Here is a 57,671-nt window from a genome sequence, read left to right on the forward strand (position 1 = left end):
TTTGGGCGCCTTGTTTGTGCGGCGGGGGTCAAGTTAACCGGGAACCCCCCAAAAACACAGCTCCCGTTGGAGACGATTGCCCCCCGCGGCGTGAAATCCCCCGCGGGCGGCACCGACGAGGACCTCCACCGGCCGGCCGCACCTGCCGGCGCCGTACCCCTTCCGGGCGTTACTCGCCCTGCGCCTCCTGGGCGGCGATGCTCTTGCGGACCTCGTCCATGTCCAGCTTCCGGGCCTGCCCGATGACGTCCGTGAGGGCCGCCTCCGGCAGCGCGCCCGGCTGGGCGAAGACCGCCACCTGGTCCCGGACGATCATCAGCGTCGGGATCGACTGGATGCCGAAGGCCTGGGCCAGCTCCGGCTGGGCCTCGGTGTCCACCTTGCCGAACACCAGGTCCGGGTTCTCCTCGGCGGCCTTGTCGTACACGGGCGCGAACTGACGGCACGGCCCGCACCAGGACGCCCAGAAGTCGATGAGAACGAACTCGTTCTCGGTGACCGTCTGGTCGAAGTTCTCCTTGGTCAGCTCCACGGTGCTGCTCATGGCGTGATTCCCTCATTCCTGGTGTGGGGGTTGTGCCGACGGCGGAAACACGCCGACCGGGTCGCCTATTCCATGCGTGTACCGTGCCTGTTCCGTTCGTGCACGGTCGTATCCGGCGCGCGTACCCGTGTGGCCCCCGCGGCAACCACCCACCAGACTGACTCCATGACGGAAACGGAATCCATCGCGTACGACGTCGTGGTGCTCGGGGCCGGGCCCGTGGGGGAGAACGTCGCCGACCGCACCCGCGCGGCCGGCCTCACCACCGCGGTCGTGGAGAGCGAGCTGGTCGGCGGCGAGTGCTCGTACTGGGCCTGCATGCCCAGCAAGGCGCTGCTCAGGCCCGTGATCGCCCAGGCCGACGCCCGCCGCCTGCCCGGCCTGAGCCAGGCGGTCCAGGGCCCCCTCGACACGCCCGCCGTCCTCGCCCGCCGGGACACCTACACCTCGCACTGGCAGGACGACGGCCAGGTCGGCTGGCTCGACGGCATCGGCGCCGACCTGTACCGCGGTCGCGGCCGCCTCGCCGGCCCCCGCACGGTCACCGTGACCGCCCCCGACGGCACCGTGACCACCCTGACCGCCCGGCACGCCGTCGCCGTCAGCACCGGCACCCGCGCCCAGCTGCCCGACCTGCCCGGACTGGCCGAGGTCAGGCCCTGGACCAGCCGCGAGGCCACCAGCGGCAAGGCCGCCCCGGGCAGGCTGATCGTCGTAGGCGGCGGCGTCGTCGCCACCGAGATGGCCACCGCCTGGCAGGCCCTCGGCTCGCGGGTCACCCTGCTGGTGCGTGGCAAGGGCCTGCTCAACCGCATGGAGCCGTTCGCCGGGGAACTGGTCGCCGAGGCCCTCACCGAGGCCGGCGTCGACGTCCGCACCGGCACCTCCGTGGAGTCCGTCAGCCGCGAGAACGGCACCGTCGTGGCCGTCACCGGCACCGGCGACCGCATCGAGGGTGACGAGATCCTCTTCGCCACCGGCCGGGTCCCGCACACCGACGACATCGGCCTGGACACCGTCGGCCTGGAACCGGGCTCCTGGCTGGACGTCGACGACAGCCTGCGGGTCACCGGCACCGACTGGCTGTACGCGGTCGGCGACGTCAACCACCGCGCGCTGCTGACCCACCAGGGCAAGTACCAGGCCCGCATCGCGGGCGCCGCCATCGCCGCCCGGGCGGCCGGCGGTTCCCTGCCGGACGAGCCCTGGGGCGCGCACGAGGCCACCGCCGATCACGACGCCGTACCCCAGGTCGTCTTCACCGAACCCGAGGCCGCCGCGATCGGCCTCTCGCTCGCCGAGGCCGAACAGGCCGGGCACCGGGTGCGCGCCGTCGACGTCGAGTTCTCCTCCGTCGCCGGGGCCGGTCTGTACGGCGACGGCTACAAGGGCCGCGCCCGCATGGTGGTCGACCTCGACGAGGAGATCCTGCGCGGGGTCACCTTCGTCGGCCCCGGCGTCGGCGAACTGATCCACTCCGCCACCGTCGCGGTCGTCGGCCGCGTCCCGGTCGGCCGCCTGTGGCACGCCGTCCCGTCGTACCCGACGCTGAGCGAGGTGTGGCTGCGGCTGCTGGAGGCCTACCGGGACAACTGAGCGTACGGTCAAGGCAGTTCGAAGCCGAGCGCCTCGGCGGCCGCCGCCGGTGTCGGCTGTGCCCACAGCGCCGCCACCGCCTCGTTCGTGGACAGGGAGCGGAGTTCCGCGCGGTCGAGATAGAGGGTGCCGTCGAGGTGGTCCGTCTCGTGCTGCACGATACGGGCGGGCCAGCCGGTGAACACCTCGTCCAGCGCGCGGCCGTGCTCGTCCTCGCCGCGCAGCCGCACCTCTGCGTGCCGGGCCACCACGGCCTGCCAGCCCGGCACGCTCAGGCAGCCCTCGAAGAACGCGGCACGGGCGCTGCCGACGGGCTCGTACGACGGGTTGACCAGCACCCGGAACGGCTGGGGCACCCGGCCCCTGGCCAGCGCCACCTCCTCGGGCGCCGGAGCAGGGTCCTCGATGACCGCGATCCGCAGCGGGACACCGACCTGCGGGGCGGCGAGGCCCACGCCCGGCGCCGCGTGCATCGTGACGCGCAGGGCCTCGACGAAGCGCTCCAGCAGGGCGGGGGCGAGCTGGCCGTCATAGGGTTCGCCACCGCGCCGCAGGACCGGCTGTCCGGCCGCGACGATGGGCAAGGGGCCGCCGGCGGCGAGAAGTTCCTCGACCCGCTCGGCGAGAGACGCGCGATCACTGGGAGGTGCCATCGCGTCAGAATGCCATGCCCACCTACCCCTTCGTATGGCACAGCTCACCAACACCCCGGGGAACCCGGTGCCCCGTCGGCCCGACGTCTGGACCGACACCGCTCGAGACCGAGTCCCCCGGAGAAGCCCGCCGATGCCCACCGCCCCCTCGACCACCACGGACGAGGCACCCGCCCCGGCCCCCTCCCCGAGCCGCTGGGCCCCGCTGCGCCCCCTCGTGCTGCGCCTGCACTTCTACGCCGGCCTGCTCGTCGCCCCCTTCCTGCTGATCGCCGCCGTCACCGGACTGCTGTACGCGGGCTCCTTCCAGGCCGAGCAGATCGTCTACGGCCATGAATTGACCGTGCCCGCCGGGAAGCGGGCGCTGCCCCTCTCCGCCCAGGTCGCCGCCGCCCGTGAGGCCCACCCCGAGGGCACGGTCTCGGCGGTACGGCCGGCGCCCGAACCCGGCACGACCACCAGAGTGCTGCTCTCCGGCGTCGAGGGCGTCGACCCCGACCACACCCTCGCCGTGTTCGTGGACCCCGGCACCGCGAAGGTGCGCGGGGCCCTCGAACAGTACGGCTCCACCGGCGCGCTGCCGCTGCGCACCTGGATCGACGAACTCCACCGCGACCTGCACCTCGGCGACACCGGCCGGCTCTACAGCGAGCTGGCGGCCAGCTGGCTGTGGGTGATCGCGGGCGGCGGCCTGGTGCTGTGGTTCTCCCGTCGGCGCGCCCTGCGGAAGGTGCGCGGAACCAGCGGGCGGCGCCGCACGCTCGGTCTGCACGGCACGGTCGGCGTCTGGACCGCCGCCGGGTTCCTGTTCCTCTCGGCGACCGGTCTGACCTGGTCGACGTACGCGGGCGCGAACATCGACGAACTGCGCACCTCGCTCGGTCAGGCGACGCCGTCCGTCTCGGCGGCCGCGCCCGGCGGCGAGCACGCGGAACACGACGCGGCGGCCGGCACCGGCGGGAACGCCGGGCACGGGGTCGGCCTCGACCAGGTGCTCGCCGCGGCCCGTGCGAAGGGGCTCGGCGACCCCGTGGAGATCGTGCCGCCCGCCGACGCGCAGAGCGTCTACGTCGTCAAGCAGGTCCAGCGCAGCTGGCCCGAGAAGCAGGACTCCGTCGCCGTCGACCCCGCCACCGGCGAGGTGACCGACGAACTGCGGTTCGCCGACTACCCGGTACTCGCCAAGCTCACCCGCTGGGGCATCGACCTGCACACCGGCGTCCTCTTCGGGCTCGTCAACCAGATCGCCCTCGCCCTGCTCGCGCTCGCCCTGATCCTGCTCGTCGTGTGGGGCTACCGCATGTGGTGGCAGCGCGGCCGCGGCTCCGCCTTCGGCCGGCCGGTCCCGCGCGGCGTCTGGGCGCAGGTGCCGCCCCACATCCTCGTACCGGCGCTCGCGGCGATCGCCGTGCTCGGCTACTTCGTGCCGCTGCTCGGCATCCCGTCGGCAGCCTTCGTCGCCGTCGACGTCGTCCTCGGCGAGATCGCGCACCGGCGCGGGCGCCGCGGGTACGGGAGCGCGGCCGACGTGAAGTAGCGTGGTCCGACACGCCGATGCCACAGCGGCGAGTGACCCGAGGGCGCGGGGGAGGCCAACCCGGCCACGGCAGAAGGAGAGTGACGGGACGTGACGCGTGCAGCCGGCCGGGCCCGGCGGCGCGGGCAGGGGGAGCTGGAGGGCCAGGCCCTCGGCGCGCTGCGCGAGGCGGACGGACCGGTCACCGCCGCCTGGGTGCAGGAGCGCCTCGGCGGCGACCTCGCCTACACCACCGTCGTCACCATCCTCACCCGGCTGCTCGCCAAGGACGTAGTCTCCCGCGAACGGCAGGGCCGCTCCTTCCTGTGGACGCCCACCGCCGACGTGCCCCGGCTCGCCGCCCTGCGCATGCGCCGCCTGCTGGACGGCGAACGGGACCGCGAGGCCGTCCTGGCCAGCTTCGTCACCGCCCTGCCGCCCGGTGACGAACAGGTCCTGCGGGCCCTGCTGGAGGCGGCGGACACCTCGGACACCCCGCGCACGCACGACGGCGGTACGGAAGACTGACCGCCCATGGGGGTCTTCGTCTTCCTGCCGCTGGTGCTGCCGCTGTCCGCCTGGCGGGCCCCACACGTGCGGCTCACTCCTGCGGGACGTCGTCCCCGCGTGCCGCTCACTCCCGCGGCAAGTCACCCGCCAGCGCCGAGGCGATCCGCAGGTGCTGTTCCGCCTCGTCGTGCCGTGCCTGCCGCTGCAGCGTGCGGCCCAGCATCAGCCGGGCGTAGTGCTCCACCGGGTCGCGCTCCACGATGAACCGCAACTCGGCCTCCGCGCGCCGCAGTTGGGCCGAGTGGTAGTAGGCGCGGGCCAGCAGCAGCCGGGGTCCGGTCTGCTCCGGCACCTCATCGACCAGCCCGGTCAGCACGCGCGCCGCGCCCGCGTAGTCCTTGGCGTCGAAGAACAGTCGCGCGCGCTCCCAGCGCTCGGCCGGGCTGCCCTGGTCGTAGTACGTGGTCGTGCTCTGCGTCTTCACTCGTGACCTCCTTCGACGGCCACAACGGAACGCAGTTGTTCAATATTCCACTACTTTGCAGATGGGTTCGCGGCGGCCGGATCCAGGGGCACGTCCAGCAGCGTCGTGAGGTCGCGGGTCAGCTCGCGCGTCCGCGCGCCGTCCAGCCCGCCGAGCGGTTCGAGCAGCTGGGTCAGCAGGTCGTGGACGATGCCGATCGCCCGGCGGGTGGTCTCCCGGCCCTCCTCGGTGAGCGCCAGCTGTACCGCCCGGGGGTCGCGCGGATCCTTGGCGCGCTCCAGGAGCCCGGCGGACTCCAGGCTGCGGGCGAGCTTGGAGACGTACAGCGGCTCCAGGCCGGTGTGGTCTGCGAGGCGCCGCTGGCTGGGCCGCTCACCGGAACGCTGCATGCCGTACAGCGACGCCACCAGCGAGTACTGGGCGTGGGTGAGACCCAGCGGGGCCACCGCCCGGTCGACGGCGACCCGCCACTTCATGGACAGCCGCCACACCAGGAAACCCGGCGTGGCCCCTTCGGATGCCTTGCTCATGCCGAAAACCGTACATGGCTACTATGGCGGGCCGCCGGAGGGGGCAGCCGGTGACGGCGGCGGGTGCCGGTCGCCAGGTGTCAGGAACGGACGACCACCCGGTGCTCGGCGGTGAACGGCTTGCCCGCGACCAGCTCCGACTCCCGTCCGTCCGTACCGACCGGGAGTTCACCGATCAGCGTGACCCGGTGCAGCCGGCGCTCCACGTTCAGGTGCTCGATGTCGCGTGGGGCGAGGTGGGCGGTGGCCCGGTTGTCCCAGAACGCCACACTGCCCGCCTCCCAGCGGAAGCGGACGGTGTACTCCGGGCGCGTGATCTCCTCGTACAGGAGATTGAGGACGGCGCGGCTCTCGCTCGGGGTCACGTCCACGATGTGGCTGGTGAAGCCGGGATTGACGAAGAGCGCGCGCTCCCCGGTCTCGGGGTGGACCCGGACCACCGGGTGGACCGACACCAGCAGGTTGTCGTTGATGCGGCGGGCGTAGGCGCTCTCGCCCGTGGGCCGCTCGGCGCCGCCGTAACGGTGCTCGGCCCGCAGCGTGTCGACGAAGGCGCGCACCGGGGCGGACAGGCCCTCGTAGGCGGCTACCAGGTTGGTCCACTGGGTGTCGCCACCGAACTCGGGGACCGACCGTCGCCGCCCAGCGGCAGGTGGGCCACGTCGCCGGCCCCCGAGCGGCGCCCGCGCAGCACGCTGCCGCCCGCCGCGATCGCCGCGTCCACCACGTTGCCGACGAAGAGCTGCACCAGGTCCGAACGCCCCGCACCGGCGCCGAACAGCAGCTCCGCACGGGCCAGCGTCCGCGCGTGCCCGTCCACATGCACCGGCAGCCTGGTCGCGCCGCTCAGCACGCGCCGGACCGGCACGTCCCGCCAGCCGAGCGGCACGTGCTCGATCACCGTGCCCTGCTCGGCGTCCACCCAGCCGCCGGTCACGACGCCGAGACCGAGCACGGAACGCCCCGCCGCGTGGCGCCCGAGGAAGCCCGGCAGACGCCTGCCGATCTCCTCGAGCACCTGGCGCGGCCCGCCCGGATGCGGCAACCGCTGCTGCGCCGTGACCCGGCCCCGCAGATCGACCACGGCGAAGGTCATGTGCCGCAGGGCGATGTGCACCCCGCAGGCGACGTGGTGCCCGGTGTCGATGTCCACGGGCACCTGCGGCCGTCCGGCGCGCGGCGAGCCGACGCGCGGCGGCAGTTCGCGCAGCAGCCCGAGCCCGATCAGCTCCGTCGTGTGCCGTGACACCGCGGCCGGGCTGAGCCCGGTCCTGGCGGCGATCCGCGTGCGGGCCGTCGGCCCGTGCAGCAGCAGCGCTCGCAGGAGGACACCCGCTCCGCCGCCTTCGGCGGACAGCGGACCGGGCCGCGCGGGCGGTGCGACGAGCAGCGGCGGCCGGGTGGGATCGGAGAGTGCGGTCATCGGCTCCCTCGCTCGACAGCGGGACACTGGACGGCCGCCGGGCCGGTGCGGTTCAGCGGCGGCGGGGGTTCGCACAGTGCGGCGGTGCCGACGAAGTGACCATGCGCAGATGGTCGCAAGCCCGCCCCCGGCGGTCAACGGCGCCGGATCACCGGCGTACGTCGGTCCTGTGAAGCGAGCCGCCGGTTCGGGACATGCGGGTCCCGAATTAATTCAAAAAGTTGCTTTGTTGACCGGCTCCCGGCCGGAACGGAAGATGGATTCATGACCGGTCGACAGCGGATTCCCCAGCGCCCGCCTTCAGTGGCATGCCGCTGCCGGGTGACCGTGCCGGTCCGCGACGTCGCCCGGCGTTCGTGTTGTCGCTCCTGTCCGGGTTGCCGATAACCAGAGGCCGGCTCACGCGAGTTCGCCGCACCTGAGTGCGCGCAGCTGAGGGCGCAGCGCCTTGAGTGCGTGCCTTCCACTCCTGCGTGCCCCGTCTCTCCGGGCTGCCCGTTCCGGATCTCTTGCTCCTCCACCGATCCCGCCTTCTCGGCATTCCCTCCGCTTCCCGCCATTCCCTTTCTGCCATTCCCTTTCTGCCATTCCCTCCGGGAGAGACGTTGACCGTCACCGTGTCCTCGCATGCCGCGCCATCCACCACCGGAGGCATCGCGCCGCAGCGTTTCAAGCAGGCATTCCGCAGGTATCCCGCCGGGGTTGTCGTCGTCACCGCGGACGCCGGCCACGGGCCGGTCGGCTTCACCGCGACCTCGCTCACCTCGCTCTCCCTCGACCCGCCGCTGATCTCCTTCGCCATCGGCACCACGACCTCCTCCTGGCCCCACGTCGAGCGCGCCACCACCGCGGTGGTCAACTTCCTCGGCGCCGACCAGCAGGCACTGGCAACCACGTTCGCCACCAGCGGCATCGACCGTTTCGCGGCACCGACCGGGTGGCGGCGCCTGCCGGAGGGCGAGCCGGTCCTCGACGACGTGGCCGGATGGCTGCGGCTGGACATCGAGCGACTCGTCCCCGCCGGCGACCACAGGATCGTCATCGCCCGCGTCGTGGACTCCTGGCTGGACGAGGGGCGCAGCCCGCTCCTGTTCCTCGACGGCGCCTACCACACCCTCTGACCATCCGGTGCGGCCGGCCCTTTGCCTTCGCCCTGGACTCCGCCCGCGCTGACCGACGCCGCGCGGTGTCGGCGCCCGTCGAGCTGCCCCGACGAAAGGCGTCAGCTTCGGTCCGCCGGGAGCACATACAACCCGGGAAGGTTCACCACGATGGCCTCCTGGGTGCTGCGGGCGATGACGACCACGGCTTCCTCCGCGGGGTCCGGGTTCTCCTCCCGGTGCGGCACGAACGGCGGGACGAAGACGTAGTCGCCGGGCGAGGTGCGCAGCCGTACCTCCTCCGGCCCGCCACCCGAGTCGTCCAGGAAGACGAACTCGGGATGTCCGCTGACCACGTAGATGGCGGTCTCGGACGCACCGTGGTGGTGGTCGGAGGAGGAGGTCGCGGGAGCCACGTGGGTCTGCCCCATCCACACCTTCTCCGAACCGACGTTCCTGCCGCTGATCGCGGCGAACCTGCGCATGCCGCCGCTCTGGGCCGTGTCGCCGTCCAGGCGGTCCGCTCGGATGTGGTGCAGACGGACCCGCTGCGGTGCCGCCGGTGCTTCGTGAAGATGCGGGTGGAAGCCCTCACCAGGGGTCGTCGGCGACTCGCTCATGGTCCGGACGGTAGAGCGGCACCGAAAAGCCTGTCAAGGGCTTCCTTGCCCGCTTGACCTGGGGCAACGCGCCGACATCAGTCGGCTTGCGGTCACGTCACGCCGAGTGCTGGTACGCCGGGTAGGTCAGGTAGCCGTTGTCGCCGCCCTGGAAGTACGTGGTCTCGTCGGCGGGGGCGAGGGGGAGGCCGGTGCGCAGCCGCTCCACCAGGTCCGGGTTGGCGAGGAATGCACGCCCGAAGCTGATGAGGTCGGCTCCGAGGCCGAGCCAGTGGTCCGCGTCGGCGCGCCCGGTCTGCTTGGGGCCCATCGGCTGCACCGGGTTCATGACGAGGGTGCCCGGCCAGGCCCGACGCAGGCCGAGAAGGGTCTCCTCGTCGACGGTGGCCTCGAGATGGACGTAGGCCGGCCCGAGCCGGGACAGCTCGGTCAGCAGCGCGGTGTACAGCTCGGTGACATCGGTCTCCTCGATGCCGTGGAAGAGACCGCCCGGCGAGAGCCGGATACCGGTCCGGTCCGCGCCGACGGCCTCGGCTGTCGCGGCGGCGGCCTCCACGGCGAACCGGATCCGGTTGGTCACCGAGCCCCCGTAGCGGTCCGTGCGCAGGTTGGCGTTGGAGGAGAGGAACTGCGAGATCAGATAGCCGTTGGCGCCGTGCAGCTCCACTCCGTCGAAACCGGCGTCGACGGCACGGCGCGCGGCCTCGGCGTACGACCGGGCATGCTCCGGCACCTCGGCGGTGTCCAGGGCGCGCGGAGTGGGCGCGGGCTGGGGTCCGGTGGGGGTGAACACGTCGCCGACGGCGGGAACGGCCGAAGGGCCGACGGGCCGCATCCCGGTGGTGTCCGGGTGCGAGACCCGTCCACCGTGCATGATCTGGGCGAAGATCCGGCCGCCGTTGGCGTGCACCGCGTCGGTCACCTGGCGCCAGGAGGCCACCTGCTCGTCGGTGTGCAGCCCCGGAGTTCCCGGGTTGGACTGACCGATCAGGCTCGGCTGCACGCCCTCGCTGACGATCAGGCCGGCCGTGGCCCGCTGGGCGTAGTACCGCGCCATCGACGGCGTGGCCAGCCCGCCCGCGGCGGCCCGCACCCGTGTCATCGGTGCCATCACCACCCGGTTGGGCAGTGCCAGTTCGCCGAGCCGGTAGCCGGTGAAGAGCGTCGTCACGTCATGTCTCCTCAGTGATCCGTCGTGCCCGGATCCCGGGCACGGCGGTACGCTAAAACCTGACACTGACGTCAGATGCAAGGGTTGTGCTTCGGGTCACCACAGGAAGGTCGGCATGCGTATCGGGGATCTCGCGGCACGGGCCGGAGTCAGCGTCCGGTCCCTGCGCTACTACGAGGAACAGGGCCTGCTCACGAGCGTCCGCAGTGCCAGTGGGCAGCGGCAGTACACGGAGGAGCAGGTCGACCGGGTCACGTTCATCCAGCGGATGTACGGCGGGGGCCTTTCCAGCCGGACCATCGCCGAACTGCTCCCGTGCGTCGACTCGCCCAGTGAGGAGACGTCCGACGCCGCGCTGGAGCGGATGGCCGAGGAGCGCGACCGGCTCTCCGAGCACATCGCCGACCTCATCCGCACCAGGGAGGCCCTCGACGGGCTGATGGCCGCGAACCGGGCCCACCGCGAGCGCCTCAACTCGGCCGTGACCGGCTGAGGCGCTCGCGGACGGCTCCTCGGCAGGTACGGGCGCGTCAGAAGCGGGGCGCCTGCGGTGTGTTCCGCGGCGTCGGGACGATGCGCCGGTCGACGCCAGGGCTCCGGGGGGCGGACGGCTTGCAGGTGACGTCCTGTGCCGGGAGCCTGCCGTCGCTCAGGTAGGAGTTGACGGCGCGGTCGGCGCAGGCGCGCGGGTCCCCGGAGTAGACGCCGTGGCCCTCGCCGCCCTTGACGTACACCATGCGCGAGCCCTTCAGTGCGTGGTGCATGCCGAGCCCGCTGACCAGGGGAGTCTGCGGATCCCACTGGTTCTGCACGGTCAGCAGGCCGACGTTGTTGTCCACCGTCGTGACGGCCTCGGCCGGCTTGTCCCAGAACGCGCAGGGCGTGATGTTGGAGCCGAAGTCGCCGTAGAGCGGGTACTTGGCCTTGTCCCGGATCGCGTCACGCCGGTACTGCTCGGGGTCGCGCGGCCAGGCCGCGGTGTCGCCGCACACCACGGTCCAGAAGGCGGCGGATTCGTTGTCGGCGGGCGCCTGCGCGGCCGGAGCCGCGGACCGGCGCGGTCCCCGCCGGTCGTCCGCCACGGGGGAACGGCGGGCGGACGCGTGGCCGTCGGCGGCCCTCTTGAGGTCGACGACCGTCTCGGCCGCGTCCTTCGGGCTGAAGAACTCGGCGCGCAGGGTGGCGCGGATGTCGTCCCCGGTGAGCTTTTGGTCACCGTAGTCGACGGGAGAACGGTCGGCCCGGGCGATCAGGTCCCAGAACGTCTTTTTCACCTGTGCCGGGGTGTTGCCGAGCCGGTAGGTGCGGTGGCGCTGCGCGGTCCACTTCGTCCAGCGGGTGAACGCCGGTTCGGTGCCCTCGGCCCAGACCTGGATCATGCCGCGCCAGACGCGTGCGGGGTCGACCGCGCTGTCCAGCACGAAGCGATCGGTCCGCGCGGGGAACATCTGCGCGTAGACGGCACCGAGGTACGTGCCGTACGAATAGCCCAGGTAGGAGATCTTCCTCTCGCCCAGGACCGCGCGGAGGACGTCCATGTCCCGGGCGGTGTTGCGGGTGGTGATGTACGGCAGCCTGTCGCCGTTCCTGGCACGGCACTTGTCGGCGACGGTCCGGGCCCACTTGACGTCGTTGCTGAACTTCTCCGCCCGGTATGGGTGTTCGATGTTCTGCTCCTTGGCCGTGAGACCGCAGGTGACCGGGCTGCTGCGACCGACGCCACGCGGGTCGAAGCCGATCAGGTCGTACTTCTCGCGGACCTCCCTGGGCATCGCGTCCTTCATCATGGCCGGCATGTCCAGGCCCTCGCCGCCCGGACCGCCGGGGTTGAGCAGGAGTGCGCCGCGGCGCTTGCCGGGGACACTGGTCTTCATGCGGGAGACGGCCAGCTTGAGGGTCTTGGCGCCGGGACGGCCGTAGTCGAGCGGGACCTTGATCGTCGCGCACTGGAAGGCGGCGGGCAGCGAGGCGTCGCATCTGTGCCACGCGGGCCTCTGATTCTCGAATCTCTGCAGCGGTTCCGCCGCGGATGCCTGAGCCGGGGCGAGGGCGGGGACCAGCGTCGCCGTGACCCCCACGGCGAGCAAGGGCGCCATGCGTCCTATCCGCACGATGGCCGTTCCTTTCGTTCAACTTCCAGGACCGAACGACCATTTCGTGTCCGCGAAGGTGAGCGAATCCATCTGCGGGGCGGTCTTGCTACGACTCCCGGCGTACGCGGAAGAAGACGTGCGGAGGAGAACCCGAACCGGCAGAACACCGTCCGCACGGACGGACCGACGGACCGACCGGCCGCGCCCGAGTCACTTGCGGGAGGCCTTCTTTGAGGTTCCGTCAGGGCGATACGTCCATCCGGACCTGTCGAGACTCGCGCGATCGGGACGCGCTGCGGACGATGGCGGTGCGAACGGAAGCCCGGAGCTCCACGGGGCCGAACCGGAGGACGTGCTCGCGGCGGCGCCGACGGCCCTGACGGCGGTGGCCTGGCTGCCGCCGCGGGAACTCTGGCCGGCGATCCAGGACATCCGCTGGGAGCACGACCCGCAGGTACGGCGGTGGCCGCCGCATGTGAACCTGCTGTTCGGCTTCGTGCCCGAGACGGAGTTCGCGCGGGCGGTGCCGCTGCTCTCCGCGGGGGCGGCGGAGATCGCGCCGTTCCCGGCACGGCCGGCCGGGGTGCGGACTTCCGGCACCGGCACTACGCCACGGTGTGGCTCGATCCGGCCGCGGCGGGTGCCGCGCCGTGGACCCGTCTGCAACGCGCGCTGGAACTCCGGTTCCCGCTCTGTGGCGGGCGTGGCGCCGCTTCACCCCGCACCTGTCCCTCGGCCGTACCCACCCGCAGCCACTGGCCGCAGAGCGCGCCGCCCGGCTCGGCACCCGGTCGACCCTGGTCGAGGAGGTGGTCCTGCTCTCCCGACACGACGACGAGCCGATGCGGCCCCGGGCGGTGATCGCGCTGGGCACGGGGGTGGTCCGATGTTCGCGGGAGGACTGACCGGGCTGCCCTGGACCGGCCTGATGCGGATCTGGGCGGCGTGCGCAGGGCCCGTGAACTAGGACGGACGACACGGGGGATCGTACGGCTTTTCGGGGAGGTAGTGCGTCCACTGCGTACGGGTGATGGGGTCGCCGATCCCCTCGCAGAGGTCGCCGATCACGCGTTCCGGTTTGATGTCCCAGAAGTCGACACCCGCAAAGGCCCTGACGGTGGCGAGGTAGTCACCGTCCGGGGTGAACGCGAGTGCGTAGATCCCGGAGTGGTCCTCGGGCAGGTAGGAATGCAGCTTGGGGGATTTCGAATCGGTCACGTCCCAGATTTCCGGGCGTGCATTACCACCTGCCTCTTTCGTCGCGAGCAGGGCGAGACGGGCTCCGTCGGGGCTGAAGGCGATCGGGCTGCCGTTGACGCCCATGTTGGTGTGGGAGACCTCTTCGGTGAGCCGGTGCTTGTCGACGCGCCACAGCCGCAGGGTTCCGTCGCTTTCGTAGGCGGCGAACAGCTTTCCGTCAGGCCGGAACGCGACGTCCACCGAATCGATTGCCTTCGGCACATTTTGCCGCCACCGCTTCTCCGGGTGCGACGGGTCCCTGACGTCCCAGCCCTGCAGCTGAGCCATGGTCTGGGGTTGGGGATCGTCGCGGTCGACGAAGGGGGAATCGTTGAGGACGAGGGTCTCGCCGTCCGGGGAGAAGTCGAGGTGCGTGGTCGTCGCCTTGATCCGGGCGATCTGCCGTGGACGCTTGGGGTCCGCTATGTCGTAGATCCGTACGACCGGTGGTTTGTGGTTCTTGTCCTTCCAGGCATTCATGTCGGACACCGCCATGACGGGCTTGGTGGGGCTGAAGGCGATCGCTTGCACACCGTTGTCCAACTCGTCGATGGTGGACAGCAAAGGTGCGTATCTGCGGGCCGAGCGCAGTCGCAGACCGACGTATTGCATTTTCTTGCCCTTCTTGTCGACCTTCTTGCCCTCGTACACCTCCACATCGGCGAGGAGGCGCCCGTCGGGGCTGAGGGCGATGTCGTCGCCCGTGAACATGTCAGGGGAGTGCGTCACGGCCAGAACCACGAATGAATCCGGTGTGTCCGTCACGTCGAGCAGATAGTTCACGCCCACCCCTTCGAGGGCGATCAGTCGCTTCTTGCCTGCCAAGCGGTAGTCGAACTGGGCTCCGGTTCCGGGCGTCGCCGGAATGAACGTCTCGGCCCCGAGCTGGGCGGAGTTGCTGAGATACCAGACGCGAACGCCGCGATCGGTGGCCTGCAACAGCCTCCGGGAATTGGTGGGGTCGAAGAGGACCCTGCCCGGTTCGTCTGTTGTTGGGTCCTCGCCCACGCTCGACGCCCCGGTCAGAATCGCGTTGGGAACCGGGGTCTTCGCGTAGATCCGGATGTACCAGTGGCCTTCGCAGGTCTCGACGACGTACTCGCGGACCGGGCTGAATGCCACGGAATCCACGCCTGCGTAACACTGCATGGACGGGTCGCCCTCGTCCGTGGAGCTCTTCTTCGGCGGCCCCATCCGTCGGGGCTTGTCGGGCGCGTCGAGCTTCCACAGCCCGAGACCGTCCGTGTTCTTCCCGGCCACCGGTGCCGCGAGCTTCTCCCCATGGGGATCGAAGGCCACCCGGTGCAGTGGCCTCGGGTTCACCGTTGTGCTGCGGTCGTACGTCGCCCCTTCGAGCACCGCGACTTTCTCGGGCCGACCGGAGTCCGCCCCTTTCCACAGCTGGATGCGGCCGTCCACGCTCATACTGGCGAGCAGATCACGCCGGGAGGACACGGCCAGGGAGTCCACCCGCGCGGAATGCGCCGTGAGGGTCGGCAGCGGCTTCGGCGCTGCCCGGTCACGGATGTCCCAGACGCCTATCCCACCGGTCGACAGGCCGCCGTACATGATCCTGCCGTCCGTGCTGAGGGCGAGCGAGTGGACGGCGTGGTCCAGTTGGGGTGCGGCGGTCTGCCGTGGGTGCCTGGGATCCGAAATGTTCCACAGCCGCACCCACGTCGTCTTCGGCCGATGGTTCTCGTACGTGACCGCGGCGAGTGTCCGGCCGTCCCGGCTGACCGTGACCGGGCCGACCACGTCCACTCCTTTCCGCCCGATCCGCTGGGAACCGCCCTTGAAGCGCAGCTCGACGGCATCGCCGACCGATATCGCGAGGATCCGGCCGTCACCGCTATAGGCAAGGTCGTGGCCCGGCTCCTCCCCGTTGATCACGCCCGGGGTGCGCCTGCTGTTGAGCAGCGCGCCGCGCCCCGCGTCCTTGTTCATCCGGTACGAGATGAGGCTGAGTTGCTTGGCCAGGCCGGGCTGTTGGTCACGGATGCTGTCAGCCTCGGTGGCGAGGTACCGGGCCAGGTCGCGTTCGCCGGCCCGCTCGGCCCGTCGCTGGAAGATGACGGAACCGATCAGCCCGGACGTGGCGAGCACGACCAGGGCCACCAGGAACGCCACCGCGATACGGACCCGGCGGACGCCCCGGCGTTCCTGCCGCCAAGAGGCGTCCACGAACTCGGCGAGCACGGAATCGGGTTCGACCGCGCTTGCCGGTGACGACTCGGCACGTTCCCGAACAGCGGCCAGTCTGCTGCCCCGGTACAGCAACGACGACTCCCGTCCCGCCCCCTCCCAGGCCCGGGCATCGGCGGCCAGTTGCTGCCGGGCCCGCAGCCAGTCGCGGTCCGCATCGACCCACTCCGCCAGTCGCGGCCAGGCGCGCAACAGCGCCTCATGGCTGATACGGGCGGAATCGTGGTCCAACGTCAGCAGGCGGGCCCGAGTGAACCGGTCGATGGCCCGCTGTCCGGCCGAAGTGTCGGGCAGGCCGTGCAGAAGCGTGGAGCGGTCGACCGGCTGGGCCGTGTCGGCGGAGTCCTCTCCTACGCGCACCAGCCGAGGCAATATGAGCCGTACGGCTTCCCGGCCCTCCCGGTCGAGTCCGTCGTACGTGTCGTCGGCGGTGGTCTTGATCGCCTCCGAGATGCCACCGGCGGCACGGTACTGGGCGACGGTGAGCCGCGATCCCGCGCGTCGCAGCCAGGTCGCCCACAGGACATGGGAGAGCAGCGGCAGAGCCCCCGCTGTCGGCTGCCGGTCGGCCGTCGCGCCGAACTCGTGCAGGATCACGTCGGCGAGACCGTCGTCGAGGACCAGTCCCGCGGCGGTCGCCGGCCCCTGGACGGCGACGTGGAGTTCGTCAGGGGTCATCGGCTCGACCAGCAGCTGGTTGTCACGCAGCGCGGAGAGCAGTTCGGGATGCGCGGCCGCCTGACCGTAGAAGTCCGCCCGGAGTGCGAGCACTACCAGCGCCCCCGGCCAATCCCTGTCCGAAGGCCGTGCCAGGGCAGCGACCGCCTGCAGGAACGCCGTGCGTTCCGACGGGTCCGGGCACAGCGTGAACAGTTCCTCCAACTGGTCGACGAGGACGATCAGCCGCTGCTCCGGTCGGCCGGCCAGCATCCGTTCGGCCAGTTGGGCCAGGCGCTCGGGGTCCTCCCGCAGCAGATCCACGGTCTCGGGGCTGGAGTCGAACCGGGCTGCCAACTGTCGGAGCGGGCTCCTGCCGGGGGTGAGGCGCAGGGAGAGCCAGGAAGTGGTGCCGAGCAGCCCTCGCTCGTGCAGTCCGGCCGTGAGACCGGCATTGAGCAGGGAGGTCTTTCCCGAGCCGGACGGGCCCACCAGGACCAGCGGGCCCGGCACATCCGCCCCGGCAACCTCCGTCAGTGCGGCGAACACGCGCTCCGTCATGCCGTCTCGCCCGAAGAACACGTCTGCGTCGTCCACCCCGTAGGCGTCCAGGCCCAAGTACGGGCAGCGGCCGGGCGTGGGCTCCGCTTCCTCCGGAGGCTCCGGCTGCGCGGGCACAGCCGGGTTCGGTGCGATGACGAGGTGTCCCGAGCGGTCCCCGGCCTGACGTCGGGGCAGCGGCCCCTGCCGGTCATTCATCGCCCGGAAAACCCCGTCGAACACGGCGTCCAGGGTCAGTTGCTGGAGACCACGCGGGTCGCCGTGGGTCAGCAGCTCGATGAGCGCGCCGGTGAACGCGGTGTGTACGGCGTCGGGAGGCGCGAGTGCCAGCTGCTCCGCGGAACCCATGAGGTACATGCCGTGCGCGGGCGTCATGGTGAGCGCGGGCAGGGATGGGCCGCCCCTCAAGGAGACCCGTCCGGAGAAGCAACAGTCGAGTACGACGACGACGGACGACGCCCGGCTCGCCTCCAGTGCCTGCCGCAGCGAGGAGAACGACAGAGCCTGGTGCTCGGCCATCCCGGGGGTGAGGCGGTCGGTGCCGGAGGCAGCGAGGTACAGCTCTCCGTCCGGACCGAGCAGACCGTGCCCTATGAAGTAGACCAGCAGCACGGTGTCCGCACGCTGCGCCTCCTCGGTGACGGCCCGTGCCATGGTCCGCGCGTCGGCCGGGTCGAGCAGCGTGCGCAGGCGGTCGGGCAGCACCCCGCAGCGTTCGATCAGGACTGTGCGCAGATCCTGGCAGGAGGTGCTGACCGCGGGTACCGACGGCAGCAGAGAACCGTCGTGCGTAGCGGTCGCGATCAGCACGACCCGTACGCCTGAGCCGGACAGGTCCGTCATGGCAGCTCGCGACGCTCGGGCTCATGCGCATCGGTCTGCTGCCGGCCCAACAGGTCGGCGACTTCGTTCACTTGCTGCTGCAGCGCGCCGACGTCGAGACCGGAGACTCGCTTCGCGGTCAGCTCCAGTGAACTGCGGTCCGGAAGCGTCACCTTGATGTGCACATCACCGCGGCGGGTGCGCAGCCAGGCGATCAGACCAGTGGCGAACGCAGTCACCGCACCGGCCGGGCCGAGGGCGACCGACAGCGCGTCCAGCGCCGGACCCAGCGTGCCGGTCTCCGGCGGCCGTTCCACACCGTCGACGCGCCCCCGTAACTCCTGCGAATCGACCAACCAATCTCGCAGGGAACGGAGTTGGTCCCCACCACCGGGGCCTTGCGCGACCACCTCGACGTCCATGGCTCCCCCGTCCTGACCGCATGACATACGCGTTTGTCAGTTGCTGCACCTGAGGCTAGCGATGTCCGGGACTGCGAAAAAGACCGCACGGGACGGGCGTTCCTGGCTCGAATCGAGTGCTGCGGCAGTCGGCATCTCGGAGTCGGGCTCACTCCAGTGCTCCCGCAGCGTGCGGAGCGTTTCCGCGATCGCAGGGCGGTGGGTGGCCCGGGAGCGCCACGAAGCGTGCAGCCGCCGCACCGTCGTAGGTTCGAGCGCGGCACTCACCAAATCACACGTTGTTCTCATGCGAGCCCTTGGACACCCCCATCGGCGGGCGACGGCCTGGCGTTGAGCATCTGAGTCGTGGCCAGGTCGTGATAGAGGGAATCGGTTTTGAGCAGTTCCGCGTGGGTGCCCACGGCCCGTACCCGGCCCGCCTCCATGACGATGATGCGGTCAGCGGTGGTGACGGTGGACAGCCGGTGCGCCACCACGAGCACGGTGATGTTCCGCGCAGCCTCCGCCACGGTCTCCCGCAGCGCCGCTTCGTTGTCGGCGTCCAACTGCGATGTGGCCTCGTCCAGGAGGAGCAGCCGAGGGCGGCGCAGGAGGGCCCGGGCGATGGCCACGCGCTGGCGTTCACCTCCGGAGAGCCGACTGCCCCGGTGGCCGACCAGGGTGTCCAGCCCCTGCGGAAGACGGGCGACGACAGCTTCCAGCCGGGTGCGGCGCAGTGTCTCGTGAAGGTCGTCGTCCAGGGTATGCGGTGCGCCCAGGGTCAGATTCTGGCGCAGTGTGCCGGACAGGACGGGCGCGTCCTGCTCGACGTAACCGATCGCTGCGCGCAGTTCGGCCAGTGGCCACTGTTTCAGGTCGCGCTCGTCCAGAAGGATGCGGCCGGCGTCCGGGTCGTAGAAACGTTCGAGCAGGGAAAAGACGGTGGTCTTGCCCGCGCCGGAGGGGCCCACAAGAGCAGTCACACCCTGGGCAGGCGCGGTGAAGGAGATGCTGTGATGGACGGCGGCCAGCCCGGGCCCATAGCGGAAGCCCACCTGCTCGAAGCGCACCGTGGCTGCCGACTGCCCAGGTTGTCTCGCGGTCTTTGCGGCGCTTGTGGGCGACGTGCCGGGGACAGACGGTTCACCGGACTCCATGTCCATGCGCTGAACCGCCTCGATACGCAGGGCGGCGGCAGCGCCGACCTGGAGCTGCCCCACGGCCTCGACGAGCTGGCTGATCCTCGGGGCCAGCGCGAACAGATACAGCAGAAAGGCGACCAGGGTGGACACACTGATCGTCCCTGAGGCGACCCGGGCACCGCCCACTCCGAGCACCGCCAGGAAGGACGCCTGCCCGGCCACGGCAGAGGCGGCCGCCGACAGGGCCTGCCAGCCGGCGGCGCGTACACCGGTGCCACGGGCGTCCTCGGACATGTGGCCCAGCGCGGCTGTCTCCCGCTGCTCAGCCCCGGCAGCCTTGACCGTGCGTACCGCCCCGAGGGCCCGCTCCAGAGCCGCGCCGATCTCGCCGACCGACTCCTGCGCCTGCCGGGTGGTACGCCCGATGGCGGGCGTCGCAGCCCCTACGACCGCCCCGAGCAACGCCATGACGGTGAGCGTGACGGAGAGCAGGACCAGGTCGACGTGGGCCATCAGGACCAGCGTCAGGACCAGCATGACAACGCCTGTGACGGCGGGTGCCGCTGACTGGGTGGCGGCTTGACGCAGCAGCATGGTGTCGGAGGTGGCGCGGCTGATCAGATCACCTGGTTCGTGCCTGTCCAGCTCGGGCACGGTCAACCGGAGCAGCCGCCCGGTGATCCGCCGCCGGGCGGAACACACGACCGACTCGGCGGTGCGATGCAGGACGTACTGGCCCAGGGCGGAGAACGCGGCAGCACCGAGCAGGAGCGCGGCCAGCACCAGTACCGGACCGATGGTCGTCCGCCCCGTGCCCAGGTTGTCGATCAACCGCTTGGCGGCCAGGGGCTGGGCCAGGCCGAGCGTGCTGCCGATCAGTCCGAGCAGCGCCCCGGCGAGGCCGGTCCGACGGTGGGGCCGTAGCGAGGCCGCCAGGGCCCGGTAGCCGGACTGAGCCCTGGTGGCGCCCGCGTGGGAGGCAGCGCCTTCGGCCCCGGTGATCGTGGCCGCCACGCCGGACCGGGCCCCGCCGCTCGAGGCGGCCGACACGGCCTGGGCTGTCGTGCCGGTGCCGTGGGGTGTGGTGGCGGGCGGCGATCCGGCCATGCTCAATCGACCGCGAAGAAGCGCTGGAAGTAATCGGCAGGGCAGTCCTCGCCGACCGGTAGGGAATCCGCCTCCACCCAAGCATGCGCCGCGAACGGCGGTTGCTTGCGCACACCCACGCACCAGGTGGGCCACTGGCCGCGCATCCGGCACAGCAGAACAGTCGCCAGGGACCTGGGCAGGCACCCCTTTCGGCCACCTGCGGTCAGGCTCACGGCCAGGACGGTGTCCAGGGCGGCCGCGGTCTGTGCCACCGAGGCCGGCCGTGCGCCACGGCGTACCTGGCGCAGCAGGGTGCGTATCCGGGAGGGCGACTGAGTCGCCAGCAGGTGGGCGCACCCCACGGCGAGGCGGGCCGCCAACCGGGTGGGCAGCGGTACGGAACGAGGCCGGTAGGGGACCGCTTCGGGCGTCGACATGGCCTTTCCTTCCTGCACGTTCGGACGTCGTGAGGGCAGTGCTCCGGCTGCTGGGTCCGCCGGCGCTCTGCCTGTCAGTTCTCGCTGATGAGCCCGGCCGATCGCAGCTCCGTGAGGATACGGTCGACGTCCTGATGGGCGAGGCTGTCGCTGACGTCGTACCGCTCGGTCAGGGCATGCACCGCCTCTTCCGTGCCCCGGCCCGCCAGCATCGTTTCCAGGACCACGGCGGCGGTGGGGTTGAGGGTCCAGTACTCGCCACTCTTCTCGTCCAGCAGGGCGAGGCCGTACTCGGTCTCGGCCATCATGATGCCGCCGCGCAACTCCAGGTTCATCGGAAGACCTCCGTAGCGAGGGACGTTTGTGGGTGGTGGCAGGGCTCGACGGGCGGGGCACAGGGAAATCGATCGGTGGCGTACGGGCCTTCGAGGCGCGCATGACCGGTGGCATGTGGCAGCTGACGCGTCAACCGTCCGAGTGGCGGTGCGACGTCTCCGAGGTACGCAGCCACACCTCACAGCCGACGGTCGGGTGAAGGAGGACGTTCTCCAGCTCCGCCGACACCGGGCCGGAGCACCAGGCTCGCCACACGTCCGCGTCGATCAGGCCCAGCTTGGCCAGCCGCGAGTCCTCGCACAGCGCCAGCAGCGCTTCACGGTGCCGCCGCAGCCCGACCTCCTCCTCCAGCGTGGCGTTGGCCTTGGTGGCGCGGGTGCGGCTGGCCTCGGGGACGACGCCGCGCATGGCCTCCACGACGAGCGGCTTGTACCGCCACGGAGTCACTCGCTCCTCCGGGCGCACCGCCAGGCCGGTTTCCACCACACGGTCGTCGTAGAAGGGGGAGGCGAAGAGGATGCCGCGCTGACGTGTCATCTGGTTCAGGTGCCTGGCGAACCGTGACACCGCTTGCATGGTGGCCAGTTCGCGGTGCTCCCCGTGCCCCGGCCCCAGGGGCCGCGCCACCACAGCCTCCTGCCGGATGAGTGAGCGCACCGCGTCGACGGCGTCCGCTGTGGCCCACGGAGGCATCCTGGCGGGCGAGCACCACTGGAACAACGGCTCCTCCAGCGATGGCAGCGGGCCGGTCAGATCGGTTGCGATCTGCTCCAGCCACGCCCCGTAGGGACGCCGGTCCAGCAACTGGCGTGTGGCTCGCCGCCGCGACCAGCGATATTTGGCCAGGTATCCGCGGGCGTGGCGGACAGCGGTGCGCGGGCGGCGCAGCAGCAGTTCGTGAACGCGGGCGGAGGCGCCGGCAAGCAGCTCGTCACCACCGAAACCGCTCAGGTGGACGGTGGATCCCCGGTCTGCGGCCAGGTGCAGAAGGCTCATACGTCGGTTGTGGTCCACGGCATACAGCGACGGGGCGTCCAGTACGTCGGTCAGAGTGTTCACACCGTCGAAGGTGAGCGGAAAGTCCTCGGCCGGAACGATGTGGTGCTCGATGCGCCCGCCGCCGCCCGCCGAGGACAGTTCCTCGACCGTGCGACGAGCCCAGTGGACGTCGTCGCCGCGAGGGTCGTGCGTCGCCGCGGTGTAGGCGACGACCTTGGCACCGGCAGACACCGCGGTGCACACCACGGCGGTCGAGTCCAGACCGCCGAGATCGGCTGTGACCACATCCCGGTCCCGGACACGGATCTCGACGGCTCGGCGCAGCTCGTTCCGCAACATCACCGCGCCCTCGGCCAACGGTACGTCGCGACGTGGCAACCACCACCAACGCTTCCGGTGTGCCCGGCCGTCGCGTTCCAGAACCAGGTAGTCGTGGCCGGGCAGGGCCTCCACTCCGCGCCACACAGGTCGCGCGGACAGCGGGTGGAGCACGCCGAGACTGAGCATCTGGAGGGCAAGCCGGCCCTCGTCGAGGGGTGCCCCGATGAGGTCGGCCAGGACATCGGCCCGGTCGGCCGCCAGGTGGGCCGAGTGCGCACCGCCATGGAACAGGGACCGGACACCGGTCACCGTGCCCTGAGCGCGTACCTGGCCGTGCAGACTGACGAGGAGGTGGTAACTGCCGTGCCAGGAGCGGGCGAAGCGGTCGAGGGAGGACAGATCGGTAGCCGCGGCAGCCGCGCGGGCCGCTTCCTCGGAGGTGACGGCGTGCTCACCCGACACCGCGAGACGCACTCCGCCGCACTCGCCGACAGTCAGCTCCCCTGGATTCCAGCGTCCCATCAACCACGGCCGGCCGGACGCATGCGGGTGGCTTTCGACGGCGTGCGGAAGAGCCCTGGCCGCCGCGGCTGCCGCCTCGTCGGTATCAGGCAGCACCACGAACCAGGTGGGCACCACGGTGAGCAACGCAGGGCTGTTCATGGACTCACGTACCTCCGGTCGATGGCGCGCCCGCCGGTGCGGGAAGGGTGGGCCGGGTGCAGCGGCGGAGGACAGTCGGGGACTGCCCTCCGCCGCCGTGGACGGGCCCTGATCACCTCACGCCGAAGGGACGAGAGAAGGGCCCGGTCGCCTCGGAGTCAGATGAGCTGGTGACCGCCGGTGAGGTCCTTGGCGGTGCCGCCGGCCAGGCCCGTCGTCTTGCGGAAACCGCCGGCCTTGGTGAGGGTCGGACGCTCGTACGTCATGGCCACACATCCTTTCGTTCGCGACGACATCAGCTGTCGCCGTTTCAGTCGTCTGAAGAGAACGTCGGCACAGGCACCTGCTCGAATCAGCCCGCTTTCACCACGGTTCCGGACCCGCGGACGGCCAATTCGGATAGTCACCCTAGGGGCAGTAATCAGATCACCACAACAGTGCGCGATGGGGGCGCCGAACTATGCGAGAAGTGAACTCTGCATCTCCTCGTGTGCAGATGCTTCCGAAAGCGTCAGAACGCGGGCCATGGCGAAGGGGTTTGCGGGTAGGAGGAGGGGTTTCCCCTCCGTTCCCCGAGTAAGATCAGATGCGTCCGAAGGCGCGCAAACCGACTAGCCGCACCCGGTTTTCGCAGGTCAACAGCTATTCTAAGATTCATGATCCATATCGACTGCTCTGGATCTCTCCGGGCCGAGGACCGCATGTCAAGGCGGGGAATGGCCGCAAGCTTCAACTGTAGAAGTTGCAATCATTGGCCTATGCCTCGGCTTGTTCTCCGGGTAATTTGCAACTCTGCCATGGGAATTGACAGAACCTTCATAAAAATTTCATGGCCGGATCGCTGGAGAGTTCCCGAGCGGCGAATCCGTAGCTCAGTCAGGAAGTCAAGGGCTGCTTCGGTGGGCGGTGGACGTTCGCCTGCCCTTCACGGATGTGGCGCGACGCCTTCGTCGACCGGCAGGGGTACGGGCTGATCAGAGCCGGGTTCCGGACCGGGGACTCCTGTCGGTCCCGCCGAACCGGCGGGACCCGCGCCGGAAACTGCGCTCGTGCCCGGGCCGGAGCCGGGGACGGTTCCGGAGCCCGCGTCCTGAGCGCGCATGTCTGCCTCACGCCCTCCTCGCGGGGCCGCCGGGCCCAGCCGGTGCAGCGCGACGTGCAGGACCGGGATCAGCACGCAGGTGACCGCGGCGCTCTGCCACAGCAGTGCGTCGAGGCGGCCGGCCGCCAGGTACGCTCCGGCGGCGACCGCGGCCAGCGCGCACACGCCGCGGTCGACGATGCTCTCCACCGACAGCAGCGTGGCGCGTGGCGCGTCCGCCGGGATGGCGTCGTTGACGAGTTTGCGCTGCACGGGATAGACGAACCCGGTGATCGCGGCGAACGCGCACAGCAGCGCCACCACGAGCCAGGGCCCCCCGAGGGCGGTGCCCGCAAGTGCCGCGGCGAGCGCCACGCTCAGCAGGGACACCCACATGGCCGGCGACACCCGGCGGCTCAGCCACTGGGGGCGGCCCGATGCCACCGCTTCGGCCACCGTCATGGCCGCGAGCACACTGCCGTGCGCGCTCTCCCCGATCCCGTGCTCCAGGAGGACCGGCTGGAAGAGGTTGACCTGGCAGATGCGCGACAGCGTGAACACCGCCACGCCCTGCACCATGAGCAGCGGCAGCCACGGCGATGCGCGCAGGGCACGCAGAGCGGCACCGGTGTCACGGAGGAGAGTTCCGCTGCGCCGCCCTGGCGTGCCCGGCCCGGTGCTCCTGCCGCGCGGCGCGAGGCGCGGCAGTGCGAGCGCACAGCCCAGCGACGCGGCCGCGCTCGCCGCGCTGAGCACGTACGGGGTCTGCGGAGCCAGCGCCATCAGCGGGCCGACGAGTGGCCAGCAGACCACTTTGGCGGCCAGGCCGAGGGACCGCGCGGTGCCCTCGGCCCTCAGATAGTGGGCATCGGCCCCCTCGGCGCGCAGGCCTTCGTAGAGGTAGGCGCTCGCCGCGCCCGAGGTGAGTGAGCGTCCGGCCGCTATGGCGAGGAAGTGCACGAGGAAGCCGGTGTACGAAGGGGCCAGCACCGGCGCCATGTTCGCCGCCGTCATGACGACCGCGCCCGCGCGCAGGCAGTTGAGGGCGCCGATGCGGTCGGCGACGGCACCCGTCGGTATCTCGAACAGGCAGAACGCTATGTAGTAGATGCTCTGAATGCCGAAGATCTGGCTGTCGGACAGACCGGCGTCGCGCTGGTAGGCGTAGAAGACCGGCATCCACCACAGCAGGTTGAACGACAGCTGGAACCCGTTGTTGAGACGGATGATGCGCCGGGCGACCGGCGAGGAGACCGGCCGCGCACGACGGCGCCGCAGGGCGGGCATACGGCGGCTCACCGGGCGTACGGGCGGACCTGGACCAGGTGGAACGCCCCTTGGTCCGTCATCAGCCACTCGATGTCCAGCGCGTCGTCGGAGTCGTCCTCGCTGAAATGGGACTGCAACAGGCGTCCGGTGAAGGCGAGTTGGGCGAGCGCCGAGCGCGTCCGGGACGGAAGGTCCTGGCCCGCCGAACCGATGTCCACCGTACGCCCTCCGCCCTCGACGGTGTTGTACAGGTACTGCTGCGGCAGGACGGTGCCGTCCACCACCCGCTCCGGCGAACCGGGCGTGCAGTTGACGTACACGTTGCGGAAGTCCTCCCGGCGGGTCGGGTTGCAGGTCACCAGCACACCGCCGAGGCGAGCGGGCACGTACTCCTGGACGATCACGCCCATGTAGGTGTCGTCCAGGGAGATGCCGGCCTGGTGCCGCAGACGCACGCTGCGCGGCGACAGCAGCGACGCCCACACCTGCCGCACGGCGTCCATGAGCTGTTCGCTCCCTCGCACGGTGGTCACCGAGTCGTAGATCCCCGCCGCGGAGAAGCCGGGCAGGTCCTCGGCGTTGGAGGAGGAGCGCGCCACCATGCGGCGGCCGTCGGCCGGCAACTCCGGTACCGCGCCTGTGATCGCCCGGGTGACCTCGTCGGGCATCGGCGTGCAGCGCACGAGGCGCTGGAGGTTCAGGCACAGCGCGTCCACGATGTCGAGCGCCTCGAGCTCGAGGGCCATCTTCAGCTTGCCGATGGCCTGTTGGAGCGAGGGGGAGGAGGTCAGGAACAGATGGTGGAGGTGGAACGGCAGTGCCACGCCCTGGGGGGCGCGGACCGTCCTGGCCACGTATTCGGCCGCGGCCGCGCGCAGTCGCTCCGGCGCGGCCCCCGGTTCGCCGAGCCGAGCGCCGAGGTGGCCGAGGAGATGGGGGCGCGGCGGGCGCGGGCGCGCGTAGAACGCCGTCAGGTCGGCGGTGCGGCTGTCCAGGACGTGGTGCAGTTCCCCGAGGTTGGCCGCCTTCGTGCCGTAACTGTCGCGGTCGGTGCGCCGCAGCCGGTCGAGGGCCAGGACCGGGGCCTGCCGCAGCAGCGGTGTCCCGATGCGGACGCGCTGCTGGTGCCAGGCGGGCCTCGTCAGGGCCGGCGGGCCGGGCAGCGGCTCCAGCGTGACGGAGTCCTCCCGGACCCGGTAACGCACCCAGGCACCGTCCAGGCCGTCGCGCCGCACGAGGTCGTCGAGGTCACGGACGATCGCGTTCGGGATGCCCCAGCCCGATGCCAGCACGTTGGTGTGCGAAAGCGGTGTGATGGGCGCGGTGTTGACGAATCCGGCGACCCTGGGCACGTCGTCGGGGAGGCGGGGCATCGCGACGATGTCCGACCAGCCGAGATCCGCGGCGGCGGCCTCGTACTCGGCCGTGGTGCGGAAGTGGCGCAGCCGGCCCTCGGCCTCCCCGGGGTTGAGGCAGGTGCGGGTGCGGTTGCCGAACAGCTCGTGGCTGAGGATGCGCGGTACGCGCGTCTCGCCGACCGATGCCAGTTCGTGCTCCTGGCCGTGGTTGGCGGGCTTGAGCAGCAGCGGCAGACGTCCGTCGACCCGCTCGCGCACATACAGGTAGAACTCCTCCAGCAGGGATCCCTGCATGGTGTCCGCCTCGGTGGTCTCCAGCACCAGGAAGGGACGCTCGGTGCCGTCCGCGTCGTCTTCGGTGTGAAGGGACAGCACCCCCAGGAGGAACCGGCGTTCGGGGTCCATGTACACGGACGCGTTGAACGCGTCGAGGTCCTCGTCGAGTTCGTCCAGGGTCATGCCGAGGACGCGGGTGGCGATGTAGTTGACGTGGAACGGGTGCACCCGTGTGTCGAGCAGGTGCCAGGTGCCGTGGGCACGGTCCACCACGATCTTCAGATACGGGTGTCCGGCAAGCACTCCGGACAGCGTCCGGAACAGGGGCAGCGACAGGTTGGCGCCGACGACGGTGCGGTCGCCCGCGGCCCCGGGGGCGCCGGCCTCGTCCAGGGTGAGGGTCATGCCCGCACCCCCTCGGTGAGGTACGTCGGCAGGATGTGCGGCAGTGCGTCCACCAGGGCGGTGAAGTCGCGGATGACGGTCTGCGGCCGGTCGGCGGACAGCAGGCACAGCCCCGCCATGGTGTTGGCGCCCGCGGCCGGGTCGTAGACCGGCACGGGTGTGCCGTCCGGCACCGAACTCTCGCGGACGACGGACAGCGTGCTGCCCGTGCCGACCGGAGCGGAGCGGATCACCGACGCGGAGTCCCACAGATGCCGGCGTGGCCAGGGGGCGCCCACACCGTCCACGGCGAGGACCACGAGGGAGCCGGCCGCGCCCTCGGCGTCCGCCGGCGTCAACGCCCGTGACGGCCAGCCGGCCGGCAGGCCGAGCAGCTGGTCGGTGAACACGGCGACCAGATCGAGCCCGAAGACCTCCTCGATCTGGGGCACCGTCATCGCACCGCCGAAGCGTGCCGCCGTCTCGATCACCCACATGCGGCCGTCCGCCCCGAGCTTGATCTCCGTGTGGGTGCCGCAGTTCTCCAGTCCGAGCGCCGTCACGGCCCGCCGGGCCAGCTCGACGATCCGGGCCTGGGCCCCCGCACCGACCGCGGCCGGGGTGATGCCGGCGCGTTCGGTGAACGGCGCCACCGTCGGCATGCGGCCGCTGAGACAGACGGGCCGGAAGACACCGTCCACGACCACGCCCTCGACGCTGACGTAGTCGCCCCAGCCCGATCCGTCGAACCACTCCTCGGCACAGCCGGTGACGATCTCCTCGACGATGAAGTCCTCGCCGGCACCGTCGACATGGAGCTCCGCGTACCCGAGCCGTGCCGACTCGGTCATCACCGCGCGCGACCGTCCCCAGGCGTCCCGCACGTCCGCGGGCCCTTCGATGATCTGGTGCGCGGTCGAACCGGCGCTCCAGGCCGCCTTCAGCAGCAGCGGACAGGACAACTCCACTGCCGCATTCCGCAGTTGGTCTGCCGTCGCGACGGCACGGAAGCGGGGCTGGGGTATGCCATGGCGTTCCCAGGCCGCGCGCATCAGCCGCTTGTCGCGGGCGAGGGCCGCGGCCGGCCCCGCGCCCCGCAGTCCGAGCCGCCGCGAGGCCTCGGCGACCGCGACCACCGCGTACTCCGAGAAGGTGATGACGGCGTCCGCGCCGACCTCGCGGGCACGGGACGCGATGAGTTCGACCAGGTCGTGTTCGTCCACGTCCCCGCGTGCGACGACCGAAGCGCACAACTCCGTCGCGACCGCCGCCGTATCGACGGGCAGGTCGCTGAGTGCCAGCAGGTGCACGGCTGACCTCGCGGCCACCCGGGGCAGGGCGTACCCCACCGGGGGGCCACCCTTGGCATGCACGTACAGCACCTTCGTCACGGAACTCCAACTCCTTCGTCTTCCCGGCGGTCTCGTTTCAAGCGAAGCAGCCCGGCTGCCCGTTTCCGGGGGTGCGAAGCGTCGACGTCTCAGGCAAATGCCTGACTGGTGACGGAGGTTGACGTCATGCGAAGGACCCGTGATGGGTTAACGCGCCGCGCGGGTCGCGCACTCGGCGCCCGGGCGGGTCTCGGACCGCCTTGCATGCCGCACGCGCCGACTGGACACGCATGAGGTGTTACTCAAAGTAATGTCGTGGAACGTTGAAGGAGTCGAGTCGTGGACGAGGCCGATTTCAAGACGCTGCTAGCGCCCCTCGCGGTGTCCTGGTGGGAAGCCGACGGCGGCTCGGAACTGGTCGACAGCGGGGGCGGCGCCTTCGCCGACGAGCGCATCGCCCGCCGTTTCCTGCGGGCCCTGTGCGCCGATCACGGCGGTCCGTCGCGGTTACCCGGCGACGGTCCCTATCGGGCGAGGTTCGAGGGCCGCACGTTCGACGTCAACTGGCCGGCCCGTGGAGACGACGCGCCCTCCCGCCGCAGCAGGGGAGTCGCGGTCGAGGTGGGCGGCGCGGCGGCCGCGACGGGACCGTACGCCTCCTTCGCCGACCTGAGCCCGGCGGCGGTGTTCGTCCGCGACGCCGACGGCCGCTATGTCTGGGCGAACCACGCCTACGCCCACCTGTACGGAACCACGCGCGACACCCTGATCGGCCGGCACCTCGCCGAGATCGACGGAGCCGAGGACGCGGCGCGGTTCCTCGCCCTCGACGAGGAGGTCCTCGGCGGCGGGCGCTCCGTGCGGCACACGCTCGACTACCGGCGCTCGGACGGCTCCTGCGGGCACGCCGCCGGATACCGCTTCCCCGTGCGCTGGGGCGCGCTGCGCTGCGTGGCGGGCATCTACGTCGACGTCACCGACTACACCCGCGCACTGGACCAGCGGCGCCGGGCCGAGACGGACCTGCGCGCGCTGCGGGACCACAGTGGCCTGGCCTGTCTGCGCCTGTCCGCGGACGGAGTGGTCAGGGACGCGGGCGCCGCCGCCGCCGAGCTGCTGCACGTCCGCCTGGGCGACCTCGTCGGATCGCCCGCCGACACGCTGCTGGCCCGGACGCCCGAACGGAAGGCGCTGTACCGGATCTGGGACGACCTCATCGCCGGCCGGCGCAGAAGCGCGCGCACCAGCGCCGTACTCGTCGACGGCGACCGCCGGCGCCGTGCCTGGATCCATCTGAGCGCCGTGCACCACGCCGCGGAACACCTGCCCGGTGTCTGGGCGGTCATCACCCGGCTCGGCCTGAGCCACGAGGCGCACCCACCGCTGACGGCCGCCCAGGTGCGGATACTCGCCCTGCTGGCCGCCGGCCACAGCAATGCGGACATCGCCGGAACCCTGCACCTCTCGCGGCAGACGGTCGACTACCACCTGAGCCGCCTGCGGCACCTCCTGGGAGTCGCGACCCGCCCGGCACTGGTCGCCCGCGCCTACGTGCTCGGCATCCTCTCCCCGCACTCCTGGCCGCCGCGCTCCACCACGGCGGCACACCCGCTCAGCCCCGCCTGACCGGTCGAGCCCCGTCGCCCGGGACGGCGCCGCGATCCCGAATGCGTGCGTACGCCCCTTCCGGCGTCGGCACCGTCCCGGGCAGCCCTTCACCTACGCGGCCCTCCCGCTCAAAAGGGGCCGCTGAGGTCGCCCAGTCTGTCGGTCAGGCGCAGGTTCTCGGAGTAGTCGACAGGGCAGGCGATCACGGAGACGGTCTGGTCGTCGAGGGCGCTGCGGAGCACGGGCAGGAGCTGATCGGCGGTCTCCACCCTGTAGCCGCGTGCGCCGAAGCTCTCGGCGTAGGCGACCAGGTCCGGGTTGGTGAACCGGGTGTTGCTGTGGCGGCCGAGTTCGAGTTCCATCTTCCAGGTGATCAGGCCGTACTCCTGGTCCACCAGGACGAGGACCACCAGGGGGACGCGTTCGCGGACGGCGGTCTCCAGTTCCTGGGAGTTCATCAGGAAGGAGCCGTCGCCCATCATCGCCAGGACGCGCCGGTCCGGCCTGGCCAGTTTGGCGGCGATGGCGCCCGGCAGCGCGAAGCCCATGGTGGACAGGCCGTTGGAGACCAGGCAGGTGTCCGGTTCGTAGGTCGGGTAGAGACGGGACATCCACATCTTCCCGGCGCCGGTGTCGGCGAGCACGACGTCGTGGCGGTCCAGGGCCGTGCGAACGTCCGCCACCACGCGCTGCGGGACCAGGGGGAACGCCTCGTTCTCGCGTCCGTACCGCAGTTCTTCGTCGATCAGCGCACGGATCTTCACACTGCTTGCCGAGTCGTAGGCGAGCGTGTCCGGCAGTGCCGCCGCGAGTGCGTCCAGTGCCTGCGAGGGGTCGCCTTGGACGCCGACCGCGACCGGGTAGCGGACGTCCACCTCGGCCGGGAAGCGGTGCACGTGCACGATCTGCTTGTCGCCGTTGGGATTGATCTTGGAAGGATCGAATTCCTGGATCTCGTAGCCGACACAGATCAGCACGTCGGCGGCGTCGAAGCCGAAGTTGGAGTAGTCGTGGCGCATGAAGCCGACCGCGCCGAGGGCGTTCGGGTGGTCGTCGGGGAAGACGCCCTTGCCATGGAAGGTGGTCGCGACCGGGATGTTCAGCCGCTCGGCGAACCGCACGAGAGCGTCCGACGCCCCGGCACGTGCGGCGCCGTGGCCGGCCAGCACGACAGGCCGCCGTGCCGATGTCAGCACCTCGACCGCCCGCGCGATCTGCGTGAGTGACGGCGCATCGCTGTGCACCGCGTCGATCTGCAGGGGTGTCAGATGCTCGGCGGGCCGCTCCGCTTCGATGTCCTCCGGCACGGCCAGGAACACGGCGCCGGGGCGCTCGCTCTGCGCGGTCTTGAACGCCTTGCGCACCATTTCAGGCACCGCGTCCGGACACTCCACGCGGGCCGCCCACTGGGTCACGGGAGCGAACATCGACACCAGGTCGATGACCTGGTGCGACTCCTTGTGAACGCGGCGCAGCGACCCCTGGGCGGCCAGGGCCACCATCGGCGCGCTGTTGGTCATGGCATCCGCTGTGCCCAGCAGCAGATTGATCGCGCCGGGGCCCAGCGTGGCCGAACACACGCCGGCCCGCCCGGTGAGCCGACCGTAGATCTCCGCCATGAACGAGGCGGCCTGCTCGTGGCGCACCAGGACGTACCGGATTCCGGAGCCGTTCAGCGCGTCGACGAAGCGGATGTTCTCCTCACCGGGGATCCCGAAGACGTACTCCACGCCCTCGGCCCGCAGACAACGCACCAGCAGGTGCGCGACGTCCTCCACTGCTGTCGTGTCCCGCGACCCGGTCGCGCTTTCGGTGCCCATGGGACGAACGTAGGCACGCCTGCCCACCCCGGCCACTCACCGTCCACCGAAGGGGGAGCCCCGGAGGGCTGCCGACCTCGTGTGACCGTCCTGGCGCCATTCGGAAGCGTTGCGGTGGCGCCCGCGGCAGGCGGTCCGCAGGCTGGAGCCGGATGTGGACGCGCCGCCTTCGTCCGAACGGCGGCAGGACTCCGGGAGGACCGTGTGACCGCTTCGTCGCCCGCCACCGACGCACCACCGGCCCGGTACGACGACCTGCGGGCCCTGGTGATCAACTGCACCCTCAAACGCTCGCCGGAGCCGAGCAACACCCAGGGGCTGATCGACCGGAGCACCGCGATCATGGATGCCCAGGGCGTGCACGTCGACGTCGTACGGGCCGTGGACCACGACATCGCCACCGGGGTGTGGCCCGACATGCGGGAGCACGGCTGGGAGACGGACGCCTGGCCGGACCTGTACCGGCAGGTCATGGCGGCCGACATCCTGGTGCTGGCCGGACCCATCTGGCTGGGCGACAACGGTTCCGTGACCAAGCAGGTGATCGAGCGCCTCTACGCCTGCTCCAGCCTGCTCAACGAAGCGGGCCAGTACGCCTACTACGGCCGGGTGGGCGGCTGTCTGATCACCGGCAACGAGGACGGCGTCAAACACTGCGCCATGAACGTCCTCTACAGCCTGCAGCACCTCGGGTACACCATCCCGCCCCAGGCGGACGCCGGCTGGATCGGGGAGGCGGGCCCCGGCCCCTCGTACCTCGATCCCGGATCGGGCGGCCCGGAGAACGACTTCACCAACCGCAACACCACCTTCATGACCTGGAACCTGCTGCATCTGGCCCGGGCGCTGAAGGACCGCGGTGGCATCCCCGCCTACGGCAACCAGCGCACCGCATGGGACGCCGGCTGCCGCCACGACTACGAGAACCCCGAGCACCGGTAAAGAGATGCCGAGGGCAAGCGGCGAACGGCCGTCGGGTCCGGTCCCGTCCGGTGGATCGCGACGCCGGGGACCGGTCGGGAAACGAACACGGGAGCGACTGAAGCGTGTGCCGGCCACCGGGGCGGCCGCGCTGGCCACGGCCGCCACTCGTGCCCGTACGGCGGCACGGCGCGTCGGGCGGCTGCCCCCGCCCCCGGGGCCGTTCCGGCCGGATTTCTGGCGCAGCCCGATCCGCGGGCCCTGGCTGACTTCGGTCTTCGGCCTGGTCCTCCTGATCGGCATTCCGGTGCTCTTCGTCACCGGACTGCTCTCCTACGCCTCCTACAACCCCGGGCTGAGCCCCCTCAACGACGAGACCCCCGACAAGGGCCTACTGGGCTTCTACCTCTTCAGCTGGCCCACGCACCCCTACTGGCTCTACCGGCTGCTCCAGGGCGTGCACGTGACGCTGGGGGTGGTCCTGGTACCTGCGCTGCTGGCCAAGTTGTGGTCGGTGATCCCGAAGCTGTTCGAGTGGCTTCCCGTACGATCCGTCGCCCACGGGCTGGAGCGGCTGTCCCTGCTGATGCTGGTCGGCGGCGTCATCTTCGAATTCGTCACCGGCATCCTCAACATCCAGCTCTACTACGTCTTCCCGGGCTCGTTCTACCGCCTGCACTTCTACGGCGCCTGGGTGTTCATCGCCGCCTTCGCCGTCCACGTGTGCCTCAGACTCGGCCGGATGACACGGGCCCTGCGCTCACGCGGCCTGAGGACCGAACTGCGCACCGGCCTCTCCCACACCGTGCCCGAACCCCCCGACCCCGACGGCCTGGTGGCGGTCTCCCCGGCCGCACCGACGATGAGCCGCCGCGGCGCGGTGGGCATGGTGGGAGCGGGCTCGCTGCTCCTGCTCGTCGTGACCGCCGGCCAGAGCATCGGCGGCCGGCTGCGCGGCACCGCACTCCTCGCACCGCACAACCGCGATCCAGGCAGCGGCCCGAACGGCTTCCAGATCAACAAGACGGCGACGGCCGTCGGTGTCACCCCCGCGCTGGTCGGTCCCGACTGGCGACTGGAGGTGCACGGACGCGGAGCGCCACTGAGCCTCACCCGCGAGCAGTTGCTGGCCATGCCCCAGCACGCCGCCGCACTGCCGATCGCCTGCGTGGAAGGGTGGTCCACCGACGACCAGCACTGGAGCGGCCTGAGACTGGCCGACCTCGCCGCCCTGGCCGGGCGGCCCGACGCCGGCAGTGTCCTCGTCGAGTCGGTCCAACCCCCCGGCCCGTTCACCAGGGTGGTGCTGCGGGACAACCAGATCCGCGATCCCCGGGCACTGCTGGCCCTCCGCGTCAACGGCGCGGACCTCTCGCTCGACCACGGCTACCCGGCCCGCGTCATCGTCCCGGCCAACCCCGGCGTGAACAACACCAAGTGGGTCGGCCGACTCACCTTCAGGGCGTGACCATGGCACGATTCGTCCGCTGGTACGGTTCCGGCCCGCTGCATCTGCTGGTCCTGATCGCCTCGTTCGCCCTCACCGGCTACGCCATGGTGCGCCTGTTCGCCGTCCGCCCGTGGGAGGTGGCGATCTGGTTCGTCGGTGCGGCCGTCCTCCACGACCTGCTCCTGCTGCCCCTGTACTCGCTGGCCGACCTGTCGGCCGTCTCGGTACTGCGGCACCGTCCGGCCGACCGGCCGACGGTGCCGTGGATCAATCACCTGCGCGTCCCGGCCTTCCTGTCCGGTCTGCTCCTGCTGGTCTGGTTCCCCCTCGTCCTCCGTCTCGCGGCGCCCTACCCCGGGGACACCGGGCTGTCCGACAGCGTCTACCTCGGCCGATGGCTGGCGATCACCGGCGTGCTCTTCGCCGCCTCCGCAGTCGCCTTCGCGATCAGACTTCGCCGCGCCCGCCGAGCCGGCCGCGGTGACGAGCGGCGGCCCGCCACCGGTCGTGGCGCCACACCGTGACGACCGACGAGGAGGAGCTGTACGCCGCCGACGAGGATCCCTACGCCCTGGCGCTGCGCCCCGGCCGTGGCCCGGTGTTCCTGCGGCTGCTCGACGGGCGCCGGATCCCGATGCCGGTGCACCGCTGGCACCAGCCTCCCGGGGTGGCCGAGGAGACCGTCCTGGAACGCTGCGTCGGACCCGTCCTGGATGTCGGCTGCGGCCCGGGCCGGTTGTGCAGAGAACTCCTGAGCCGGGGAGTCTTCGCCCTCGGCGTCGACATCGCGCCTCGCGCGGTCGCGCTGACCACCGCCCTGGGCGGGCTGGCACTGCGCCGATCCGTCTTCGACCGGCTGCCGGCGGAGAGAGGCTGGCGGACGGTCCTGCTCATCGACGGCAACATCGGCATCGGCGGGGATCCCCGCAGCCTGCTGGATCGCTGTCGCGGGCTCATCGCCCCGACCGGACGGCTCGTCATCGAGATCGAGCCCCACGACGTGGAAGAACTCTGCACCGGCCGCCTCGAGGACCTCCACGGCCGCAGTGGACCCCCCTTCCCCTGGGCGCTGCTCGGACCCCGAGCGCTCCGGAGAGCCGCCGAGAACGTCGCCCTGAACGTCACCGACCAGTGGACGAGCGGGCACCGATGTTTCGCCACCCTGGCCCACCGCTGATCACTCGGCAGCCCCCCACCACTGAGAGGAGCCGGCGCAGGGGAGCCGGGCCGGCCGAGATGACCCCGCTCGGGCGTGCCGTGCCCGGCACCCGGCCCGACGGGCCCTGCCGCCGAGGGAAGTTCGGCCCTATGGCCCAGGACGGCTCCCCGGAATGATCGACGTGCCGTCCCGGATCGGTACGCCGGATCCCGGCAGCGACGGCGAGCGCCGTCCCGCCACCAGCCCACAACTCAGAGGAGTCCCATGCTTTCGCCCGAGTCGGCCGCTGTCGTCCGCGCCACCCTGCCCGCCGTCGGCGGTGCCCTGGACGAGATCACGGCGCGCTTCTACGGCTCCATGTTCGCCGAACAACCCGAGCTGCTGGACGGCCTGTTCAACCGGGGCAACCAGGCCAGCGGCGAGCAGCGCCGGGCCCTGGCCGGATCCATCGCCGGCTTTGCCCAGGCCCTGCTGGCCGACCCCGACGCCCGCCCGGACGCCCTTCTCGCCCGCATCGCCCACAAGCATGCCGCGCTCGGCGTCACCGAGGACCAGTACACCATCGTCCACAAGTACCTCTTCCGCGCGATCGGCGACGTCCTGGGCGAGGCGGTCACCGCGGAGGTGGCCGCGGCCTGGGACGAGGTGTACTGGCTGATGGCCGGCGCTCTCATAGCCATGGAGGCTCGCCTCTATCAGCAGGCGCGGGTCGACCCGCGCAGGCCGTGGCGCCGGTGGACCGTCGTGGAGCGGCGCGAGGAGACCCGCGACGTGGCCTCCTTCCTGCTGCGCCCGGCCGACGACGGCCCCCTGCCCCGGGCGCGCGCCGGCCAGTACGTCAGCGTCCGGATGCTCATGCCCGACGGCATCCACCAGACCCGGCAGTACAGCCTGTCCAACGCTCCCGGCGACCGCGAGCGGCGTATCACCGTCAAGCGGGTGGCGAGCGCCGCCGACGCCCCCGAGGGCGAGGTCTCGAACCAGCTGCACCGTACCGTTCGAGTCGGTGACGAGCTCACCCTGTCGGCCCCGTTCGGAGACGTGGTTCTCGACGACGCCGACAGCCCGCTCGTGCTGGTCTCGGCCGGCATCGGCTGCACCCCGATGGTGGGCATGCTCGAACACCTCGCGGCCACCGGCTCGACCCGGCAGGTGTGGGTCCTGCACGCCGACCGCGCTCCGGCCGACCACGCCCTGCGCGCCGACACCCGGCGCCTGGTGGAGCAACTGCCCGGGGCCAAGGCCGAGTTCTGGTACGAGCAGGACGCAACCGAGGAACCCGGCTCCCACGCGGGCCTGATGAACCTCGACGGCCTGGACGTCCCCACCGACGCCGACGTCCACCTGTGCGGCGCGCTCCCCTTCATGCGCGCGGCCCGCACGCAGCTGCTGCGGGCCGGTGTCCCCGCGCGCAGCATCCGGTACGAGGTCTTCGGCCCCGACCTGTGGCTGGCCCACGCCGAGGGCTGAGAACCCGCGCGCAAAGGCCACCCGCCTGCCGGACCGTCTCAGGTCCGTCCCCCGCCCGCGTGCCGCCGAGGAGAGCGGCACGCGGGCGGGTGCATCAGGAGATCTTGGCGACCGTCAGCAGCACGGCTGCGTCTTCGAGGGCCTCCAGGCCGTGGCGCGCGGGCGGCACGAGGAGCAGGTCCCCGGTCATCCCCTCCCATACGTCGTCGCCGCTGCGCAGCCGTACTCGACCGTGCAGGACCTGCACCGTGGCCTCGCCCGGATTCTCGTGTTCGGCGAGAACGGTGCCGGCGCGCAGCGCGATGAGCGTCTGGCGCAGGACGTGTTCGTGGCCGCCGTGGACGGTCTCGGCACTGCGGCCGTTGGCGGACGCGACGGCCCGCTCCAGGTGTTCGCGGGCTTGGGCGGCGAGGGAGAACTTCCGCATGGCGGTCGTGTGCCCTTTCTGTGTCTGCAGCGAACGCCCGATGCGGCTCCGGTGGGGTCCGCTGATACCGCTTCGATTCGACGGGCACCGGCAGCAGCCGGACCCGTGCCGGCGCGATGGCACCCTGGTGCCACGGAACCACACGAGCGGGCCCGTGTCGTCCGGGCCTGCTCCCGGCCGGGTGGGCGCGCAGAGGTGGCACCGCCACCTGGCGTCCGCCCGCCACGGGAGCCGGCGCCGTCCTGGCGAGATCTCGGGGGCGGCCTCGGGTGCGGACGTCGGCGGGTGCGCGAACACGCCGCGGACGACCACACGCGGTGGGGCGAGCCGGCCGGGCGGGCCGTGCTCAGGCCGCACGTCGAGTGCGCGGCTCGGAGACCGAGGCGCCGCGTACGACCGGCGGGGGAGTGGACGTGCGCCGCCGGTAGACCACGTACGGGCGGGTCAGATAGCCGATCGGGGCGCTCCACACGTGGACGAGGCGGGTGAACGGCCAGGCGGCGAGGAGCAGGCAGGCGCTGAGCGCGTGCAGCCGCGACTACGTCAAGGACGTCATCGACCGCGTCCCCGGCCTGGCGGTCCGCGCCGGTGCCGTACGCCGGCAGCCGACTGGACATGGGAGGGCTGAGCAGCGGTCGTTCAGGCAGGATAGGGGTCGTAACAATCCAGGGCCGGACGGTAGAGCACCCGCCAAGTGCGCCCTTCGACAACACCGCTGACAGGCAGGCCGTGGCAGCCCTGGATCCATTCGATCTTCTTCAACATCGCGGACCCGAAAACGCCGTCGAGTGCCAGCTTGAGAGGCCGGCCTCCCCACACGTTGCTCAGGCACTGGGCCTGCTTGACCGCCGCGCCGGTGTCGCCGAACGTGAGCGTCGGCAGCTGCGTCGAGGTCACATAGGAACAGCGAGCGTCAGTTGCCTCGGCGACACGAGGCGTAGCGAGGCCGAGTGCCGCGGCTGTGCACACCGCCACGCTCAAAGGGACCCATGGTCTCTGTCTCATGCGGCTCCTTCCGGTCCGGCCGATGTTCGGCAGGATCGCCGTCCAGAGGCGGAGATTCCTCCATGATCCCGCACATCGGGCAGCGTCCGCGAGTTGCGACACGGCGCGTCTTGATCCCGCTCACTGTTCTCGGGGCTCTCGGGTTCAGCGCAGGCGCAGCCACGGCCTGCAGCAGTGCGTGGCCGACATCGAGTCCGGCCCGAAGAGCGGTGAGGACGCGGGGGCGTTGCGCGCGCGGATGGAGGAGCTGTTCCTTTCTCCGGCCTGACGAATGCCGGTCGAACACTCATCGAAGGGTGCACGCATGATCGCCGCTTCCGCGCTGTCAGGCCGGCACTTCGGGAAGGGCCACCTCCGCCCAGATGGTCTTGCCGGCGGCTTTGTGGCGGGTTCCCCAACGCCGGGCGAGCTGGGCGACGAGCAGCAGGCCGCGCCCGCCTTCGTCGAAGGTGCGGGCGCGTCGCAGGTGGGGGGCCGCACTGCTGCTGTCGGACACCTCGCAGATGACCGCGGTGTCGCGGATCAGGCGTAGCCGGATGGGTGGGCCGCCGTAGCGGATGGCGTTGGTGACGAGCTCGCTGACCACCAGCTCGACGGTGAAGGCGATGTCTTCCAGCCCCCAGGCCGCGACCCGGCGGGCGGCCTCGGCACGAGTGCCGGCCACGGCCGCAGGATCGCAGTCCAGGTCCCAGGTGGCCACGTGACCGGAGTCCAGGGCGCGGGTGCGGGCGATGAGCAAGGCGACGTCGTCGGTGGGCGGGCCTGAGAGCAGAGTGTCCAGGACGGCTGTGCACACCTCCTCCAGCTGGTCGGCGGGCCGGGCCAAGGCCCGTCGTAGCCGCTGGAGTCCCGCATCGGTGTCTCGGCCGCAGGCCTTGGTCAGGCCGTCGGTGTACAGGACGAGCAGACTCCCTTCGGGCAACTCCTGCTCAACAGCCTCGAAAGGCAGCCCACCCATGCCCAGCGGTGGACCCGGCGGCACGTCGAGGAAGTCGACGTGGCCGTCCGGAGTGACCACCGCGGGCGGGGGATGACCGGCGCTGGCGACGGTGCAGCGGCGCGAGATCGGGTCATGGACCACGTACACGCACGTGGCGATGAGATCGGTGACGATCTCCAGATCGTCGTCGACGGCAGTGTCCTCCTCCGCCGCGAGGTGGGTGACCAGGTCGTCCAGATGGACAAGGAGTTCGTCGGGGGGCAGGTCGACGTCGGCCAGCGTGCGCACCGCGGTCCGCAGCCGCCCCATGGTGGCGGACGCGCGGAGGCCGTGGCCCACCACATCACCGACGACCAACGCCACCCGGGCCCCGGACAGCGGAATCACGTCGTACCAGTCGCCGCCCACCCCGGCAAGGGAGCGGGCGGGAAGGTAGCGGGAAGCCACCTCCACCGCCTCCTGCTCCGCCAACTGGTGCGGAAGCAGGCTCCGTTGCAGGGCCACTGCGGTGGTGCGCTCACGGGTGTAGCGGCGAGCGTTGTCGACGGCGACGGCGGCACGTGCCGCGATCTCCTCGGCGAGGAGCAGATCGTCCTCGGTGAAGGAAGCCCGGCGCCGATGACGGACGAGCACGGCCACACCCAGGGTGACGCCGCGGGCGCTCAGCGGCACCACCATGACGGAGTGGATCCCGTGGGCGTGGACGACCCGGGCCCGCTGGGGGTCGCCCGTCGCCCACCGCGCGATGGCCGGGTCCAAGGAGCCGTGGAGAGAGGACCGGCCGGTGGCCAGAACGCGGGCGGGCGGCGAGGACCGTGGGTAATAGTCCACTTCGCCGACCCTGATCACCGACTCGGGGACACCAGGAAGGATCGACTGGTGTGCGGCACGGAGCAGGGCCACGCCCTCGGCCGACGGCCTGGGTTCCACGCCGCGGAAGAGCGAGTCCAACAGGTCGACGGTGACGAAGTCGGCCAGCCGGCCTGTCACCACATCGGCCATCTCCTGAGCGGTCTGCGTCACGTCCAGCGTGCTGCCCACCCGGGCACTGACCTCGTTCAGCAGGGCGAGGCGCTCCCGTGCCCCGTACTCCGCGGTGGTGTCCACCGCGGTGAACTGCACACGATGCACCTGGCCCCCCGCATTCCTCAGCGGGGACAGAGTCACTGCCAAGATCCGCTCACCAGGCTCGGCCCGAGCGTCGGCGTACACCTCCAGGTGCTCGGCTCCGCCCGTCTTGAACACCCGGCGCATCCCCCCTTCCACCTCCTCGTAGGCGGAGCCGGGCATGAACTGCGTCAATCGCTGACCGCGCATCTGCTCTTCGGTCAGGCCGGCCACACGCGCCATGCCACTGCTCGCCCGCAGGATCCGCAGCTCGGCGTCGCAGATCGCCACCGGCACGTGGCACTGTGTGAACGCCTCCTCCACCATCGCGTTCCCCGCGCGCTGAGGCGTCGGCTCCATAGGCGTGGACACGATCAGTCCTCCACAGTCCAGTGACGGAGACCTCACCCCACAGTCCTGCCTCCTGTGTACCGCTCTTTGCCCACCCGCGCAGATCGCCCGGCGAGCACGTGACGCCGCCGCGAGGCCCGCTTGCCGACCGCGTCGGAGATCCGCCGTACGGCAGACCCAAGCAGCTTGCCTTCGCACAGGGCGAAGACCGTGCGACCGCGGTTGCGCACCACCAGGGGTCACATGACAGGGGCAGGCGGACGAGGGCACACGGCCGTCAAAGTACTTAAGGTGTTGGTGGGATTCAGTCGTTCATCCCCACGGTCCCCACAGTCATTCATCCCGCACGTGAGTGTTCCATGACGAACGAGCAGCAGACGCCCGAGCTGCCTGGCGCATATGGAGCGGAGCAGGCCGCGGACCTGCCGTACCAGCAGTCCGTCCTGGACGCTGCCCGCGCTGTCGCTCAGGGCGCCGCCGTGGCGGCCGCCGTTCTGGGCGCGGCGGGTCTGTCCGGCTGGGTCTTCGCCGTCGACGTCCTGAGGCGTGTGCCCGGTGACGACGCGGCCATGAGCGCGAACACGGCCCTGGCTCTGCTGGCACTGGGTGTCTCACTGTTTCTGGTGGCTTGCGGCCCGGTCACCCGGTGGGCGACCGTCGTGGCGCGCGCGGCCGGTGCGCTGGCCGTGGTGATCGGTGGGCTCACCGTCATGGAGTACGTGACCGGGGTGGGCCTGGGCATCGACCAACTGCTCTTCAAGGACGACACCGTGGGGCCGGCGTCGCAGGTGCCCGGACGGATGGCGCCCAATACGGCCGCGGCACTGATCGTCGCGGGCGTGTCAGCCCTGTGCGCGAGCACCCGTCGGCTCCCCGCCTGGACCAGTCAGATCCCCGGCCTGGCCGTCCTCACGCTGGGGATGCTGCGGTTGTACGGGTTCGCATACTCCGTGCCGGAACTCGAGCGGTTCGGCGCCTACAAGGGGATGGCCCTGTACACCGGCGTTGCCCTGGTGCTGCTGGGCGTCGCCGGCTTCCTCGCGCGGCCGGACAGCGGTCCTGCCGGGCTGCTGATGAACGCGGGCACCACGGGTGCGCTGGGGCGCCGGCTGTTCGGAACGGTCCTGGTGGTACCGCCGCTGCTGGGCGGGCTCGTCCTGGCCGGTGAGGACGCGGGCCTGTTCGGAACGCGTCTGGGCACCGCACTGCTGGTCTGCGGGCACGTGGCCGTGTTCACCGCGGTCATCTTCGCGACCTTGGTCGTGGGCCGCCGTATCGAGGTGGCGCACGCGCGTGCGGAGTGGCAGGTGCGGCAGAACGAACTGCTGCAGGCCTTCATGGACCACACGCCCGCGGTGGTCTTCATCAAGGACCTGGACGGGCGCTTCCTGGCGGTCAACACGACCTTCGAGGAGAGCCTGGGCCTGTCTCGCGAACGGGTACTGGGCCGCAGGGACAGGGATGTCATGCCGCCCGCCATCGCGCGTCAGGCGAGGGCCGCCGACCTGGCCATGCTGGCCGAGGGCGCTCCCATGCAGCGGGAGGAACTGATCACCCTTCCCGGGGGCCCGCGGGACTTCCTCACCAGTCTGTTCCCGCTCCGGACCGCTTCCGGCACTCCCTACGCCGTATGCGGTGTGATCACCGACATCACCGACCGAGTCGAGGCACAGCGCGAAGTGCGACGGGCCAACAGGCGCTTCCTCGCGCTGCTGGAATCGGCCCCCGACGCCCTGCTGATCACGGACGGTCAAGGCGTCGTCGTCATGGCCAATGCGCAGGTGCAGAAACTGTTCGGACGTGCGCCGGCCGACCTCGTGGGCACCCCGGCCGTCGAACTGGTGCACGCCTCACGGCGTCGCAGGTACAGCGCGCTCCTCCGTGCCTACCTGCGGCAGGCCGACCCGAAGCCGATCCTCCTGGACCAGGGCCTGTACGGGCGGGACAGCGACGGCGGTGAGTTCCCCGTCGAGGTGAGCCTCAGCAGCCTCCGGGCCGAGGAGGAGACGCGGGTGTTCCTGACCGTACGGGACATCACCGAACGCAGACAGGCCGAGGCCGAACGCGCCGAACGCTACGAGGAGCACCGGCGCATCGCCTATACGCTGCAGCACAGCCTCATGGGCGAGCCGGCCCGACTTCCCTACCTTCCCAGCGCTCACCGGTACCTGGCATCCGTCCAGGACCCCGGAGTGGGCGGCGACTGGTTCGACATCGTTCCGCTGGGCCGGGCCCGTACGGGGATCGTCGTCGGCGATGTGATGGGCCGAGGGCTGGAGGCGGCGGCCGTCATGGGCCAGATGCGCGCGGCCTCCCACGCGCTGGCCCGCACAGGCGTGCCGCCGAGTCGGCTCATGACCGGGCTGGACGCCTTCGTCGCCGACCTGGCGGACCAGCTCGTCACCTGCGTCTACCTGGTGCTGGACCACCGTGCCCACGAGGTCACCGTGTGCTCGGCGGGACACCTTCCCGTCATCGTCCTGCCCCCGGATCAGCCCGCCCGCCGGCTGCCGGCGCCGGTCGGGGTCCCCCTGGGCGTCAATGATCCGTGCGGCGCCGGGGTGCCCTTCCGACAGACGACCCAGCCACTGCCGCCGGGTAGCACCCTCGCGCTCTACACCGACGGACTGGTCGAGAGACCCGGCACCGACATCGAGGCCCAGATCGACGTTCTCGCCCACACTCTCGACGTCGAACTGAAGGGTGCTCCGCTGGATCCGCAGAGGCTCGACCAGGCTGCGGACCGGCTGATCAGAACCCTCATTCCGGACACGGCGGCGCACGACGACGACGTGACGCTGCTCCTCGTCGGGCTGCCGGAGCCGGAGGGAGAGGTCGCCCGCGGCTGACCGCCACGGCAGGCGCGAACCGCTCTGGCGGCCGATGACGGCCGAGATCTGTAGATTTGTTGAGTAGGTCCTACGGCTGTCCAGCGTGCGGCGGCCGCGCCCGTGCTCATGAGCGTCGCAGGCGAGGCAACATGTCCGACTTGAGTGCGCCGATCGTGGCCACATTCCTCGTGTATGTGGCCGTCATGATCGGAACAGGCATCTGGGCCTACAGCCGCACTCACACCTTCGCCGACTTCGCCCTGGGTGGCCGCAGGCTCCCCGCGTTCGTCGCCGCCCTGTCCGCAGGCGCCAGCGACATGTCCGGCTGGCTGTTCCTGGCCTTCCCGGGAGCGGTGTACGCGGCCGGAATCGGGGCAAGCTGGATCGCGGTCGGTCTGGTGGTCGGAACCTACCTCAACTGGCTGTTCGTCGCGCCGAGGCTGCGCACCTACACCGAACGCGCCGGGAACGCCGTGAGCCTGTCGGCCTACCTGGAGGAGCGGTTCGAGGACCGCACCCGGATGCTCCGGATGGTCTCGGCGGCGGTGACTCTTGTGTTCTTCACCGTCTACGTCGCCAGCGGGCTGGTGGCCGGAGGACTGCTCTTCGGGCACATCTTCGGCGCGGGGTTCAGGCTCGGCGTGGCCCTGACCGCACTGGTGATCGTCGTCTACTCATGCCTGGGCGGATTCCTCGCCGTGAGCCTGACGCACGTCATGCAGGCCACGCTGATGTTCCTCGCCCTGCTCGTGCTCCCCGTCGTCGGTATCGGGGCGCTGGGCGGCGTCGGCGCACTGCGTGACTCACTCAACAGCAAGACGCCCAGCCTGCTGGACATGGGTGCCAAGGTCGACTTCACGGACGGCCGGTGGTCGGCAGGCGGCGGATCGCTCGGCGCCGTCGCGATCATCTCGCTTCTCTCCTGGGGCCTCGGCTACTTCGGCCAGCCACACATCCTGGCCCGCTTCATGGGCATCCGCAGCACCGGTGCCGTACCGGCGGCCCGTCGTATCGAAACCGGGTGGGTCGTCGTCGTGCTCGCCGGCGCCACGTTCGTCGGTCTGCTGGGCGTCGCCCAGGCCGGCACTCCGCTCCACGATCCGCAGACGGTGTACATCACGCTGAGCCGGACACTCTTCAGCCCGTGGGGTGCCGGCGTGATGCTGATCGCGGTGCTCGCCGCGATCATCTCGACCGCGGACAGCCAGCTCCTCGTGTCGTCCGTCGCCCTCACGGAGGACTTCTACCACGCGTTCCTCAACCGCCGCGCCTCGGACCGGGCACTGGTGTGGGTGGGGCGCGCCGCCGTCGTCGTCGTGACGCTGGTTGCCTCCCTGATCGCGCTCAGAGGCGGCGGGCTGCTGGGTATCGTGGGCTACGCCTGGGCGGGCTTCGGCGCCGCCTTCGGCCCGGTCGTCCTGCTCTCGCTCTACTGGCCCCGCATGACCTGGGCAGGGGCCATGGCCGGGATCGTGTCCGGAGCGGCCACGGTGCTCCTGTGGCGTGTGGTCAAACCGCTGCACGGCCCCTTCTGGTCGGGCATCTACGAGATGATTCCGGGCGTCCTGGTCGCCACGGTCGCGGCACTGGTCTTCGGCAGATTCGTCGGCCGGCCCCCGAAACGGGCCTTCTGGCGGATGCCGGGCGGCGGGGTGAGCCAGCTGATGCTCACTCCCTTCCTCAGCCACGCACCGGTCGGTATCGCCGTCCTCGACACGGATCTGCGGTACGTCTGGGTGAACGAGCCACTGGACCGCCAGATCCCCCTCAAACGACGGCTGGGGCGGCGAATGGCGGAGGTCCTGCCGCAAGCCGAGGCCGACGCCTTCGAGGAGCAGATGCACGAAGTCCTGCGGACCGGCGCTCCGGTGATGGACTACGAGTACCGCGGCGCCGGCTACACGGTGCACGACCGAAGCCGCGCGATCTCCGCCTCCTTCTTCGCGATGAAGGACCGCCACGACCGGAACGTGGGCGTCTGGTACATGATCATCGACGTCACGGAGCGATGGCGGGCGCAGGAACGCCTGGCCCTGCTCAACGACGCCGCCGCCCGCATCGGCAGCACCCTGGACGTGAGACAGACCGCGCAGGAACTGGCCGACGACGCGGTGCCGGCCGTCGCCGATTTCGTCGCCGTCGATCTGCTGGACTCCGTCATGCGGGGTGAGGAACCGGCACCCGGGCCGGTCGGCATGGCGCCCGTCATCCGACGCGCGGGGCAGCAGTCGGTCCGCGAGGGCTGCCCCGAGTCGACGCTGGCCGTGGGGGAGTCGGTCCGGCGTGCCCCCTCGTCGCCCGTGACCCGCTGCCTCCTGGAAAGCAGCACCCTCGTCGAACGGATCGTGGACCACACCCACAGCCCGTGGGTGACCGAGGACGAGTCGCTCGGTACCTCCATCCGCGACTACGACTTCCGCTCGCTCATGGTGGTTCCGGTGCGTGCGCGCGGCGTCACCCTGGGCGTGGCGACATTCGCCCGCTCCCGGCGGCTGGGACCCTTCGAAGCGGAGGACGCCCTTCTGGCCGAGGAACTCGTCTCACGCGCGGCGGTGTGCATCGACAACGCACGCAGATTCACCCGCGAGCGGACCGCGGCGCGATCCATGCAGCGCTACCTGCTGCCGCAGGACCTGACCGGAGGATCCGCTCTGGAGGCGGCCTCCTGGTACCTCCCGGCGGATGCCCCGAGCGGCGTGGGCGGCGACTGGTTCGACGTGATCCCGCTCTCCGGAGCACGCGTCGCACTGGTCGTCGGAGATGTGGCCGGGCACGGCATCAACGCGGCAGCGACCATGGGGCGTCTGCGCGTCGCCGTACGCACGCTCGCCAACCTCGACCTCTCCCCGGACGAACTGCTGGCCCATCTGGACGACCTGGTCATCGGCCTCATGGGGGCGCACGACACGGAAGTTCCGGCGGCGGCCGAGGACGAGGCGACGGGCACCGCGTTCCTGGGCGCCACCTGCCTGTACGCCGTCTACGACCCGGTCAGCAGGCGGTGCACCATGGCCCGGGCCGGCCACCTTCCCCCGGTGATCGTCGGACCCGGCGGCGGCGCCGACGTCCTGGACATACCCGCCGGACCGCCACTCGGCCTCGGCTACCTCCCCTTCCAGGCCGTCGAGGTCGAACTGGCCGAAGGCAGCCTCATCGCCCTCTACACCGACGGCCTCATCGAGTCCGTCGACCGGGACATCGACATCGGGCTCTCCCGGCTGGGCGATGCCCTCGCGGCGCCCCGGCCGACACTGGACGAGACCGGCCGCAGAGTGATCGACAGCCTCCTGACCGGTCCCCCGCCCGACGACGCGGCCCTGCTCCTCGCCCGCACCCGGGTCCTGGCCGCGGACCGTGTAGCCTCCTGGGACCTGCCCAGCGATCCGGCCGCCGTCGCGCACGCCCGCACTCTCGCCGCCCAGCAGCTGACGCAGTGGGGCGTCCCCGATCTGACGTTCACCACGGAACTCATCGTCAGCGAACTGGTCACCAACGCCATCCGCCATGCGGCCGGACCGGTCTGCCTGCGTCTGATCCGGGACCGCGCCCTGATCTGCGAGGTCTCCGACGCCAGCAGCACCTCACCACGCCTGCGCCATGCCCGGACCACGGACGAGGGAGGGCGGGGCCTGTTCATCGTCGCCCAGCTCGCCCGTCGATGGGGCACCCGCTACACGGCGACCGGCAAGATCATCTGGACGGAGCAGGCCATTGCGGCTGACGCGGTGCCCAGCGCGACGCGCGGATCAGCCCTCGTCGAATGACACGGATCTCGTGACTCCGGACCAGCCGATGGTCCACCGCAACACCGTCCACGACCGCGTCCCGCGGCCCGTCGCCCCCTACGACCTCGACGCCAACGCCTTCGACCTCCACTTCGCTCTCGACGTCTGCCGCCGACCCGGGGCGAAGGACCTGCGCCGCACGCGAGGACGACCGGGCGCGGCCCCGGTACATCCCGGGCGTCCCGAGCCTCAGGGCTCCAGGACGAGCAGCTGCGCCTCCTGAGGGGACCAGCCGACCGTCACCTCGGTGTCGGGGTCGCCGGGTGCGCGCGAGCCCGTGCCGAGTTCCCGCACGACCACGTCCTGGCCGCCGATGCGCAGTCGGTGGCGGACCGTGGCACCGAGGCCGGTGGAGGACAGTACCCGGCCGGAGCCGCGGTTCTCGGTGCGGTCGGCGTCGACGAACCGCAGATGCTCGGGGCGGATGGAGACCGCGTACGCGTCGCCCGTGGCCCCCCGATCCCGTACCCGGCCGACTCCCCATGCGCCGAGGTCGACGACGGCCTCGCCGTCCTTGCGTTCGAGCACCGTGCACGGCAGCAGGTTGGTGTCGCCGAGGAAGTTGGCCACCCAGTCGGTGCGCGGATGGGCGTAGACGTCCTCGGGGGCGCCCTCCTGCACGATCCTGCCGTCGCGCATGACCACGATCCGGTCGGACATCGACATGGCCTCGTCCTGGTCATGGGTGACGAACAGGACGGAGATGCCGAGCGACTGTTGCAGTGTCTTGACCTCGTCCTGCATCTGCTCACGCAGGCGCTTGTCCAGGGCGGCCATCGGTTCGTCCAGGAGCAGGGCCGCAGGGTTGAACACCAGTGCGCGGGCGAGTGCGACGCGCTGCTGCTGCCCGCCGGACATCTGACGCGGACGACGGTCGCCGAATCCGGCCAGACCGACGCGGGCGAGTGCCTCCTCCGCGCGCCGGCGCCGCTCACCTCGCTGGATCCCGCGCATGCGCAGCGGGAACTCGACGTTCTCGACGGCGCTCATGTGCGGGAACAGGGCGTAACTCTGGAAGACGATGCCCAGGTTGCGGTCCTTGGGGGGCAGCCGGTCCACCGGTTTGCCGTCGATCAGCACGGTGCCGGAGGTGAGTTCCTCGAATCCCGCGACCATCATCATGGTCGTGGTCTTGCCCGAGCCGCTCGGCCCGAGCAGCGTGACGAACTCGCCCGGTTCGACCGACAGATCGAGATCGTCGACGGCGGCGACGTTCCCGTACATCTTGCGTACACTCCGCAGCTCGATGGCGCCACGCCGCTCCTCGTGGGGAGCCGCGGGGGATGCCTGGACTGTGCTCGTGGTCGTCATGGTTCACCCTGTCTGTTCGGGAGCGGTCAGGGGCAGCAGCCGCGCGACGGAGCGGCGGCGGATCGTGAAGCAGGCCTGTACGAGCAGACCGAGCGTGGCGACGGTGACGAGCATCGCCGAGGACACGGCGATCTTCGGGGTCAGGTTGTACTGGATGTCGGTGAACATCTTCACCGGCAGCGTCGTCGCGTCCGGGGACTGCAGGAACAGCGCGATGACCGTCTCGTCGATGGACACGGAGAAGGCGAACAGGGCACCCGCGACGAGTCCTGGCCGGATGACCGGGAGATAGACGAACCGCATGACGGAGAAGGCTCCCGCGCCCAGGCTGCTCGCCGAGCGTACGAGGGCCGGGTTGAGCCCGGCGAGGCCGGCCCGCACGGTGAGGAAGGCGTACGGCACGGCGATCACGGCATGGGCGAGGCCGATCGGCAGGACCGTCCCCACCATGCCGAGGGAGATGAAGAACTGGTAGAACGCCAGAGCCATCACCACCGCGGGCACGATCATCGGCGCGAGCAGCAGGCCCGTCACCGCCGCCTTCCCGGGAAACTCACGCCCGTGCAGCGCCACGGCGGCCGTCCCCCCGACCAGCACCGCGATCGCCACGGCGATCGCAGCCGCTTGGAGGCTCGCGGACAGGGCCGTCATCCACGCCTGGTCGCTGAAGAATCCGGTGACCGCCGCCGTCGACAACTGCCTGGGTGGGAAGGTGATGTAGCGGCTTCCGGTGAACGCGACCGGCAGCACGATCAGCGTCGGCACCACCAGGAAGACGAAGACCGGCACGGAGGCGATCAGCGAGGGCACATGTCGAGGTCTAGCCGGCCTCATATTCGCCTCCTGCACGAAGAATCCGCTGGTATACGGCGACGAGCACGCTGACGACGACGGTCAGCAGCAGCGCGAGCGCGGACGCACCGGCGAAGTCGGTCAACTGCCGTGCGTAGAAATCGATCTGGTTGGCGATCATCATGTCGCCGGGGCCGCCGAGCACGACGGGCGTGATGAAGAACCCCGTGCTGATGATGAACACCAGCAGACCCGCGGCGGAGACCCCCGGCACCGTCAGGGGCAGGATGATCCGCCGGAAGACGGACGCCTCGCCCGCCCCCAGCGACCTGGCCGCCAGTTCGAGCCGGTCGTCGATCGCGGCCAGGGCCGCGAAGATCGGGAAGACGGCGTACGGCAGCAGGTAGTGCACCATGCCGAGCACGACGGCGAACCGGTTGTGGAGCAGGGCCAGCGGGGCCTCGGTGAGACCGAGCCCCTGCAGCGCGGTGTTCACCAGGCCGTTGTCCTGCAGCAGGACCGCCCAGGCGAAGTTCTTCACCAGGACGCCCGTCCAGAAGGGCAGCAGCACCAGCGCGAAGAGGACGACCCGCGCCAGCGGGCCGCGCCGCCAGATCACCACGGCCAGCAGGTAGCCCAGCACCACCGTGGCGAGCGTCGACAGCGCGCTGATCTCGAAGGTGTTGAGCAGCGACCGCGACACCAGCGGGTCCTTGAGCACGCGCTGGTAGGCGTTGTCGTGGGTGCTCGCCGCGACGAGTTCGCCGAGGGGCGTCAGGAAGAGTACGGCGTCGAAGGCGAGGGCGGGCGCCAGCAGCAGCAACCATGTGCCGCGCGGGCGCCGGCGCCGGCGCGGCACATCGGCACCGGTGGGAGCGGATGCGGGCGCCGCGGCAGACGTGACGGTGGGCGTCATCAGCTGCCCGCCTGCCACAGCTTGAAGCGCTGCTCGGTCGCCTTGAGGTTCTTGGCCCACCAGGCGTCGTCGCGGACCAGGATGGAGTCCGCCAGCTTGGGGCTGGTGGGCAGGGAGTCGGCCACCGAGGAAGGCAGCTTGGCCAGAGCCGGGGTGTTGGCCAGGGTGAGGTTCGTGGTCTGGATGAAGTCGGCGCCGGCCGCGGCGTCGTTGCTCATGAAGTCCAGGAGCCGGAAGGCCGCCTCCTTGTTCCTGGCCCCCTTGGGCACCACGAAGTAGTCGCCCGCGACGACGCTGTTCCTGGCGGTGAAGTTGAGCCTCGCGCCGTCCTTGCGGGCGGCGCTGATCCGGTTGTTGAAGCTGGTCGAGAGTGCGACCTCACCCGAGGTCAGCTGCTGGATCGGCTCCTGGTTGGCCGTGTGGTAGATCAGCCTGTCGCGCCCGGGGTGCTGGGCCAGGTACTTCAGCGCGGCATCGACGTCCAGCGGGTAGATCTTGTCGAAGGGGACGCCGGCGGCGAGCCGTGCCGCCTCCAGGATCGAGCTGTCGGACAACTGCGAGTAGACGGAACGCTTGCCCCGGTAGCGGCCTTGGTCCAGGAACTGCTCCCAGTTCTGGGGCGCCTGGGCATCGGGAATGTGCTTCTGGTCCCAGGCCATCACGAAGAGGAAACTCAGATACTTGATGCCGTGGTCGGCCTTCGCGTAGGACGGCAGCCCCTTGTCGCTGATGACGCCGTAGTCCAGCTTCTCCAACAGACCTTCGTCGACGGCCTGGAGGTACTCCGGCGCGGTCAACTCCACCAGATCCCACTGGACGTCACCCGACTGCACCTGGGCCTTGAGTCCGGCGAGGCTCGTGTTGGCCAGCAGCGACGGGCGCACCCCCGTCTTCTTTTCGAACGGCTTGAGTAGCGTCTTCGTCAGCTGGTCGTTGTAGGAGCCGCCGTACGAGGTGACGGTCACCGTGCTGTTCGGCTTGGCCGACGGGACCGACTTGGTGCTGCACGCGGTGAGCAGAGTCCCCGCGAGGGGTGCCGCCAGCGCGGAAGCTCCGGCTGCCCGCAGGATCGACCGGCGGCTCATGCTTCTGTGTGCCTGCTCATTCATGGTGACCATGCCTTTCTTGGACACGACGGCTCCGAGTCGGAGACACCCGTGACAGGTGTGCGACGCGATCGACAACGGGGCGCGGCAGGATCAGCCCCGGAGAGGGAGGGGAAAGAGGGGAGAAGAGCGGATCCGAGGGATCCAATGCACTGCGATCTGTGTCATGAGCGGACAGGCGGGGATGACGACCTGGGCAACCGACAGCCGTCGCCAACGGCCATGACTTCCGGAACTCGTTGGCATCCGCCATCACGATCAGGCGATCGGCGGACAAGGAAACGATCCGGTACACGCGGTCTGCACCGGCCCGGCGACCGCGTGGCGCAACAGTAGGGACATGCCCTCTGCGCGTCAATGAGCGCAGGAGTGTGCAGACCATCCATTGAGGCGGCTGGACTATGGATGAATCCACCACTTCTTGGCCGGTCGGGCGGCGGGATAGCGTCATCGTCAATTCCGCGTCGTGCGGGCCGGGCCCCCTGCCCCGAGCGACCGGAACGCCGCACTGCCGCCCCCACCCCCTGCGGCGCTGCGCCGTCGCCACCGTCCAGCCGGCCTGACCCCGGATCCGCCGACGGCAGATCTCCGCATCCCCACGCACCATCCCGCACTCACCACTCCGCACTCCCCACGATTCCCGAGCCACGAGGAGCACAGAACGTCGTGAGCGAAATCCGTACGCTGCGCAACTACATCGACGGTCGATTCGTCGACGCGAAGGACGGCCGTACGCTGCAGGTGGTCGACCCCAGCACCGGTGAGGTGTACGCGAGTTCACCGCTTTCGGGGGCGGCAGACGTGGATGCGGCGATGGCAGCCGCGGCGGCAGCCTTTCCCGCGTGGCGCGACTCCACCCCCAGCACCCGGCAGAAGCTGCTCCTGAAGATCGCGGACGCCGTCGAGGCACGCGCTGAGGAACTGGTCGAGGCGGAGTGCCGCGACACCGGCAAGCCCCGCACCCTGACCAGGACCGAAGAGATCGTTCCCATGGTCGACCAGCTGCGCTTCTTCGCGGGCGCGGCGCGTCTGCTGGAGGGAAAGGCAGCGGGGGAGTACACGGAGGGCCTGACCTCCATCATCCGGCGTGAGCCGATCGGTGTGTGCGCGCAGGTCGCGCCCTGGAACTACCCGATGATGACGGCGGTGTGGAAGTTCGCACCGGCGATCGCCGCGGGCAACACCGTGGTTCTCAAGCCGTCGGACACCACCCCCGCGTCCACGGTGCTGCTCGCCGAGATCGTCGGTGGCGCACTCGGGGAGCTGGATCTGCCCGCGGGCGTGCTCAATGTCGTGTGCGGCGACCGGGACACCGGGCGGCTCATGGTCGAGCACCCGGTTCCGGCCCTGGCCGCCATCACCGGGTCCGTACGTGCCGGCATGCAGGTCGCCCAGAGCGCCGCGAAGGACGTCAAACGCGTCCACCTGGAGCTCGGCGGCAAGGCACCCGTGGTCGTCTTCGACGACGCGGACATCGTGCAGGCCGTCGAGGGCATCACGACCGCGGGCTTCTTCAACGCCGGACAGGACTGTACGGCCGCAACCCGTGTGCTGGTCCACGAGTCCGTCCACGACGAGTTCGTCGCCGTACTGGCCAAGGCCGCCGCCGAGGTCAGGACCGGGGGCATCGACGAGGAGGGCGTGCTCTTCGGCCCGCTGAACAACGTCAACCAACTCGCCCAGGTGAGCGGCTTCGTCGACCGGCTCCCCTCGCACGCCAAGGTCGAGGCAGGCGGTCACCGCGTCGGAGACAGAGGCTATTTCTACGCCCCCACAGTCGTCTCCGGCCTCAAGCAGGACGACGAGATCATCCAGAACGAGGTCTTCGGCCCGGTCATCACCGTCCAGTCCTTCACCGACGAGGATCAGGCCGTGGAGTGGGCCAACGACGTCGACTACGCTCTTGCCTCCTCGGTCTGGACGAAGGACCACGCCCGCGCCATGCGCATGTCGAAGCGCCTCGACTTCGGCTGCGTATGGATCAACACCCACATGCTCCTCGTCGCCGAAATGCCTCACGGCGGCTACAAGAAGTCCGGCTACGGCAAGGACCTTTCGGCATACGGCTTCGAGGACTACACCCGCATCAAGCACGTCATGACAGCGCTGTGATGCCTGCCGTGCGCGGTGCGGACCGATGGACACGGCGCGGCTCGGCGCCATAGCCGAGGACGGGGTTGACCAGCGGATACTCGCCGTCCACACCGGTTCCGTCCGGGCTCACAACGTCCCGAGGGCCGGCGCCCGGGGTGCGCGACGCCGACGAACCGGTGAAACGATGAGAGAGCCGCCCGGCTGCCGAGGGACACCGGATTGCCCGGCCGCGGCTGCGCCGTCGAAGCCGAGCCGCCCCATCGGATGGTCCTCCGGCCACCGCCGCCTGGCCCGACCGGGCAGGAGATCGACATGAAAACGTTGCTCGCAGAGGTCCTCGATGCGCATGGTGGCCTCGACCGCTGGAACGCACTCACCCGGGTCCGCGCCACCATCGTCAGCGGTGGCGACATGTTCGTCATCAAGGGGATGCCGCAGGACTCCACTCCCCGGGAGATGAACGTCTGGCTGCACGAGCAGCACGCCTCCGTGATGCCGTTCGGCGCCCCGACCAGAAGACCGACTTCACGGCCGACCGAATCAGCATCGAGAGAATCGACGGCCGTGTCGTGGCCGAACGGACCCAACCGAGGAAGTCGTTCACGGGCCACGAGCTCAGTACCCCCTGGGACCCGCTGGACCGGCCTACTTCAACGGATACGCGCTGTGGACGTATCTCACGACGCCCTTCCTGCTGGCCATGCCGGGCTTCACCCTCACCGAAATCGAACCATGGCGGGAAGGAGACGAACTCTGGCGCGGCCTGCGCGCGACCTTCCCGTCCGGCATCGCCAGCCACAGCACCCAGCAGGACTTCTACTTCGGCCCCGACCACCTCCTGCGCCGGCATGACTATCACGTCGACATCGCAGGTGGTTTCGCCGCGGCGCAATACGTCCACGACATGGTGGAAGCAGACGGGATCCGCCTGCCCACCGAACGCCGGGCCTACCGAAGCGCTGCGGACGACCGCCCGATCCTGGACCAGACGATGGTCTCCATCGACATCAGCAACGCTCGGTTCACCTGACATCGCGGGCGAAGGCTTCTCCTCGTTCGAGCGTGCGTGCTTGTTGGCTGGAAAGTTCCGGTTCAGCGTGTTCGACCCCGCGGCTTCAGCGGTACGGGCGGCAGCTCGGGCGCAGGCAGCGGAGCCCCGTCGCACCCCTTCACCTCCCCGAATCTCGTCCCGCTCCGCCACTCCTCGCGAGCCTGCTCGATCTTCCCCTGCGTGCGGCGAAGTTCCACCACACCAGTGGCCTGCGCGACTGCTCCTGGTCAGCAAAAGGTCAGCATCAGTCGCGAGGAGTCGGTCGGCCGTGGCACGGGATTCGTTGGTTCGAGGGATGGGCTTTTTCTTCAAGGAGTGCGAGCATCCGCAGCCCAGGTTGGTCGAGGTGACATCACCCCTACAAGATCCGGTACTGTTCGGCGGCCGGGAAGCAGTTGGAGCCGTGAGCTGGACGATGTGATCCGGCGGCTGCTCGGACGGTGACCGGCACGTCGGCCGGCCGACGACCGTGCTCTCGCCGTGACGCATTGTCCGCACTCCGGTGGTGAGCTTGTTCCCCGCGCCCGCGTACGAGTGAGGTCAGGGTGCGGGAAGCCGGTGCTCGTGCCAGGCGCGGGCGGCGGTGGTCCGCGCTCCCGTGATGGTGTGCACGGTGAACACCAGGGCCAGCGCCCATCCCACGGAGCTGTACTCCGTGTCGGTGGCCGCCCAGGCCGCCAGGCCGATGACGGCGCTCGCGCACGGCAGCGTCCACGCGACCCAGATATCGCTGTGCTCGTACGCGACATGCTCGTACCACGTCGCACCCCAGATCAGCAGGGTGCCGACCGCCAGCCCCAGCACAGGGCTCAGCGCCACCCATCCAAGCATCGATCCGTTCGGCTTCCGCACAGCTTGCTCCCCCGAACTCGCTTCGCTGCCCCTGGTTTTGTCTCCTCAGCGTCACGCAGAACGCACTGTCGCACCAGAGTTCCGCAACCACTCATGTGGTTGCGGAGCCGACGGCACTTGAGTCGCGGTTGAGCCGCCTCGTCCGGCCCCATGTCACACTCGGCCCATGCTCCACAGGCGTGCTGATCAATTTCTGATCGAACGGACAAAACAAATTCGCAGGGGACTCATGGGAACCCCATTGGTTCCCTTGGCGGACGAGCAGTGCGACATCGTCGCCAAGCTGGAATTCTGCAATCCCGCCGGAAGTACCAAGGACCGTTCGGCACTGTGGATTCTGGAACGAGCGATCGGCCGAGGGGAGATAACGCACGACACCACGGTGGTCGAATCGTCGTCCGGCAATTTTGCGCTGGCTCTTGCTTTCTACTGCCGTATGCTCGGCCTGTCGTTCGTTCCGGTGATCGATCCGAACTGCAACGAGGCCACCGAGGCCCAACTCCGTTTACTGTGCGAGCGGGTGGAGAAGGTCTCCATCCGTGACACGGCGGGCAGCTACCTGAAGTCGCGGCTGTCCCGGGTACAGGAACTGCTGGTCGACCTCGACTCGGCGTACTGGCCCAACCAGTACGCCAATCCGGATGCCCGTGACGCGCACTACCGCTTCACCGCGGGTGAACTGATCGCGCAGGCGGGCCCGCTCGACTACCTCTTCGTCGGCGTGGGTACGGGCGGCACGATCGCCGGGCTCTCCCACCGGATCAAGGAGACCTACCCGCGCTGCGTGATCGTCGCCGTCGACACCGAAGGCTCGGTGATCTTCGGAGGGCCGCCGAAGAAGCGGCGTATCCCCGGCATCGGCTCCAGCATCGTGCCTCCGCTGTGCGGTGAGGCGCTGATCGACCAGGTCGAGATCATCTCCGAGATGCGCGCCGTCGAGGCCTGCGGCGTCCTGGTAGCCAAGTACGGTCTGTACGCGGGCGGTTCGACCGGCAGCAGCTATGCCGCCGTCCAGGACCACTTCGCTCGCCACCGTCCCGGCGCACGCCGTCCCCGGGTCGCCTTCATCGCCGCCGACCGCGGCCAGGCATACGCCCAGACCGTCTACAACCCCGCGTGGGTCCAGCAGTTGCGCTCGGAAGCGGTAGAGGCATCCGGCGTCGAAGCCCTGGCCGTCAACTGAAGGAGAAGCACTCCGTGTCCACCCTGGCTCCACCGCCCATGACCGTCATCGGCGCGGGCGACATCGCCGCCGAGACGGACGGTCACCGTCCGGAGCTCCTCGAGGTCGTCCGTTCCGCCTACCTCGCGCATGACGCCGGACAGAGCTCGAACCCGCACAGCTCGTTCCTGCGCTTCCCGCACCAGAACCGGTCGCGCATCATCTCCCTGCCGGCCTATCTGGGAGGCGAGTTCGAGGTCGCCGGCAACAAGTGGATCGCCAGCTTTCCGGACAACACGAAGTACGGAATCCCGCGCGCCTCGGCCACGCTGATCCTCAACGACTGTGTCACCGGCTACCCGTTCGCCTGCATGGAGTCCTCGATCGTCTCGGCGACGCGGACGGCGGGCTCGGCGGTGCTCGGCGCGCAGACGCTGCTCGGCGCGCGTCGTGCCCGCAGAGTCGGCATCGTGGGCACGGGTCTGATCGCCCAGCACGTATGGCGGTTCCTGCGTGATCTCGACTGGGAGATCGACGCCTTCCGGCTCTTCGACCTCGACCAGGCGGCGGCGAGCCGCTTCGGTGCCGTCATGGCCGAGCACACCGGGGCCGAGATCGTGGTCGCCGACACGGTGGAGGACGCGTTCACCGACTGCGACCTGGTGTTGCTGGCCACCGTGGCCGGCGAGCCACACCTGCACG

47 protein-coding genes and 4 pseudogenes (1 of these 51 cut by a window edge) are annotated in these 57,671 nt (G+C 70.5%); 21 read left to right on the forward strand and 30 right to left on the reverse strand.

Annotated features, from left to right (window positions below):
• Positions 1-169 precede the first annotated feature (169 nt).
• The gene (gene trxA / locus AC07CM_RS21865; protein ID WP_478878094.1) at positions 170-544 is read right to left on the reverse strand and encodes a thioredoxin; all 375 of its coding nucleotides are present in this window, start codon (positions 542-544) and stop codon (positions 170-172) included.
• 165 nt (positions 545-709) lie between these two features.
• Between trxA and AC07CM_RS21870 the strand changes: the two genes are divergently transcribed.
• Positions 710-2,140: a dihydrolipoyl dehydrogenase family protein gene (locus tag AC07CM_RS21870; RefSeq protein ID WP_478878095.1), complete on the forward strand. Its 1,431-nt coding sequence runs from the start codon at positions 710-712 to the stop codon at positions 2,138-2,140.
• Between the two features lie 8 nt (positions 2,141-2,148).
• Here the strand turns inward: AC07CM_RS21870 and AC07CM_RS21875 are convergent, their stop codons facing one another.
• Positions 2,149-2,793 (reverse strand): peptide deformylase, encoded by a 645-nt coding sequence (locus AC07CM_RS21875; protein ID WP_478878096.1) that lies wholly within the window; start codon positions 2,791-2,793, stop codon positions 2,149-2,151.
• A gap of 133 nt (positions 2,794-2,926) precedes the next feature.
• Between AC07CM_RS21875 and AC07CM_RS21880 the strand changes: the two genes are divergently transcribed.
• Together AC07CM_RS21880 and AC07CM_RS21885 are read left to right on the forward strand one after the other, a co-directional pair.
• Positions 2,927-4,330 carry a PepSY-associated TM helix domain-containing protein gene (locus AC07CM_RS21880; protein WP_478878097.1) on the forward strand — a complete coding sequence of 468 codons (1,404 nt, stop codon included), beginning with the start codon at positions 2,927-2,929 and terminating at the stop codon, positions 4,328-4,330.
• A gap of 90 nt (positions 4,331-4,420) precedes the next feature.
• Positions 4,421-4,837, forward strand: coding sequence for a BlaI/MecI/CopY family transcriptional regulator (locus AC07CM_RS21885; RefSeq protein ID WP_478878098.1), 417 nt, complete (start codon positions 4,421-4,423; stop codon positions 4,835-4,837).
• A 106-nt stretch (positions 4,838-4,943) separates the two neighbouring features.
• Here the strand turns inward: AC07CM_RS21885 and AC07CM_RS21890 are convergent, their stop codons facing one another.
• From AC07CM_RS21890 to AC07CM_RS21905, 4 genes are all read right to left on the reverse strand, one after another.
• Positions 4,944-5,303 (reverse strand): tetratricopeptide repeat protein, encoded by a 360-nt coding sequence (locus AC07CM_RS21890; protein ID WP_478878099.1) that lies wholly within the window; start codon positions 5,301-5,303, stop codon positions 4,944-4,946.
• Between the two features lie 50 nt (positions 5,304-5,353).
• Positions 5,354-5,833 (reverse strand): MarR family winged helix-turn-helix transcriptional regulator, encoded by a 480-nt coding sequence (locus AC07CM_RS21895; RefSeq protein WP_478878100.1) that lies wholly within the window; start codon positions 5,831-5,833, stop codon positions 5,354-5,356.
• 80 nt (positions 5,834-5,913) lie between these two features.
• A complete protein-coding gene (locus tag AC07CM_RS21900) occupies positions 5,914-6,426 on the reverse strand; it encodes a TauD/TfdA dioxygenase family protein (RefSeq protein WP_478878307.1) in 513 nt (170 codons plus the stop codon).
• Positions 6,420-7,256 (reverse strand): ROK family protein, encoded by an 837-nt coding sequence (locus AC07CM_RS21905; RefSeq protein WP_478878101.1) that lies wholly within the window; start codon positions 7,254-7,256, stop codon positions 6,420-6,422. Before AC07CM_RS21905 ends, AC07CM_RS21900 begins: the two co-directional genes overlap by 7 nt.
• 605 nt (positions 7,257-7,861) lie before the next feature.
• On the opposite strand from AC07CM_RS21905, the gene AC07CM_RS21910 reads away from it, so the two are divergent.
• The gene (locus tag AC07CM_RS21910; RefSeq protein WP_478878102.1) at positions 7,862-8,377 is read left to right on the forward strand and encodes a flavin reductase family protein; all 516 of its coding nucleotides are present in this window, start codon (positions 7,862-7,864) and stop codon (positions 8,375-8,377) included.
• Positions 8,378-8,478: 101 nt separating this feature from the next.
• On the opposite strand, the gene AC07CM_RS21915 is transcribed toward AC07CM_RS21910, so the two are convergent.
• Positions 8,479-8,976 (reverse strand): cupin domain-containing protein, encoded by a 498-nt coding sequence (locus AC07CM_RS21915; RefSeq protein ID WP_478878103.1) that lies wholly within the window; start codon positions 8,974-8,976, stop codon positions 8,479-8,481.
• A 97-nt stretch (positions 8,977-9,073) separates the two neighbouring features.
• Positions 9,074-10,147: an alkene reductase gene (locus tag AC07CM_RS21920; protein ID WP_478878104.1), complete on the reverse strand. Its 1,074-nt coding sequence runs from the start codon at positions 10,145-10,147 to the stop codon at positions 9,074-9,076.
• Positions 10,148-10,262: 115 nt separating this feature from the next.
• On the opposite strand from AC07CM_RS21920, the gene AC07CM_RS21925 reads away from it, so the two are divergent.
• The gene (locus tag AC07CM_RS21925) at positions 10,263-10,640 is read left to right on the forward strand and encodes a MerR family transcriptional regulator (RefSeq protein ID WP_478878105.1); all 378 of its coding nucleotides are present in this window, start codon (positions 10,263-10,265) and stop codon (positions 10,638-10,640) included.
• A gap of 37 nt (positions 10,641-10,677) precedes the next feature.
• On the opposite strand, the gene AC07CM_RS21930 is transcribed toward AC07CM_RS21925, so the two are convergent.
• Positions 10,678-12,258, reverse strand: coding sequence for an alpha/beta hydrolase (locus AC07CM_RS21930; protein ID WP_478878106.1), 1,581 nt, complete (start codon positions 12,256-12,258; stop codon positions 10,678-10,680).
• A 1-nt stretch (position 12,259) separates the two neighbouring features.
• Between AC07CM_RS21930 and AC07CM_RS21935 the strand changes: the two are divergent.
• Both AC07CM_RS21935 and AC07CM_RS21940 read left to right on the forward strand, forming a co-directional pair.
• Positions 12,260-12,781: pseudogene (locus AC07CM_RS21935) on the forward strand (2'-5' RNA ligase family protein); the annotation flags it as partial.
• A gap of 109 nt (positions 12,782-12,890) precedes the next feature.
• Positions 12,891-13,145, forward strand: coding sequence for a hypothetical protein (locus AC07CM_RS21940; protein ID WP_478878319.1), 255 nt, complete (start codon positions 12,891-12,893; stop codon positions 13,143-13,145).
• A 58-nt stretch (positions 13,146-13,203) separates the two neighbouring features.
• Here the strand turns inward: AC07CM_RS21940 and AC07CM_RS21945 are convergent, their stop codons facing one another.
• The 10 genes from AC07CM_RS21945 to AC07CM_RS21990 all read right to left on the reverse strand — a co-directional run bounded on the left by AC07CM_RS21945 (position 13,204) and on the right by AC07CM_RS21990 (position 28,871).
• A complete protein-coding gene (locus tag AC07CM_RS21945; RefSeq protein ID WP_478878107.1) occupies positions 13,204-17,745 on the reverse strand; it encodes a caspase, EACC1-associated type in 4,542 nt (1,513 codons plus the stop codon).
• Positions 17,742-18,146 (reverse strand): effector-associated constant component EACC1, encoded by a 405-nt coding sequence (locus tag AC07CM_RS21950; protein WP_478878108.1) that lies wholly within the window; start codon positions 18,144-18,146, stop codon positions 17,742-17,744. The genes AC07CM_RS21945 and AC07CM_RS21950 overlap by 4 nt, the downstream gene beginning before the upstream one ends.
• A gap of 284 nt (positions 18,147-18,430) precedes the next feature.
• A complete protein-coding gene (locus AC07CM_RS21955; RefSeq protein ID WP_478878109.1) occupies positions 18,431-20,374 on the reverse strand; it encodes an ABC transporter ATP-binding protein in 1,944 nt (647 codons plus the stop codon).
• Positions 20,375-20,376: 2 nt separating this feature from the next.
• A complete protein-coding gene (locus AC07CM_RS21960) occupies positions 20,377-20,793 on the reverse strand; it encodes a lasso peptide biosynthesis B2 protein (RefSeq protein WP_478878110.1) in 417 nt (138 codons plus the stop codon).
• 74 nt (positions 20,794-20,867) lie between these two features.
• Positions 20,868-21,128, reverse strand: coding sequence for a lasso peptide biosynthesis PqqD family chaperone (locus tag AC07CM_RS21965; protein ID WP_478878111.1), 261 nt, complete (start codon positions 21,126-21,128; stop codon positions 20,868-20,870).
• A gap of 130 nt (positions 21,129-21,258) precedes the next feature.
• A complete protein-coding gene (locus AC07CM_RS21970; protein ID WP_478878112.1) occupies positions 21,259-23,112 on the reverse strand; it encodes an asparagine synthase-related protein in 1,854 nt (617 codons plus the stop codon).
• A 158-nt stretch (positions 23,113-23,270) separates the two neighbouring features.
• On the reverse strand, positions 23,271-23,378 hold the full coding sequence (locus AC07CM_RS21975; RefSeq protein WP_116152784.1) for a keywimysin-related RiPP: 108 nt from the start codon (positions 23,376-23,378) through the stop codon (positions 23,271-23,273).
• A 659-nt stretch (positions 23,379-24,037) separates the two neighbouring features.
• Positions 24,038-25,492, reverse strand: a complete 1,455-nt coding sequence (locus AC07CM_RS21980; RefSeq protein ID WP_478878113.1) for an MFS transporter — start codon at positions 25,490-25,492, stop codon at positions 24,038-24,040.
• Positions 25,489-27,501, reverse strand: coding sequence for a PEP/pyruvate-binding domain-containing protein (locus AC07CM_RS21985; protein WP_478878114.1), 2,013 nt, complete (start codon positions 27,499-27,501; stop codon positions 25,489-25,491). The genes AC07CM_RS21980 and AC07CM_RS21985 overlap by 4 nt, the downstream gene beginning before the upstream one ends.
• Complete coding sequence (locus tag AC07CM_RS21990) at positions 27,498-28,871, reverse strand: ATP-grasp domain-containing protein (protein ID WP_478878115.1); 1,374 nt, start codon at positions 28,869-28,871, stop codon at positions 27,498-27,500. The genes AC07CM_RS21985 and AC07CM_RS21990 overlap by 4 nt, the downstream gene beginning before the upstream one ends.
• A gap of 279 nt (positions 28,872-29,150) precedes the next feature.
• Here AC07CM_RS21990 and AC07CM_RS21995 point away from each other — a divergent pair, with 279 nt between their 5' ends.
• Positions 29,151-30,437 (forward strand): PAS domain-containing protein, encoded by a 1,287-nt coding sequence (locus AC07CM_RS21995; RefSeq protein WP_478878116.1) that lies wholly within the window; start codon positions 29,151-29,153, stop codon positions 30,435-30,437.
• Positions 30,438-30,547: 110 nt separating this feature from the next.
• Here AC07CM_RS21995 and AC07CM_RS22000 read toward each other — a convergent pair whose 3' ends face one another.
• Complete coding sequence (locus AC07CM_RS22000; RefSeq protein ID WP_478878117.1) at positions 30,548-32,239, reverse strand: acetolactate synthase large subunit; 1,692 nt, start codon at positions 32,237-32,239, stop codon at positions 30,548-30,550.
• A 204-nt stretch (positions 32,240-32,443) separates the two neighbouring features.
• On the opposite strand from AC07CM_RS22000, the gene AC07CM_RS22005 reads away from it, so the two are divergent.
• The 5 genes from AC07CM_RS22005 to AC07CM_RS22025 all read left to right on the forward strand — a co-directional run bounded on the left by AC07CM_RS22005 (position 32,444) and on the right by AC07CM_RS22025 (position 37,239).
• The gene (locus tag AC07CM_RS22005) at positions 32,444-33,181 is read left to right on the forward strand and encodes a flavodoxin family protein (protein ID WP_478878118.1); all 738 of its coding nucleotides are present in this window, start codon (positions 32,444-32,446) and stop codon (positions 33,179-33,181) included.
• Positions 33,182-33,287: 106 nt separating this feature from the next.
• Positions 33,288-34,628, forward strand: coding sequence for a molybdopterin-dependent oxidoreductase (locus AC07CM_RS22010; RefSeq protein WP_478878119.1), 1,341 nt, complete (start codon positions 33,288-33,290; stop codon positions 34,626-34,628).
• 2 nt (positions 34,629-34,630) lie between these two features.
• Positions 34,631-35,134 (forward strand): hypothetical protein, encoded by a 504-nt coding sequence (locus tag AC07CM_RS22015; RefSeq protein ID WP_478878308.1) that lies wholly within the window; start codon positions 34,631-34,633, stop codon positions 35,132-35,134.
• Positions 35,131-35,787, forward strand: a complete 657-nt coding sequence (locus AC07CM_RS22020; RefSeq protein WP_478878120.1) for a class I SAM-dependent methyltransferase — start codon at positions 35,131-35,133, stop codon at positions 35,785-35,787. The genes AC07CM_RS22015 and AC07CM_RS22020 overlap by 4 nt, the downstream gene beginning before the upstream one ends.
• A 246-nt stretch (positions 35,788-36,033) precedes the next feature.
• Positions 36,034-37,239: a globin domain-containing protein gene (locus AC07CM_RS22025; RefSeq protein ID WP_478878121.1), complete on the forward strand. Its 1,206-nt coding sequence runs from the start codon at positions 36,034-36,036 to the stop codon at positions 37,237-37,239.
• A gap of 94 nt (positions 37,240-37,333) precedes the next feature.
• Here the strand turns inward: AC07CM_RS22025 and AC07CM_RS22030 are convergent, their stop codons facing one another.
• The 3 genes and pseudogenes from AC07CM_RS22030 to AC07CM_RS22040 form a co-directional block, all read right to left on the reverse strand.
• On the reverse strand, positions 37,334-37,666 hold the full coding sequence (locus AC07CM_RS22030; RefSeq protein WP_478878122.1) for a cupin domain-containing protein: 333 nt from the start codon (positions 37,664-37,666) through the stop codon (positions 37,334-37,336).
• 346 nt (positions 37,667-38,012) lie between these two features.
• Positions 38,013-38,201: pseudogene (locus AC07CM_RS22035) on the reverse strand (respiratory nitrate reductase subunit gamma); the annotation flags it as partial.
• 104 nt (positions 38,202-38,305) lie between these two features.
• The gene (locus AC07CM_RS22040; protein WP_478878123.1) at positions 38,306-38,563 is read right to left on the reverse strand and encodes a peptidoglycan-binding domain-containing protein; all 258 of its coding nucleotides are present in this window, start codon (positions 38,561-38,563) and stop codon (positions 38,306-38,308) included.
• Between the two features lie 271 nt (positions 38,564-38,834).
• On the opposite strand from AC07CM_RS22040, the pseudogene AC07CM_RS22045 reads away from it, so the two are divergent.
• A pseudogene (locus tag AC07CM_RS22045) lies at positions 38,835-38,939 on the forward strand (transcriptional regulator); the annotation flags it as partial.
• 57 nt (positions 38,940-38,996) lie between these two features.
• Here AC07CM_RS22045 and AC07CM_RS22050 read toward each other — a convergent pair.
• The gene (locus AC07CM_RS22050) at positions 38,997-41,078 is read right to left on the reverse strand and encodes a SpoIIE family protein phosphatase (RefSeq protein ID WP_478878309.1); all 2,082 of its coding nucleotides are present in this window, start codon (positions 41,076-41,078) and stop codon (positions 38,997-38,999) included.
• Positions 41,079-41,428: 350 nt separating this feature from the next.
• On the opposite strand from AC07CM_RS22050, the gene AC07CM_RS22055 reads away from it, so the two are divergent.
• The 3 genes from AC07CM_RS22055 to AC07CM_RS22065 all read left to right on the forward strand — a co-directional run bounded on the left by AC07CM_RS22055 (position 41,429) and on the right by AC07CM_RS22065 (position 47,908).
• Entirely contained in the window at positions 41,429-43,918 is a 2,490-nt protein-coding gene (locus AC07CM_RS22055; RefSeq protein ID WP_478878124.1) for a PP2C family protein-serine/threonine phosphatase, read from the forward strand.
• A gap of 131 nt (positions 43,919-44,049) precedes the next feature.
• Complete coding sequence (gene putP / locus AC07CM_RS22060) at positions 44,050-47,664, forward strand: sodium/proline symporter PutP (protein ID WP_478878125.1); 3,615 nt, start codon at positions 44,050-44,052, stop codon at positions 47,662-47,664.
• Positions 47,665-47,674: 10 nt separating this feature from the next.
• Positions 47,675-47,908, forward strand: a complete 234-nt coding sequence (locus AC07CM_RS22065) for a hypothetical protein (RefSeq protein ID WP_478878126.1) — start codon at positions 47,675-47,677, stop codon at positions 47,906-47,908.
• Here AC07CM_RS22065 and AC07CM_RS22070 read toward each other — a convergent pair.
• Genes AC07CM_RS22070 through AC07CM_RS22085 form a run of 4 tightly spaced genes read right to left on the reverse strand, consistent with a single transcriptional unit; the run spans position 47,875 to position 51,789 of the window.
• Positions 47,875-48,996, reverse strand: coding sequence for an ABC transporter ATP-binding protein (locus AC07CM_RS22070; RefSeq protein WP_478878127.1), 1,122 nt, complete (start codon positions 48,994-48,996; stop codon positions 47,875-47,877). The genes AC07CM_RS22065 and AC07CM_RS22070 overlap by 34 nt on opposite strands.
• 3 nt (positions 48,997-48,999) lie before the next feature.
• Entirely contained in the window at positions 49,000-49,806 is an 807-nt protein-coding gene (locus AC07CM_RS22075; RefSeq protein ID WP_478878128.1) for an ABC transporter permease, read from the reverse strand.
• A 10-nt stretch (positions 49,807-49,816) separates the two neighbouring features.
• Positions 49,817-50,704 carry an ABC transporter permease gene (locus AC07CM_RS22080; RefSeq protein ID WP_478878129.1) on the reverse strand — a complete coding sequence of 296 codons (888 nt, stop codon included), beginning with the start codon at positions 50,702-50,704 and terminating at the stop codon, positions 49,817-49,819.
• A complete protein-coding gene (locus tag AC07CM_RS22085; RefSeq protein ID WP_478878130.1) occupies positions 50,704-51,789 on the reverse strand; it encodes an extracellular solute-binding protein in 1,086 nt (361 codons plus the stop codon). The genes AC07CM_RS22080 and AC07CM_RS22085 overlap by 1 nt, the downstream gene beginning before the upstream one ends.
• A 687-nt stretch (positions 51,790-52,476) precedes the next feature.
• On the opposite strand from AC07CM_RS22085, the gene AC07CM_RS22090 reads away from it, so the two are divergent.
• Positions 52,477-53,922, forward strand: coding sequence for a gamma-aminobutyraldehyde dehydrogenase (locus AC07CM_RS22090; protein WP_478878131.1), 1,446 nt, complete (start codon positions 52,477-52,479; stop codon positions 53,920-53,922).
• A gap of 682 nt (positions 53,923-54,604) precedes the next feature.
• Complete coding sequence (locus AC07CM_RS22095; RefSeq protein ID WP_478878132.1) at positions 54,605-54,934, forward strand: hypothetical protein; 330 nt, start codon at positions 54,605-54,607, stop codon at positions 54,932-54,934.
• Between the two features lie 62 nt (positions 54,935-54,996).
• Here the strand turns inward: AC07CM_RS22095 and AC07CM_RS22100 are convergent.
• Together AC07CM_RS22100 and AC07CM_RS22105 are read right to left on the reverse strand one after the other, a co-directional pair.
• A pseudogene (locus tag AC07CM_RS22100) lies at positions 54,997-55,140 on the reverse strand (pirin family protein); the annotation flags it as partial.
• Positions 55,141-55,495: 355 nt separating this feature from the next.
• Positions 55,496-55,774: a hypothetical protein gene (locus AC07CM_RS22105; protein ID WP_478878133.1), complete on the reverse strand. Its 279-nt coding sequence runs from the start codon at positions 55,772-55,774 to the stop codon at positions 55,496-55,498.
• Between the two features lie 199 nt (positions 55,775-55,973).
• Here AC07CM_RS22105 and sbnA point away from each other — a divergent pair, with 199 nt between their 5' ends.
• Both sbnA and sbnB read left to right on the forward strand, forming a co-directional pair.
• A complete protein-coding gene (gene sbnA, locus AC07CM_RS22110) occupies positions 55,974-56,990 on the forward strand; it encodes a 2,3-diaminopropionate biosynthesis protein SbnA (RefSeq protein WP_478878134.1) in 1,017 nt (338 codons plus the stop codon).
• Between the two features lie 38 nt (positions 56,991-57,028).
• On the forward strand, positions 57,029-57,671 hold the 5' portion of the coding sequence (sbnB, locus tag AC07CM_RS22115; protein ID WP_478878310.1) for a 2,3-diaminopropionate biosynthesis protein SbnB. The gene runs 353 nt beyond the window's last position; the window shows 643 of its 996 coding nt (coding positions 1-643); the start codon lies at positions 57,029-57,031; its stop codon lies off the right edge, out of view.

This window comes from Streptomyces sp. NPDC044061 (assembly GCF_056434305.1).

What these genes read in the sequence shown, in the direction of transcription:
- AC07CM_RS21925 (WP_478878105.1), top strand. Translation starts at nt 10,263, where the DNA reads ATGCGTATCGGGGATCTCGCGGCACGGGCCGGAGTCAGCGTCCGGTCC.
- AC07CM_RS22095 (WP_478878132.1), top strand. Translation starts at nt 54,605, where the DNA reads ATGCCGGGCTTCACCCTCACCGAAATCGAACCATGGCGGGAAGGAGAC.
- AC07CM_RS21950 (WP_478878108.1), bottom strand. Translation starts at nt 18,146, where the DNA reads ATGGACGTCGAGGTGGTCGCGCAAGGCCCCGGTGGTGGGGACCAACTC.
- AC07CM_RS22050 (WP_478878309.1), bottom strand. Translation starts at nt 41,078, where the DNA reads ATGGAGCCGACGCCTCAGCGCGCGGGGAACGCGATGGTGGAGGAGGCG.
- AC07CM_RS21945 (WP_478878107.1), bottom strand. Translation starts at nt 17,745, where the DNA reads ATGACGGACCTGTCCGGCTCAGGCGTACGGGTCGTGCTGATCGCGACC.
- sbnA (WP_478878134.1), top strand. Translation starts at nt 55,974, where the DNA reads ATGCTCCACAGGCGTGCTGATCAATTTCTGATCGAACGGACAAAACAA.
- AC07CM_RS21970 (WP_478878112.1), bottom strand. Translation starts at nt 23,112, where the DNA reads ATGAACAGCCCTGCGTTGCTCACCGTGGTGCCCACCTGGTTCGTGGTG.
- AC07CM_RS22080 (WP_478878129.1), bottom strand. Translation starts at nt 50,704, where the DNA reads ATGACGCCCACCGTCACGTCTGCCGCGGCGCCCGCATCCGCTCCCACC.
- AC07CM_RS22025 (WP_478878121.1), top strand. Translation starts at nt 36,034, where the DNA reads ATGCTTTCGCCCGAGTCGGCCGCTGTCGTCCGCGCCACCCTGCCCGCC.
- AC07CM_RS21955 (WP_478878109.1), bottom strand. Translation starts at nt 20,374, where the DNA reads ATGGCCGGATCGCCGCCCGCCACCACACCCCACGGCACCGGCACGACA.
- AC07CM_RS21965 (WP_478878111.1), bottom strand. Translation starts at nt 21,128, where the DNA reads ATGAACCTGGAGTTGCGCGGCGGCATCATGATGGCCGAGACCGAGTAC.
- AC07CM_RS22000 (WP_478878117.1), bottom strand. Translation starts at nt 32,239, where the DNA reads ATGGGCACCGAAAGCGCGACCGGGTCGCGGGACACGACAGCAGTGGAG.
- AC07CM_RS21985 (WP_478878114.1), bottom strand. Translation starts at nt 27,501, where the DNA reads ATGACCCTCACCCTGGACGAGGCCGGCGCCCCCGGGGCCGCGGGCGAC.
- AC07CM_RS21870 (WP_478878095.1), top strand. Translation starts at nt 710, where the DNA reads ATGACGGAAACGGAATCCATCGCGTACGACGTCGTGGTGCTCGGGGCC.
- AC07CM_RS21875 (WP_478878096.1), bottom strand. Translation starts at nt 2,793, where the DNA reads ATGGCACCTCCCAGTGATCGCGCGTCTCTCGCCGAGCGGGTCGAGGAA.
- AC07CM_RS21915 (WP_478878103.1), bottom strand. Translation starts at nt 8,976, where the DNA reads ATGAGCGAGTCGCCGACGACCCCTGGTGAGGGCTTCCACCCGCATCTT.
- AC07CM_RS22030 (WP_478878122.1), bottom strand. Translation starts at nt 37,666, where the DNA reads ATGCGGAAGTTCTCCCTCGCCGCCCAAGCCCGCGAACACCTGGAGCGG.
- putP (WP_478878125.1), top strand. Translation starts at nt 44,050, where the DNA reads ATGTCCGACTTGAGTGCGCCGATCGTGGCCACATTCCTCGTGTATGTG.
- AC07CM_RS22015 (WP_478878308.1), top strand. Translation starts at nt 34,631, where the DNA reads ATGGCACGATTCGTCCGCTGGTACGGTTCCGGCCCGCTGCATCTGCTG.
- AC07CM_RS22055 (WP_478878124.1), top strand. Translation starts at nt 41,429, where the DNA reads ATGACGAACGAGCAGCAGACGCCCGAGCTGCCTGGCGCATATGGAGCG.
- trxA (WP_478878094.1), bottom strand. Translation starts at nt 544, where the DNA reads ATGAGCAGCACCGTGGAGCTGACCAAGGAGAACTTCGACCAGACGGTC.
- AC07CM_RS21975 (WP_116152784.1), bottom strand. Translation starts at nt 23,378, where the DNA reads ATGACGTACGAGCGTCCGACCCTCACCAAGGCCGGCGGTTTCCGCAAG.
- AC07CM_RS21895 (WP_478878100.1), bottom strand. Translation starts at nt 5,833, where the DNA reads ATGAGCAAGGCATCCGAAGGGGCCACGCCGGGTTTCCTGGTGTGGCGG.
- AC07CM_RS22070 (WP_478878127.1), bottom strand. Translation starts at nt 48,996, where the DNA reads ATGACGACCACGAGCACAGTCCAGGCATCCCCCGCGGCTCCCCACGAG.
- AC07CM_RS21880 (WP_478878097.1), top strand. Translation starts at nt 2,927, where the DNA reads ATGCCCACCGCCCCCTCGACCACCACGGACGAGGCACCCGCCCCGGCC.
- AC07CM_RS21905 (WP_478878101.1), bottom strand. Translation starts at nt 7,256, where the DNA reads ATGACCGCACTCTCCGATCCCACCCGGCCGCCGCTGCTCGTCGCACCG.
- AC07CM_RS21960 (WP_478878110.1), bottom strand. Translation starts at nt 20,793, where the DNA reads ATGTCGACGCCCGAAGCGGTCCCCTACCGGCCTCGTTCCGTACCGCTG.
- AC07CM_RS22085 (WP_478878130.1), bottom strand. Translation starts at nt 51,789, where the DNA reads ATGAGCCGCCGGTCGATCCTGCGGGCAGCCGGAGCTTCCGCGCTGGCG.